This is a genomic window from Halotalea alkalilenta DSM 17697 (assembly GCF_000621205.1).
In the GTDB taxonomy this organism is placed as follows: Bacteria; Pseudomonadota; Gammaproteobacteria; order Pseudomonadales; family Halomonadaceae; genus Halotalea; species Halotalea alkalilenta.
The window spans coordinates 55,064-111,662 of sequence record NZ_JHYY01000026.1 but is presented as its reverse complement, the minus strand read 5'-3'; the positions used below and the strand labels follow the sequence as shown (position 1 = coordinate 111,662).

Below are 56,599 nucleotides of genomic sequence, written 5' to 3'. Positions count from 1 at the left end.
GTGACGAAATCTGGCGGCGATGAACGGTCCGCCCAGCGCGGTGACGAGCTGCAAAAGCACCGATACGGACATCATCAGTCCAGCCTCGAGCGCGCCGAGCCCACGCGCCATCAGCATCGTCGGCAGCCAGCCGAAGACGATGTAAGCGAGCGAGGACTGCAGGCCCATGTAGAGCGTGATCTGCCAGGCAAGCATCGAACGCCAGGGTGCTCGCACACGCCGACGCTCCGACTTCGGTTCGTGCTTCGAACGCCGGAGCTGCGGGATCCAGAACGCCGCGGCGGCCAAGGCCAACAGCGCCCAGCAGGAGAGCCCTAGCCGCCAGCTGCCACCGAACGCCTCGGCCAGCGGCACACTGGTACCTGCAGCGAGGGCCGCGCCGCTGCACAGCGCCATGGTGTAGATCCCGGTCAACAGGCTTGCATGGTGCGGATAGTGACGCTTGACCACGCTCGGTAGCAGCACCCCGGCCACGCCGATTCCCGCCCCCGCCATGACCGTGCCGAGCAGCAGTCCGGCAATGCCGAAGACACCACGCAGCGCGATGCCGGCGGCAAGCACCAGCAAAGCGAGCAGGATCGTTCTGGCGCTGCCGTAGCGGTGGGACAAACGCGGGGCGAGAAAGGCAAAGGCTCCGAGGCAGAATACCGGCAGGAAGGTCACCACTCCCGCGAAGCTGGCACTGAGGCCGAGCTCGCTGCTCACCTGGTCGAGCAGTGGCGCAAGGCTTGAGAGCGCTGGGCGCAGGTTGAGCGCAACCAGTACCAGCCCGACCAGCAGCGGAAGATGATGCGAGAGGAAGGCGCCCGCCGGCTGGCCAGGAATGTCGCGCCGATCTGGGCCAGGCGGCTCCGCGCAGACGTAGGACGGTTCCGCCCCCTTGGTCGAAGACGGCGCTGCGCACGCGGAAGAAAGAGGAGTAGTCATTAGCGGGGGCACGATCAGGCGCCTTGCAAAGGCTCGGGCCAGCGAGTCTACCCGCAGCCGGAAGCAGATTGAACCGTTCGGACAAGTCCATCGGTCCAATGTGCGAGAGCCCCGCATGGCAGTAGCCATGCGGGGCTCTCGTTGAATCGTCCGGCGCGGCGATCAGGCCGCGCCCGGCGATTACTCTCCTTCGCCGAGGCTCGCCTCGAAAGCTGCCTTCTCGGCCGGTTCGATCTCCTTGATCGACAGCTTGACGCGTCCGCGATTGTCGACGTCGAGCACCTTGACGGTGACCATATCGCCCTCGTTGAGGAAATCGCGCACGTCGTTGACGCGCTCAGGCACGATCTGCGAGATGTGCACCAGGCCGTCAGTACCCGGCATGAAGTTGACGAACGCGCCGAAGTCGGCGATCCGCACTACCTTGCCGCGGTACAGCTTGTTGATCTCCGCTTCGGCGGTGATCGCCAGCACGGTATCGACCGCTTTCTTCGAGCCTTCCTTGGTATCGGCATAGATCCGCACCGTACCATCGTCCTGGATGTCGATCGAAGCACCGGTGTCTTCGCAGATCTGGCGGATGGTCGCGCCACCCTTGCCGATCACGTCGCGAATCTTGTCGGTGTCGATCTTGATCAGCACCATCGAAGGCGCGTGGTCCGCGACTTCCGAACGGCTCTCGCTGATCACCCGGTTCATCTGCTCGAGGATGCTCTGGCGTGCTTCGAACGCTTGGTTCAGCGCACGCTCCATGATCTCCTCGTTGATTCCCTCGATCTTGATGTCCATCTGCAGCGCGGTGACGCCGTTGACCGACCCTGCGACCTTGAAATCCATGTCGCCGAGGTGATCCTCGTCGCCGAGGATATCGGTGAGCACTGCGAAGCGGTCACCATCCTTGACCAGGCCCATGGCGATACCCGCGACCGGTGCCTTGAGCGGCACGCCTGCGTCCATCAGCGCAAGCGAAGAGCCGCACACCGAGGCCATCGAGCTCGAGCCGTTGGACTCGGTGATCTCGGAGACCACGCGAATCGAGTAGGGGAAGTCGTCGCCGTTCGGCACCATCGCCTGGACGCCGCGCTTGGCCAGCCGCCCGTGCCCGATCTCGCGACGCTTCGGCGAGCCGAAGAAGCCAGCCTCACCGACGCTATAGGGAGGAAAGTTGTAGTGGAACATGAAACGCTCGTGGCGCTCGCCCTCGAGGCCCTCGATCAGCTGCGCTTCGCGCAAGGTACCGAGGGTCGCGGCGACGATGGCCTGGGTCTCGCCACGGGTGAACAGCGCCGAGCCGTGAGCGCGCGGCAGTACCCCGACCTGGATCGACAAGGGACGCACGGTCTTGTGATCGCGACCATCGATGCGCGGCTCGCCCGCCAGGACCCGCTCGCGAACGATACGTTTCTCGAGCGAAGCGAAGGCACCAGCCACCGCGTCGGCCTCGAATTCGCCAGTACCGGCCAGACGTTCGATCGCCTGTGACTTGAGCGCGGCGAGGGCGTCCTGGCGGGCCATCTTGTCGGTCACCCGGTAAGCTTCACCAATGCCAGCTTCGAAGCCAGCGGCAACCGCCTGCTTGAGCGCGACGTTTTCGACCGCCGGCTGCCAGTCCCACTTCGGCTTGCTGCCTTCCAGGGCGAATGCCTTGATCGCCTCGATCGCGACCTGCATTTCCTGGTGGGCGAAGAGCACCGCGCCGAGCATTTCGTCTTCGGTCAGCTCTTTGGCTTCCGACTCGACCATCAGTACCGCTTTATCCGTGCCGGCGACGACCATGTCGAGCTCGGAGCTCGCCAGTTCCGCCTGGCTCGGGTTGAGGAAGTAGCCGCGATCCTCATTGAATGCCACGCGCGCGGCGCCAATCGGGCCGGCGAAAGGCACGCCGCTGATCGCAAGCGCAGCGGAGGTGCCGAGCATCGCCGCGATGTCGGGATCGTGCTGCTTGTCGGCCGACATCACCGTGCAGATCACCTGCACTTCGTTCATGAACCCCTTGGGGAACAGCGGGCGGATCGGGCGATCGATCAGACGCGAGGTCAGCGTCTCCTTCTCGGTCGGACGCCCTTCACGTTTGAAGAACCCACCGGGAATCTTGCCGACCGCATAGGTCTTTTCCTGGTAGTGAACGGAGAGAGGGAAGAAGTCCTGGCCCGGCTTGACATCCTTGCGAGCGACTGCGGTGCAGAGGACTACGGTATTGTCGATGGTGACCAGCACGCTGCCGGTAGCTTGACGGGCGACGCGGCCAGTCTCCAGCGTGACGGTCTGACCGCCGTACTGGAAGGTCTTGGTGACGGGATTCACTCTGAATTCCTTCGAATGTTATACGATCGTGTACGCTTTCTATGCGCTCAGGTCGCCATCTTAGAGCCTTCGGCCTGCACTGTCACTGCGCCCTCGGGCGCACCATGAATGCCATTACCTGGAACGCATCGAGGCGAAAAAAAACAGGCAGCCCGCAGGGCTGCCCGTTCGATACAGTGCAAGGCGTGCGCTCAGCGACGCAGGCCAAGGCGCTGGATCAGGCTCTGGTAACGCTCGAAGCTCTTGCCCTTGAGGTAGTCGAGCAGCTTGCGGCGCTGGTTGACCATGCGGATCAGGCCACGACGGGAGTGGTGATCCTGCTTGTTGGTCTTGAAGTGGTCCTGCAGACCTTCGATGTTGGCGGTCAGCAGTGCGACCTGGACTTCCGGGGAACCGGTGTCGTTTTCACTGGCACCGAATTCCTTGACGATTTCGGCCTTGCGCTCGGCGGTAAGTGCCATGGGAGCTTCTCCAATCAATATGCTTTGAAATAAAGCAGTCAGTGTCGAAGACCACGCATATTTGCAGTCTTCAGCGAAGGCGACGTCAGCCGTTGGCCGCGTCGCGCAAGAGACGTCGGGGAGCGAGTTCGCCCTCCTCCGTCACAGTGACGAGCCCCAGCAGGCGCTCGTCGCAGTACAGCCTCGCCATGGTGCCCGGGGCATGAGACCCGGTCGCACAGCGGATCCGCCGCCCCTGGTTCAACAGCAGGGCGGTCGGCTCATCGGTTTCGAGCCTGGGCAGGTGCGCGATCAGCGCATCGACCGGCAGCAGTCGCACATCGCGCTCCTCGCCCAATGCCTCGAGCGCATCCAGACCCAGCATCGCACCCGCCTCGAACGGCCCCGTGCGCAGCCGCCGCAGCGCGCTGAGATGCGCACCGCAGCCAAGCGCCGCGCCGATGTCCATGCCAAGCGTGCGAATGTAGGTGCCCTTGCTGCAATCGACCTCGAGATCGAACCAGCCGGCATCCGCATCGAGCGAAACGAGGCGCGTATGATAAATGGTTACACGCCGCGGCGCACGCTCGATCTCGCGCCCTTCACGGGCCAGCTCGTAGAGCGGGCGGCCCTGATGCTTGAGCGCTGAGAACATCGGTGGAATCTGCTCAATTTCACCACGAAATCGCGCTAGCACGCATTCGATGCCCGCTTCGTCTAGCGCGGGTATCGGGCGCTCTTCCAGCACCACACCCTCTGCGTCCCCGCTGTCGGTGGTGGTACCGAGCTGGACCCGGGCGAGATAACGCTTGTCGGCGTCCAGGGCGAACGAGGAGAACTTGGTCGCCTCGCCGAAGCAGATCGGCAAGAGCCCCGTGGCCATCGGATCGAGCGTGCCGGTATGCCCCGCCTTGGCAGCCTGGAACATCCCCCGCGCGCGCTGCAGTGCACGGTTGGAACTCAACCCCTTCGGCTTATCGAGCAGCAGCACGCCGTCGACCGAACGACCCCGACGACGCCTCGCCATCACTCCGACTCCGGCTCATCGTCGCGGCTGCGCCGATCGCTATCCACCGCACGCTCGATCAGCCGTGAGAGCTGATCACCCCGAGCCACGCTCTCGTCATAGTGGAAGCGCAGCTCGGGCACATGACGAAGCTTCATCCGCCGAGCGACCTGCGAGCGCAGGAAACCGGACGCACGCTTGAGGATCTCGAGGTTCTCGCGTACGCGGGCAGCATCGTTCTCGCCGAGCAGGGTGAAGTAGACGTCCGCATAGCCGAGGTCACGACTGACCTTGGCATCGCTGATCGTCACCATACCCAAACGCGGATCCTTGACCTCGCGCTGCACCAGCAGCGCGAGTTCCTGTTTGAGCTGCTCGGCGACCCGATCGGTCCTGGTAAATTCACGCATCTGCGCTCCTCGCGGCCCGCTTAGAGCGAGCGCTCGACTTTGACCTGATCGAAGACTTCGATCTTGTCACCGACCTGGACATCGTTGTAGTTGCGTACGCCGATACCGCACTCCATGCCATTACGGACTTCGCTGACATCATCCTTGAAGCGGCGCAGTGACTCGAGCTCGCCTTCGTAGATGACCACGTTGTCGCGCAATACGCGGATACTCTTGTTGCGGTAGACGGTACCCTCGACCACCATACAGCCGGCGATCGCACCGATCTTCGGCGCCCGGAACACGTCGCGTACCTCGGCGATGCCAACGATCTCTTCTTTCCACTCCGGCGCCAGCATCCCACTCATCGCCTGCTTGACCTCATCGATCAGCTGGTAGATGACGCTGTAGTAGCGAAGATCCAGCCCTTCGCGTTCGACGATCTCGCGAGCGCTCGCATCGGCACGGACGTTGAAGCCGACGATGATCGCCTCACTGGCAACCGCCAGGTTGGCGTCGGTGCCGGTGATTCCGCCGACCCCGGAGGAGACCACGGTGACCTTGACCTCGTCGGTGGAGAGCTCCTCCAGCGCATGGCGGATCGCCTCCAGCGAGCCCTGCACGTCCGCCTTGAGCACGATGTTGACCGAAGCGATCTCTTCCTTGCCCATCTGGCTGAACATGTTCTCGAGCTTGGCCTTCTGCTGCCGGGCGAGACGCACGTCGCGGTACTTGCCCTGACGGAAGTTGGCGACTTCGCGCGCCTTCTTCTCGTCGGCGACGACGTTGAACTCTTCGCCAGCATCAGGCGTGCCATCGAGACCGAGCACTTCGACCGGCATCGACGGGCCAGCCGAGTCGACCTGCTGACCGAGCTCGTTGACCAGCGCGCGCACGCGACCATAGTGCAGGCCGGCGAGCAGGATGTCGCCCTTGCGCAGGGTGCCGTTCTGGACCAGCACGGTAGCCACCGGGCCACGCCCGCGATCCAGCCGGGATTCGATCACCACACCCTTGCCGGGTGCCTCCGGGACGGCCTTCAGTTCGAGCACTTCGGAAACCAGCAGCACCGCTTCGAGCAGCGCATCGATCCCTTCGCCGGTCTTCGCCGAGACCAGGACGAACTGGGTATCGCCCCCCCACTCCTCGGAGATCACTCCGTGCTGGGAGAGTTCGTTGCGGACGCGGTCGAGATCGGCGCCAGGCTTGTCGATCTTGTTGATCGCCACCACCAGCGGCACCTCGGCGGCGCGCGCGTGCTCGATCGCCTCGATGGTCTGCGGCATCACACCGTCATCGGCGGCAACCACCAGGATGACCACGTCGGTCGCCTTGGCGCCACGGGCACGCATCGCAGTGAAGGCCGCGTGTCCGGGGGTATCGAGGAAGGTGACGTCACCGGTGGCATGCTCGACGTGGTAGGCGCCGATGTGCTGGGTGATGCCGCCCGCCTCGCCAGTGGCGACCTTGGTGCGACGAATGTAGTCGAGCAGCGAGGTCTTGCCGTGGTCGACGTGTCCCATCACCGTGACCACGGGCGCACGCGTGAACTCTTCACCCTCGTAGGAGATTCCTTCGAGGACTTCGGTCTCGAGTGCATTGTCCTTGATCAGCTTGGGCTTGTGGCCCATCTCCTCGGCGACGATCGCCGCGGTGTCCTGATCGATGGTCTGGTTGATGGTGACCGCGGCGCCCATGTTGAACATCGCCTTGATCACTTCGGTCGCCTTGACCGACATCTTGTCGGCAAGCTCAGCGACGCTGATCGACTCGGGAATGCTGACTTCCCGGATGATCACCTGGGTCGGGCGCTGGAAGCCGTGGGCATTGTCGCGCCCGCGTCGGCCACCGCGACGCTCGGAGCGCTTGGCCTTCTTGCCGGCCGAGCCACGACGCTCGCTGCGTTCGCTGCGATCGTCCTCGTCCTCGCGACGTCCACCGCTCTTGCGCCCACCCCCGGCGGCCTTGCGGCCGGCAGCCTCACGACCACGACGATTGTCGTTGCGCGGCTCCTTGAGCGGTGCGTTGACGACCGGCTCTTCCCCGGTGCTCTCTTCGCCGGTGGCGGCAGCCCCTGGGCTGGCCGGTGCCGCGGCGGCTGGCGCAGAGGGCGCCACTGCCTCGGCAACGGGCGCCTGCTCGCGAGCAGGCTCGCTCGCCGGGGGCGCTGCCTGCGCATCCTGTACCTCTTGTACTTCGGCCTCGCCCGCCTGGGCCTCCGGCTCCGCACGAACGTAGGTACGCTTCTTGCGGACCTGCACCTCGATCGTCTTGTTGCGATCGCCAGTACGGATCTTGCTCTTGGTCTTGCGAGTTAGCGTGATCCGGTTGCGACCCGGCCCCGCCCCGCCGCCGTGCTGCTTGGTGAGGTGGTCAAGCAAGCGTTGCTTGTCCTCCTCGGAGACGACATCGGTCTCTGCCTTGTGGGTGAGACCAGCCTCGCTCATCTGTTCGAGCAGGCGGTTCGCATCGCGCCCCACCTTGCTTGCGAATTCCTTAACCGTCATTTCTGCCATTGCGACCCTCCTGAACCCGTTTCCCTGCTGCCCGTTGCGAAACCGCGCCACCGCACCTCGAAAGGCCGGCGGCTTGAGCCGCTACGCTTCGCCCTCGAACCAGGGGGCACGGGCGGTCATGATCAGTACCGCGGCGCGCTCTTCATCCACGCCTTCGATGTCCTTGAGATCGTCGATCGACTGCTCGGCGAGATCTTCCATGGTGCGAATGCCACGCCCAGCCAGCGTGAACGCCAGTGCGCGATCCATGCCTTCCATTTCGAGCAGATCGTCGGCCGGGGCGCCCTCCTCCAGGCTCTCCTCGCTGGCGATCGCCAGATTGAGCAATTCATCCTTGGCCCGCGCGCGCAGCTCCTCGACCAGCACCTCGTCGAGCTCCTCGATCTCGAGCATCTCGTCGAGCGGTACGTAAGCGATCTCTTCGAGCGAAGTGAAACCTTCGTCGACCAACAGACGAGCAAGGTCTTCTTCGATGTCGAGATGCTGGATGAAGTATTCGATGAAACTGTCGACTTCCTGCTCGAGCTTGCCCTGGGCTTCTTCCTCGGTCATCACGTTGAGCGTCCAGCCCGTCAGCTCAGAGGCGAGCCGTACGTTCTGCCCGCTGCGGCCGATCGCCTGGGCGAGATTGTCTTCAGCAACCGCGACGTCCATGGTATGGGAATCTTCATCGACCATGATCGAGGCGACTTCGGCCGGAGCCATCGCATTGATCACCAGCTGCGCAGGATTATCATCCCAGAGGATGATGTCTACACGCTCGTTGCGAAGCTCGTTGGAAACCGCCTGGACGCGCGAGCCGCGCATCCCCACGCAGGCACCGACCGGATCGATCCGACGGTCATTGGTCTTGACCGCGATCTTGGCCCGCGAGCCTGGGTCCCGAGCGGCACCCTTGATCTCGATCAGCTGTTCGGCGATCTCCGGCACTTCGATCTTGAACAGCTCGATGAGGAACTCGGGGCGAGTGCGCGAAAGGATCAGCTGGGAGCCGCGAGCGTCAGGATCGACCTTCCAGAGCAGCGCACGAACGCGTTCGTTCATTCGATAGCGTTCGCCGGAAATCATTTCGCTACGTGGCAGGAAACCCTCGGCGTTATCACCGAGATCGATGATCAAGCCATCGCGGGTGGTCTTCTTCACCCCACCAGCGACCAGCTCTCCTTCGCGCTCGCTGTAGTGTCGCACGATTTCGGCCCGCTCGGCTTCACGCACCTTCTGTACGATCACCTGCTTGGCGGTCTGGGCCGCGATGCGGCCAAAGCTCACCGACTCGATCTGCTCCTCGACGAATTCGCCAAGGCCCAACGGCGGCTCACGCTCTTCGGCCGCGGAGATCGGAATCTCGCGGGCCGAGGTGGTGTAGTCTTCATCGGGAACCACGGTCCAACGCCTGAAGGTGTCGTAATCTCCAGTGGCACGGTCGATCCGGACCTTGACGTCGACGTCCTGTCCCTCGAAGCGCTTGCGGGTCGCGCTGGCCAGCGCAGCCTCGACCGCCTCGAAGATCACGCCACGAGGAACACCTTTTTCGTTCGAAATTGCGTCAACGACCAGCAAAATCTCTTTGCTCATGCCTTTGCCTCGCCAGATAAATCATTTTTGTCCCGCTCGAGGACCGTCCTTGGCCGACACCCACGCATCGCTTTGGCGACACTGCGCACCGCACTATTTTTCGAAGGTCGGCACCACCTGAGCGCGTTCGATCGTTTCGATCGGAAAGCCGAACTCTTCCTGATCGACCCGCAGGATCACTTCGTCCTCTTCGAGCCCGATCAAAAGCCCCTGGAACTTGCGGCGCCCCTCGAACGGAATGCGCAGACGCAGTTGGACGCGGTGTCCGGCGAAACGCTCGAACTGAGAAAGCGTGTAGAGCGGTCGATCCATGCCCGGCGATGAGACTTCCAGGTTGTACTGGCCAGCGATGGGATCTTCGACATCGAGCAGGCCGCTGACTTGACGACTGACTTTGGCGCAGTCGTCGACGTTGACGCCTTTGTCGCTATCGATATACACCACCAGACGCGAATTCTTGCCCTGCGCGACGTAATCCACACCCCACAGTTCGAATCCCATCGCATTGATCGTCGGCTCGATCAGCGCCTGAATGGCCTGTTCCTTGGTCGCCATAGACAAAGGCTCCTATGAGTGAGACCGGCTCGAAGGGAATCGAAGAACATGACGTCACGCGACGACTCCCCAGGCGACGGACGCCTCGAATACGTTCGCGAACCGGCGCCGGACGGTTTCCGCTGGCACCCTGACGTGAAGACGGGAAAGGTGGCCGACTGGCAGCTACTACGATCGAGGCGCTGCCACCGCGCAAGGAGCCGGCACGGGCCATCATCCAACTGGCCGTCCGCCAACAAAAAGCCCCTTCTTGCTGGAAGGGGCCTTTCGAATAAACTTGGTAGCGGGGGCCGGATTTGAACCGACGACCTTCGGGTTATGAGCCCGACGAGCTACCAGACTGCTCCACCCCGCATCAACGCGCGAAATATTATAGATCTTTCGATCCGGAATCAACCTGGTACTGATTCCTCAAACCGGAAACGGAGGATTTCGCGAACCTTCGCTCCTTTCTCTTCTACCGCCCTGCAGGCAAGAAGCTGCCTACGAACTTCATTTGGTGCCGAAGGCGGGACTTGAACCCGCACGTCCGTAAGGACACTACCCCCTCAAGATAGCGTGTCTACCAATTCCACCACTTCGGCATCGGGGCTGAGGCACTATACACTCAGAAGCCTTTACAATCAAACACTTCTGCTTCAGCGCCCGGGGATGGATATTCACCACCCCCTCCACTCGCAAGGTCTCGAGCAGCTTACTGCTCCTCGCTTCCCTCGAGTGCTGGCGCAGCATTATCCACATCCTGCCCTTGATCGTCAAGCGCCGGAGCAGCCTGGGTTTGCGACGGCGTCGCCTCGGGCGCAGTGAGCGGCGCTTCGCTGGGATCGGCGCTGCCCAGCCCTTGGGCCGGCGCATCGTCGAGCACCGGCACACCGCTATGCTGACGCTCGATCAGGCTCGCATCCGGAATGCCGCTGATCGGCGCGCTGCCGGCATTATTGGCATACCAAGCGAGACCAACCGAAGTGGCGAAGAAGACCGCCGCCAACACCCCTGTGAGCTTGGCGAGGAAGCTGCTGCTGCCACGCGAACCGAAAACGGTCTGGGAGGCACCGCCTCCGAAGGCGGCCCCCGCCTCGGCGCCCTTGCCCTGCTGAAGAAGCACGAGCGCAACCAGTGAGATCGCCAGCAGCACATGAACCAAAAGGGTTACGACTTGCATGAAATCAACCTGCAGCATGACAAATGGATAAGAAATCGTCGACCTTGAGCGAAGCACCACCGATCAGGCCGCCGTCGATGTCTGGCTGAGCGAGCAGCTCCTGCGCGTTTTGCGCATTCATGCTGCCGCCATAAAGCAGCCTCAGGCCACTCGCCAGCTTGGCGTCGAAGCCACCTTGATAGCGACGGATCGTCGCCATCACTTCCTGCGCTTGCTCCGGTGACGGCGTGCGGCCGCTGCCAATCGCCCATACCGGCTCGTAGGCGATGGTGACCAAGGGGCGTTGCTCCGGCTCCAGCGGTGCCATTACCTTGCCGACCTGGCGCAGCACCACTCGCTCGGTATCTCCGGCATCGCGCTCCTCGAGCGTTTCTCCGACGCAGAGAATAGGCTTCAGCCCCTCGTTGAGCGCGGCGACCAAACGATCGTAGACGTCTTCGTCGCTCTCGCGATAAAGCCGGCGTCGCTCGGAATGCCCGACCAGCACATATTCCGCCCCGAGCTCCTTGAGCATCCTGCCGCTCACCTCACCGGTATGCGCCCCTGAACGCAGCGGATTGAGCGTTTGCGCGCCGATCTTGACACCGCCCGCCTGCAGCGCCCGCTGCATCTCGAGGATATAAGGAAAGGGCGGCAGCAGCGCCACCTCCACCGTAGGGGGCAAAGGAAACCCCTCCAGCGCGCGCGCGAACTCCTCGATCAATCGGGAGGAGCCATTCATCTTCCAGTTGCCGGCGATCAGCGGTGTACGCATGAGCATGCCTCGCATGGGGTGGGAAATGGTAATGGAGCGCTGGAGGCAATACAACTCGACTCGCCGCCTATCGCCAATGTCAATCCTGCACGCAGCGCTCGATGCTGGCCGCGATCCGGCCAGCCAATCGTTCGACATCGAAGCGCGGATGAGCCTCGACCATCACTCGGATCAGCGGTTCGGTGCCCGAGGGGCGCAGCAGCACACGACCGTCGCTGCCAAGCTCAGCTTCGACCGCACGCAGGGTTTCAACGACTCCGGCGTCCTCGAGCAGCGCGCCGCGGTCAGCATCGGCACCGATGCGTACGTTGACCAGCGTCTGCGGCGCTTTTTCATAACCCGCCAGCAGCGCTTCGAGAGAGCGAGCTTCGCGCATCATGATCGCCAGCACTTGCAAGGCGGCGACGATGCCATCACCCGTGGTCTGCACGTGTCCACAGACGATGTGCCCAGAGGATTCGCCGCCAAGCTGCCAACCCAATGCGTCGAGCCGCTCGATCACATAGCGATCGCCGACCTTGGCCCGTTCGAAGGGTATCCCCTGGCGCTCGAACGCCTGGGCAAGTCCAAGATTGCTCATCACCGTACCGACCACACCGCCGCCAAGCACGCCGCGCCGATGGCGATCGCTACCGATCAGGTAAAGGATATCGTCGCCATCGACCTCGCGCCCCTTGGCGTCGATCAGGATCACTCGATCGCCATCGCCATCGAAAGCGATACCGATGTCGGCACCGGTCTCGATCACCTTGGCTCGCAGCGCCACGGTATGGGTCGAGCCGACGTTACGGTTGATGTTGAGGCCATCGGGAGAGGCGCCGATCACAGTGACGGTGGCGCCGAGCTCGCGAAATACGCTGGGCGCGATGTGATAGGTCGCCCCGTTGGCGCAGTCGAGCACCACTTTGAGCCCATGCAGGGTGAAACGCCCCGGCACGGTCGATTTGCAGAACTCTATGTAGCGCGCAGCGGCATCGTCGATGCGAACCGCCTTGCCCAGATGTTCGGAGTCCACGGTGACCAGCGGCTGGGTGAGCTCCTGCTCGATCTCGAATTCGATGGCATCGCCCAGCTTGGTGCCCGCCGCCGAGAAGAACTTGATGCCGTTGTCCTGGAAGGGATTGTGCGAGGCACTGATGACCACACCGGCGTCGGCGCGAAAAGTCTGGGTCATGTAGGCGATACCGGGGGTCGGCATCGGCCCGAGCAGCATCACGTCCACGCCCGCTGCCGAAAAGCCGGCTTCAAGCGCGGCTTCGAACATGTAGCCCGAGATCCGAGTATCTTTGCCGATGATCACCCGTGTCTTCTGCCTGCGCGCGAGCACCCTGCCCGCCGCCCATCCAAGCTTGAGCATGAAGTCCGCAGTGATCGGTGGCTTGCCCACGGTCCCGCGAATGCCGTCGGTTCCGAAATACTTGCGCTGCCGCGACGCATCCGAGCTCGCAGGCTCGACCGCTGTGTCCATTATGCCTTTCCCTCACGCAGCACCGCCCAGGTCATCTCGACCACATCCCAGGTCGCCGCCACGTCGTGAGTTCGAATGATTCGAGCGCCTCGCTCGACCGCCATCGCAGTCAACGCAAGGCCGCCGTAAAGCCTGCCCTCGCCCTTCTCACCAAGCGCTCGAGGCACCCCCTGAGCATCGGCGAGAGCCGCGCCAATCATACTCTTGCGCGAGGTGCCGACCAAGATCGGCAGCCCCAGTTCGACCAGCCCGGCCATCTCGGCCATTAGTCGAAGATTGTGCTCGGGCAGCTTGCCGAAACCGAAGCCCGGATCGATCACCATCCGCTCGCGATCGATCCCGGCCGCCACGCAGTCGTCGACGCGCTGGCGCAAAAAGCCACCGACCTCTAGCTCGATCGCCTGATCGTAGCTCGGATCCAACTGCATCACGGTGGGCTCACCGTTCATGTGCATCAGGCAAATCGCCATCGAGCTCGCGCATGCGGCCTCGAGCGCGCCAGGACGAGTCAGGGAGCGCACATCGTTGATCATCCCAGCACCTAGCCTGCCGCACTCGCTGATCACACCGGCCGAGCTGGTATCCAACGAAACCACCACCTCGAACTCCCGCACCAGGGCCTCGACCACTGGCGCGACCCGATCCAACTCCTCCTCGAGACTCACCGGAGCAGCGCCGGGACGAGTCGACTCACCGCCGATGTCGATCAGCGAAGCTCCCTCTTCGATCATCCGCTGCGCGTGTCTCAGCGCAGCATCGAGTCCGAGGTGCTTGCCGCCATCGGAGAAAGAGTCAGGCGTGACGTTGAGGATGCCCATGACCCGAGGCCTGGAGAGATCCAGCGAGCGCCCGGCACAATCGAGAACGGAAGGAGAGAAATAGCTTTTCATTTGATCAGGAGAGAATGCGGGGAATGGAGGGAAACCTAAGGTGAAAAGCCGCGACCACCGAGCAGGCGGACGCGACTTCCAGCGATTGGGACGGTGGCTCAGTTCGCCGGGCCACCGACCGGGTCACCAGGACGGGGGCGATCGTCGCCGCTTTCGCTCGGCGGGGCACCCTCTGCCTTTCCGTCACTCTCGACCACGGCACCGCCGCTCGGCCCACCGCTATTGTCGCCCTTGGGCGGCGAAGGGAAGCGACCTTCCATGATTTCCCTGATCTGATCGGCGTCGATGGTTTCATAGTGAATCAACGCCTCCGCCATCAGATCCAGCTTGTCCCGATTGTCATGGAGGATCTGCTTGGCCCTGGCATAGCACTCATCGATGATCTTGCGAACCTCGCGATCGAGCTTGGTCGAGGTCTCGCCGGAGCTGAACTTAGAACCGCTCGCACCCGGCCCGCCGAGGAACTGGTGGGACTCGTCCTCGTCGTACATCAAAGGCCCCATTTCGGCCGAAAGCCCCCACTTGGCAACCATGCTGTGGGCGATCTCAGTGGCGCGCTTGATATCGTTCGAAGCCCCGGTGGTGACACCGTTCGGACCCAGCGTCATCTCCTCGGCAATGCGTCCACCGAACAGCGAGCAGATCTGGCTGATCAACTGCTGGCGAGAATAGCTGTAGCGATCCTCGTTGGGCAGGAACATGGTCACTCCGAGCGCACGACCGCGCGGGATGATGGTGACCTTGTAGACCGGGTCGTGCTCGGGCACCAGCAGGCCGATGATCGCGTGACCCGCTTCGTGATAAGCGGTGTTGCTCTTCTCTTTCTCGGACATCACCATCGAGCGCCGCTCGGCACCCATCATGATCTTGTCCTTGGCTTCCTCGAGCTCTCGCATACCCACCACGCGAAGGTTGCGCCGCGCGGCGAACAGCGCCGCCTCGTTGACCACGTTGGCGAGCTCGGCGCCGGAGAAGCCGGGCGTACCGCGGGCGATCAGCTCGGGACGCACGTCATCGGCCAGCGGCACCTTGCGCAGGTGGACCTTGAGGATGTGCTCACGGCCACGGATGTCGGGCAGGCCAACGGTCACCTGGCGGTCGAAGCGCCCTGGGCGCAACAGCGCGGGGTCGAGGACGTCCGGACGGTTGGTCGCGGCGATGACGATGGTGCCGTCGTTGGCCTCGAACCCGTCCATTTCCACCAGCAGCTGGTTGAGCGTCTGCTCACGCTCGTCATGGCCGCCCCCTCCCATGCCGGAGCCACGCGAGCGGCCGACCGCATCGATCTCGTCGATGAAGATGATACAGGGCGCCTGCTTCTTGGCCTGTTCGAACATGTCGCGCACGCGAGAGGCACCGACGCCGACGAACATCTCGACGAAGTCGGAACCGGAAATACTGAAAAACGGCACCTTCGCCTCGCCGGCGATCGCCTTGGCGAGCAGCGTCTTACCAGTACCGGGCGGCCCCACCATCAGAAGCCCGCGCGGGATCTTGCCGCCTAGGCGCTGGAACTTGGTGGGATCGCGAAGGAAGTCGACGACCTCCTCGACCTCCTCCTTGGCTTCGTCGCAGCCGGCGACGTCCTTGAAAGTGGTCTTGATCTGATCCTGCGAGAGCAGCTTGGCCTTCGACTTGCCGAAGCTCATCGGACCGCCCTTGCCGCCTGCGCCGCCCTGCATCTGGCGCATGAAGAACAGGAAGATGGCGAGGATGATCAGGATCGGGAAACTGGCGATCAGCAGCCGCGACCAGATGCTCTGCTCCTGGGGCTCACGCCCTTCGACCACCACGTTGTGGCTGAGCAGGTCGTCCATCAGACGCGGGTCGTCCGCCGCGGGGCGGATGGTCTGGAAGTTGGAGCCGTCGCCGCGCTCACCGCGGATCACGTACCCGTCGATAGTGACTCGCCGGATCTGGTCGTTCTGCACCTGCTGGACGAACTGGGAATAGTTCATCGACTGCGGCGAGGAATCGACGCTGAAATTGTTGAACACCGTCAGCAGGACCGCTGCGATGACCAACCAGAGAATCAGGTTCTTGGCCATGTCGTTCAAGGGGACACCCTCACTACGCTAAGTCTTTAACCACCGTCCGGGACCGACGGACACGCCTGACCCTCTGCGGCCTATCGAGCACGCCCCTTTCACCCTACACCGGCATGACGCCTAAGTGCAGCATATCTAGCGAGATGGGGGCAACGGCCTCTCTATGCAAGTATCGCACGTTCGCCTTGGGAGGAAAGCTCACCCTTTGAAACCGCGACCGAGCAGATAGATTTCACGCGAACGGGGACGGGAAGCCGCCGGCTTGCGGCTGATGACCTTGGTGAAGGAGCCTCGCAGCTCCTTGAGATAAGCCTCGAAGCCTTCTCCTTGGAACACCTTGGCAAGAAAATCTCCATTCGGCTTCAGCACCTGTCGCGCCAGGTCGAGCGCGAGCTCGACCAGGTACATCGCACCCGGCTGATCAATGGCGTTCTGCCCACTCATGTTCGGCGCCATGTCGGAGATCACCATGTCTACCCGGCGCCCACCAACCCGGCGCCCACCAAGGGCGGACAAGATAGCATCGAGCACCGCCTCCTCGGTGAAGTCACCCTTAATGAACTCGACGCCAGCGAGCGGCTCCATGTCGAGGATGTCGGAAGCGATCACCACGCCCTGCGCTCCGACCCGCTTGGCCACGACCTGGCTCCATCCACCGGGGGCGGCGCCAAGATCGACCACGGTCATGCCAGGCTTCAGCAGTTGATCCTTATCATCGATCTCGAGCAGCTTGTAGCTGGCTCGCGAACGATAGCCATCGACCCATGAGCGCTTCACATAGGGGTCGTCGAAATGCTCCTTCAGCCAGCCGGCACTCGATCGGCTGGCGGCGTTCTTGCGCTTCGGAGAAGAGGAATCACCGGCATCGCCGGAAGATGAACGGGCCAAGGGGTCACCTGGGAGTCTTGCGGGGGAACGAAAAACAGCGAATGGCTGCATGAACATCACGCTATCGCGACGTCCAAGGCTTGGGGTAGACTGCGCGGTCAGCATTCAGGTACCAACACAGGCCATTCAAACTATCATGTCACTCTCGTCGGCTCAAAAGAAAAGCTTCCGCAGCATCGGCCACCATCTCGACCCGGTGGTTCAGGTGTCGGAGAACGGCCTCAGCGAAGGCGCTCTCAACGAGCTGGAACGCGCACTCGCCGATCACGAACTGATCAAGATCAAATTGATGAGCAACGACCGCGAAGAGCGCGAAGCCCAGATTGCCGCGGCATGCTCCCACAGCGGCGCGGAGCTGATCCAGAAGATCGGCAAGATGGCGCTACTGTATCGCCGCAACCCGAAGGCTTCGCCGAAGCTCTCCAACGTCCAGCGCTTCAGCAGATCCGAATGAGCCACCGGCGGCGCGCCGCCGCCGGCCCATTCTTCTCACCCTTCCCTGGCACGCACCGCTCAGATCACGAAGCTCAAGCCAACGCAGAACAGCAGCAGTGCGAACAGGCGCCGCAGCATCGTCTGCGACAGCCGATGCGCCAGCCTGACCCCGAACCGGGCGAAGACCATGCTGGTCAAGGCGATGCCGACCACCGCAGGCAGGTAGACGAAGCCGACGCTGTACTGCGGCAGCCCGCTCTCGCCCCATCCGAAGTACATGAACGACAGCGCGCCGAATATCGCGATCGGCAGGCCGCAGGCAGCGGATGTCGCCACCGCCTGCTGCATCGGCAGGTTCTTCCACGCCAGTAGCGGTACGGTCAGCGAGCCACCACCGATGCCGAAGATCGCCGAGGCCCAGCCGATCACCACTCCCGCCGTGTTCAGCCATAGCCTGCTCGGCTGGGCAAAAGTGCCATCGCCCCCTTTGGGCTTGAGATTGAAAGCGAGCTGGATCGCCATGCAGATTGCGAACACCCCGATGATGGTCTGCAGGCGCGGCCCTGAAATGTAGGACGCGGTGAGCCCCCCGAGCACCGAGCCGAAGACGATCCCGACCGTCATCCACAGCACCAGGTGCCAGCGTACGGCGCCCTTCTTCTGATGGCCCAGCACCGAGTTGATCGAGGTGAATACGATGGTCGCCAGCGAAGTGCCGACCGCGAGGTGGGTGAGAATGTTGGCGTCCATGCCATGGGCGGCGAAGCTGTAGACCAACACCGGCACGATGATCAGCCCACCACCGACTCCGAACAGCCCCGCCAGCACTCCCGAGCAGGCCCCCAGCACCAGATACAGCAGAAACTCCATGTCGCTCCCTCGATGATGATCCTTTCACCGGCCAAAGAGGTTGCAGGAATGGCCGCGCTACCGGAAGAAACTGACGATCGGCTTAATATTTCGACGCGAGGAATTCTATCCCATCGCAGACACCAACGCCCGCGAGGGGCACTCGCGGGCGTTGGTGTCTGCCACGGCTTGGAGGCCGGGTCAGATATGCTCGACTTCGCTGATCTCGTACTCGACGTCGCCACCGGGCGTACGCACAAGCACCACATCCCCCTCCTCCTTGCCGATCAGCGCACGCGCGATCGGTGAGGTGACCGAGATCTTGCCGGCTTTGATCTCCGCCTCGTCCTCGCCAACGATCCGGTAGCGGGTGGTCTCATCAGTATCGAGGTTGAGCAGAGTGACGGTCACACCAAAGATCACTTTGCCATTCTTCGGCATCTTGGCGACATCGATCACCTGGGCATTCGACAGCTTGCCCTCGATCTCCTTGATACGCCCTTCGATGAAGCCCTGCTGCTCGCGCGCAGCGTGATACTCGGCGTTCTCCTTGAGATCACCGTGCTCGCGGGCTTCAGCGATGTCGCTGATCACCTTCGGCCGCTCGACGCTTTTCAGCTGAGTGAGCTCATCGCGAAGGCGCTTTTCGCCTTCGACCGTCATGGGCACCTTGTTCATCACATCACTCCTGCATGCATATCCTGAAGCCGCCGCACCTTGACCTGGTCACCGTATTCGAGCGCCAGACAAACGGCGCGCGCCCCCGCGAGGGTAGTCGCGTAGGGCACCTTGTTGGCGAGTGCGGTACGGCGGATCTCGGAAGAATCACTGATGGCTTGCCGACCTTCGGTGGTGTTGACGATGTAGTCCACTTCGCCGTTCTTGAGCATATCGACGATGTGCGGACGACCTTCAGACACCTTGTTGACAAGCTTTACGGGTAGCCCGGCCGCTTCGAGCGCCAGGGCGGTACCTTGGGTGGCGATCAGATCGAAACCCAATGTTAACAGAGAGCGACCCACCTCGATAATGCCGACCTTGTCAGGATTGCGCACCGACAAGAATGCCACTCGCGGCTTATCGCCACCCAGCTTGGGAATAGGCTCGTTGGCGCCGAGCTGGGCCTTGTAGAAGGCTTCGGCGAAGGTGTTTCCGCTGCCCATCACCTCGCCGGTGGACTTCATTTCCGGCGAGAGAATCGGGTCGACTCCCGGGAACTTGGCGAACGGGAACACCGCTTCCTTGACGCTGAAGAACTTCGGCACGATCTCCTCGACGAAGCCCTGCTCTTCGAGGCTCTTGCCCGCCATGCAGCGCGCTGCGATCTGCGCCAGCGAAACACCGATGCACTTGGAGACGAACGGCACGGTGCGGGAGGCGCGCGGATTGACCTCGATGATGTAGATCTTCTCGTCCTGCCAGGCGAGCTGGACGTTCATCAGCCCGACCACGCCGAGCTCGACCGCCATCTGCTTGACCTGATGGCGCATCTCGTCCTGGACCGACTGGGGCAGCGAATAGGGCGGCAGCGAACAGGCCGAGTCGCCGGAGTGCACGCCCGCCTGCTCGACATGCTGCATCACCCCACCGATCACCACTCGCTTGCCGTCGCTGACCGCGTCGATATCGATCTCGACCGCAGCCGACAGGAAGTGATCCAACAGCACTGGGCTGTCGTTGGAAACCTTGACCGCATGGGTCATGTAGCGCTCGAGCTCTTCGGCGGAGTAGACGATCTCCATCGCCCTGCCGCCGAGCACATAGGAGGGGCGCACCACCAGCGGATAGCCGATTTTCTCAGCCTTGTCGAAGGCCTCGTCGAAGCTGCGCGCGGTCGCGTTCGGCGGCTGCAACAAGCCGAGCTTGTCGATCATCTGCTGGAAGCGTTCGCGGTCTTCGGCGCGATCGATGGCATCGGGCGTGGTGCCGATGATCGGCACGCCGGCGGCCTCCAGGGCGCGGGCGAGCTTGAGCGGGGTCTGGCCGCCGAACTGCACGATCACCCCCTGCGGGCGCTCCTTCTCGACGATTTCGAGCACGTCCTCGAGCGTCACCGGCTCGAAATAGAGCCGATCGGAGATGTCGTAGTCGGTGGAGACGGTCTCGGGGTTGCAGTTGACCATGATCGTCTCATAGCCGTCCTCGCGCATCGCGAGCGCGGCATGAACGCAGCAGTAGTCGAACTCGATCCCCTGGCCGATCCGGTTGGGGCCACCGCCGAGCACCATGATCTTGGGACGGTCGCTCGGATTCGCCTCGCACTCCTCCTCGTAGGTGGAGTACATGTAGGCGGTCGAGGTGGCGAACTCGGCGGCGCAGGTATCGACCCGCTTGTAGACCGGGTGAATGCCGAAACCGTGGCGCCGGGCGCGCACTTCGCCTTCCTTGGTCCCGAGCAGCGTGGCCAGCCGAGCATCGGAGAAACCTGCACGCTTGAGCCGGTAAAGCGTCTTGTCATCGAGCCCGTCGAGGCCTGCATCGACGACGCGCCGCTCGGCCTCGACCAGCTCCTCGATCTGGACCAGGAACCAGCGATCGATATTGGTGAAGCCGTAGATCTCATCGATCGACAGTCCTGCGCGGAAGGCATCGGCGACGTAGAAGATCCGATCGGGCCCAGGACGCTGGAGCTCGCCCTGCATCAACGTCATCGCAGCCTGGTCGAAGCGGGTGAGCTTCGGATCGAGGCCATCGACGCCGGTCTCCAGGCCGCGCAGCGCCTTCTGCAGCGACTCCTGGAAAGTGCGCCCGATCGCCATCACCTCACCCACCGACTTCATCTGGGTGGTCAACCGGTCGTTGGCCTGGGGGAACTTCTCGAAGGTGAACCGCGGGATCTTGGTCACCACGTAGTCGATCGAGGGTTCGAACGACGCCGGGGTGGCGCCGCCGGTGATATCGTTTTGAAGCTCGTCGAGGGTGTAGCCGATCGCCAGCTTCGCCGCGATCTTGGCGATCGGGAAGCCAGTCGCCTTGGAAGCCAGCGCGGAGGAGCGGCTGACCCGAGGGTTCATCTCGATCACCACCATCCGCCCGGTTTCGGGATGGATACCGAACTGGACGTTGGAGCCGCCGGTCTCGACCCCGATCTCACGCAGCACCGCGAGCGATGCGTTGCGCATGATCTGGTACTCCTTGTCGGTGAGCGTCTGCGCCGGCGCGACGGTGATCGAATCGCCGGTGTGCACGCCCATCGGGTCGAAGTTCTCGATCGAGCAGACGATGATGCAGTTGTCGTTCTTGTCGCGAACGACCTCCATCTCGTACTCCTTCCAGCCGAGCAGCGACTCGTCGATCAAAAGCTCCTTGGTCGGCGAGAGCTCGAAACCGCGATGGCAGATCTCCTCGAACTCCTCGCGATTGTAGGCCACCCCACCGCCCGATCCGCCCATGGTGAAGGACGGCCGGATGATGCAGGGAAAACCGAGCTCGGCCTGGATCTCCCACGCCTCGCTCATGTGATGGGCGATCTTGGCCTTCGGACACTCGAGGCCAATCCTGCGCATCGCCTTGTCGAAGCGATCGCGGTCCTCGGCCTTGTCGATGGTGTCGGCGTCGGCACCGATCATCTCGACACCGTACTTGTCCAGCACGCCGTGGCGCTCGAGATCCAGCGCGCAGTTCAGCGCGGTCTGTCCGCCCATGGTCGGCAGCAGCGCGTCGGGGCGCTCCTTCTCGATGATCCGCTCGACCACCTGCCAGGTGATCGGCTCGATGTAGGTCGCATCGGCCATCACCGGGTCGGTCATGATCGTCGCCGGGTTGGAATTGACCAGGATCACGCGAATTCCTTCCTCGCGCAGCGCCTTGCAGGCCTGGGCGCCGGAATAGTCGAATTCGCACGCCTGGCCGATGACGATCGGGCCGGCGCCGATGATCAGGATGCTCTGGATGTCGGTACGTTTTGGCATGACGGTATCCGCGATGTGCTTTGCTTCCCCGGGAAGATCCCGAGTTCTCGAAGGTGATGCGACCGCACGGCGAGTAGTCGCGCGGCCCTGCGTATCAGTGGCCCTTGTGCGCGGCCATCATCGCGATGAAGCGATCGAACAGCGGTGCCACGTCGTGGGGACCCGGGCTCGCTTCGGGATGCCCCTGGAAGCTGAACGCAGGACAATCGGTACGTTCGATGCCCTGCAGCGTGCCGTCGAACAGCGAGCGATGGGTAGCGCGCAGATTGCCGGGCAGGCTCGCTTCGTCGGCGGCAAAGCCATGGTTCTGGCTGGTGATCATCACCTTGCCGGTATCGAGATCCTGCACCGGGTGATTGGCACCGTGGTGGCCGTGTCCCATCTTCACCGTCTTCGCTCCGCTCGCCAGCGCGAGCAGCTGATGGCCGAGACAGATGCCGAACACCGGCACCTTGGCCTCGCACAGCGCCGCGATCGCCTCGATCGCGTAGTCGCATGGCTCGGGATCGCCAGGACCGTTGGAGAGGAAGACACCGTCGGGCGCGAGCGCGAGCACCTCCTCGGCGGAGGTCTCGGCGGGAACGATGGTCAGCCGACAACTGCGCTCGGTGAGCATACGGAAGATGTTGTACTTGGTGCCATAGTCGTAGGCGACCACATGATAGGGGCGTTCGCGCTGCTCGAAGTCGCTGTAGCCTTTGCCGAGCACCCATTCGCCATCGTGCCACTCGAGCCGCTCGGTAGTCGATGCGACCCGGGCGAGGTCCATGCCCTTGAGACCGGGGAACTCGCGCGCCAGCTCGATAGCCCGCGCCGGCGCATCGCTGCCTTCGGCTGCGGGACCAGCCAGAATGGCGCCGTTCTGCGCGCCCTTGTCGCGCAGGATGCGAGTCAGGCGACGCGTATCGATATCGGCGATGCCGACGATACCCTGGGCACGGAGGTACTCATCCAGCGCTTGCTGGCTGCGAAAGCTGCTGACCAGTCGCGGCAGGTCGCGGATCACCAAGCCCGAGGCACAGACCCTGCTGGACTCGACGTCCTCCTCATTGACCCCGGTGTTGCCTATGTGGGGATAGGTCAGGGTGACGATCTGTCGCAGGTAGGAGGGATCGGTAAGAATCTCCTGATAGCCGGTCATCGCCGTGTTGAACACGACTTCCCCACTGGTCTGGCCATCGGCCCCGATGGAGACGCCATGGAACACACTGCCGTCCGCCAATGCCAGTATCGCGGGTTTGATCAAGGCTCTGTCCTCCCGAAGACAAGATGGACGCCCGGCCGAGAGAGACCGCCGCTACGCCGCGAAGCGCGGCCGGCGGTCGAACCGAGCGTGGTTGGATCCTGGTGTTCACCTCGAGGCGGCGTGAGGGATGAAAGCTTGCCGCGCGTAAAAAAGCGGGACGAATCCCGAAGGCTTCATCCCGCTTTCCGTGCAGTCCTGTATCGGCACCCTTGCATTCCTTGACTCCAGAGAGCCGGGACCCGATTCGCCTTTGCGGGGCCACACACCTTTGCCCGAGGCCAAATTTTTCTGATTCTACGATATCCGGACTCAAAGGGCCAGTTCGGGCTCCCCCGAGAGGGAACGCCTGGAGTAGCGCAGGGTCTCTCCCGGCTTCGGCACGACGAAAGCCTCGGGATCGATCCCTCGCGCCTCCCGGGCGGCCTCGAGCCGCTGCTGCGGCTCGAACTGGCCGTCGTCGGCGAGCGAGAAGCAGCCGAAGTGGCAGGCAAGGCTGCGCTTGCTGCCGAGCTGATGATGCGCTTCCAAAGCCTCGTCCGGACCCATGTGAAAATCGCGCATGAACCACTGCGGGCGAAAGGCACCGATCGGTAGCAGCGACACCGCCATCGGCCCGAACCGCTGTCGCAGCCTGGCGAAGTCGTCGCCGAACCCAGTATCGCCGGCGAAGTATATCTTCCCGAGCGAAGTCTCGAGCACGAAGCCACCCCACAGCGCGCAGCGCCTGTCCCACAGCGAGCGTGCACCCCAATGACGTGCGGGAACGAAGGTCAGCCGACTCCCGCCAAGCTCGGCCTGCTGCCACCAATCGAGCTCTTCGACCACCCTGACGCCCGCATCCCGACACAGCCTTCGATTACCGAGCCCGGTGAACAATTTCATGTTGGGAAATCGCCGCCCCAGCTGGCGCAAAGTCCATACGTCACAGTGATCGTAGTGATTGTGACTGAGCAATACCGCATCGATACGCGGCAACGCCTCGAGCGCCACTCCAGGGGGATGGAAACGCTTCGGGCCCGCAAAGGTGAAGGGGCTGGCGCGTTCGGACCAGATCGGGTCGGTCAGCAGGTTCAAGCCAGGCAGCTGGATCAGGAAGGTCGAATGATTGACCAGGGTCACCCGAATCTCGTCCTCCCCCGCCTCGGCGACGGGCCGACACGGCGGCTCCGGTCCTGGCTGCCAATCCCAGCGCGGAAGGTGGTTCTTGCGCTCCTGGCGCCAGCGCTTGAAATCCTCGCGTGTACGTTCGGGTAGCGGCGGGTGGTTGAAGAAACGCTCTCCATCGAAATGGTCCGAGCGTGGACCGCGATAGCGATAAGCGCAGGCCAGCCCCTTGAGGCGCAGCCACGAAAGCGGTGCAAAACGGGACATGGGAACGTTCGACTCTCCCTGAAACGATGACGACTGGGCACTGGCCGCGCAGAGTCGGGACTTTCCCTCGAATCCGGATGCCCTATCGAGCGACGGCTTGCTCAGTGCAGCCGGGCGTAGAGCAGCGTATCGCCAAGCTTCCCGTCAGCGTTCCGACGGTGTCGGCGCAGCCGCCCCTCGAGCTCGAAACCCGACCGCTCGGCCACCCTTTGGCTGGCGAGATTTCGCGCATCGCAGCTGAGCCACAGGCGCTCGAAGCGAAGCTCTTCGATCAAACAGCTGGCGAGCGCGCGCAGCGCTTCGCTGAGATACCCCTTTCCCTGGCTCTCACCAGCCCCCCAATAGCCTACTTCAGCACTCGGAATACTCCAATCGATGTCGCGCGCGTCCATCACCCCGACCAACCGCTCATCACCCTTTCGCCACAGCCCGACCGTCAGACTGCGCTCGCAAGCGTAGAGATCGCGCGCATGGCGGCAGAAAGCCTCCCGCTCGCCCAGGGAAGTACCTTTTCTCACCCAGTCGAGCCAAGGCGCCAGATGCGCACGAGAGCGCTCAAGCTCGGCATGCAACGACTCTGCATCGGTGATCTCGAGCTGGCGTAGCCACAGCCGAGGGCTCTCGATACGTCGCGGCAGTCGGCTCATGTCAGGATACCTCGCCCATGCGCGCAGCCTGCGAAGTCAGCGGTGAACTATGCATGGCCTGGAGAGCCAGGTGCGCCAAATGAGGTGCAAGGCGCACCCAGGCATCGAGCAGATGGAGCATCCAACGCATCGCCCCTCCGGATTCAGCCGTGCTTGAGCCCAAGCACGTCCTGCATGTCGTAATGCCCTGGTGCGCGTCCGGCCACCCAGCGCGCCGCGCGCACCGCGCCGCGGGCGAAGGTCATTCGACTGGAGGCCTTGTGGGTAATCTCGATGCGCTCGCCTTCGGCGGCGAACATCACCGTATGCTCACCGACGATATCCCCGCCGCGCACGGTGGCGAAGCCGATTTCGTCCGCCCGCCGCGGACCGCACTGACCGACGCGGGAGAACACGCCACACTGGTCAAGCTCGCGCCCCAGCGCATCGGCCACCGCCCTCCCCATCATCAGCGCGGTACCGGAGGGAGCGTCGACCTTGTGACGGTGGTGGGCCTCGATCACCTCGATGTCGAAGCCGGCATCGCCGAGTGCCTTGGCGGCGGTGGCGAGCAGGTTGAGCGAGAGATTCACCCCCGTACTCATATTGGCGGCGAACACCAGAGGCAGACGCTTGGCATATGCCTCCAGTTGGTTCGACTGCTCGGCGTCGAGCCCGGTAGTGCCGATCACCATGCCCTTGCCGTGCTCGGCGCAGAAAGCCAGGCTGTCGAGCGTCGTCGCCGGCGTGGTGAAATCGATCAACACATCGAAATCGTCGACGATCCGGTCGAGGCCGTCCACGGCGGTGATGCCGGCACGGCCGAGCCCGCAAAGCTCGCCGATATCGACACCGACCAGCGAACTGCCCGAACGGACCACCGCGCCGCCAAGATCAGCAAGCTCGTCCTCGAGCACCGCCTGCACCAGCATCCGGCCCATGCGCCCGGAGGCGCCCATTATCGCGATACGTGTCATGCCGCTCGTCTTCGCCTCTTCGAAATGGGTCGGCGGGTAAAGGGCTTCGTTCGTGCCTATCCCGCCGCGTCACATCCAAGGTTAACCGCTCGGGCGACAGCCCGCACGGACTGAAGTAGCATCGCAGGGCCATTCAAGCCGACCGGTATTCCATGCGCGCTCTCGCTCTCTACCATTTGATCGTGGCCCTAGGTCTCGCCGCCTGCGCCCCGACCGGCCCATTCATGCTCGGCGGCCCGGAGGGAGGCGGCAACGCGGCAGGCGTCGGGCTCTGCGGCACCCTCAAGCTGCCTGGCAGAATGCCCGACGGCACCGCTCTCGGCGGCATCTCCGCGCTGGCCTATGATGCTACCGACGACGTGCTCTACATGCTTGCCGATCGCGCACGGGTATTCACCGCCAGACCTGTTTTCGATGACGCCCGGCTGGTCAGGCTCGAGCTGCTCGAAAGCTTCGCCCTGCTCGATGCCCATGGCGAGCAGCTCAGGATGCCCAAATCGGACAGTGAATCGATGGCCTTGAGCATCGCAGCGGACGGAACGAAGACGCTGCTGGTAGGCTTCGAGCGCGACCATCGCATCCAGCGCTTTTCGCTCGCTCCCAAGCGCCTCGGCATGCCCCTCGACGACCCGATTCGCCCCGAGGGGGCGCGCAGCGCACGCAATAACGGCAGCCTCGAGGCGATGACCATCCATCCGCGCCTGGGGGTCATTGCGGGGTTGGAGTTCTCGCCACGCGATCTACCCCGCGGCGAGACCCGCCTGTTCGACCTGCATGGCAATGAATGGCGCTACCGGCTTGCCGAGGCCGCAGGCAGTGGACTTACCGCGATGGCGCCGCTCGACGATGGCTTGCTGACACTCGAGCGTGCCTTCAAGCCGTTCCATCCGCTAGTGATTTCACTGCGCAAAGTGACACTCGAAGCCAATGGAGAAGCGCACGTCGAGACCCTGGCTCGCTTTGCCAGCGACCAAGGCTGGCGACTGGACAATTTCGAGGGGCTCACCCTGATCGGCGACCACCGCTACCTGATGGCCAGCGACAACAACTACCTGCCCATCCAGAGCAGCTTGCTGAGCTGCGTGGAGGTTCCTGTAGCGAGCGCGCAGCGATAAACGGTTTGCATCCTGGAAAAATCATTTCTATACCTGAGACCTGCATAAGACGAAGTGATGACGCCAATCGTCACCTTTCAATCTCAGGAATGGAGTCCTAATGATGAAGCCTCTCTCCCTTGCCTTCGCCGCGCTCGGTTTCGTCGTCCTCGCCGGCTGCGCCAGCCAGAGCGAGTCAACGATCGATGACTCCCCAACCTCACAAACCGGCAATACGCCGGCACAAACCACGCCGTCCACCGTCGACAGCGCTGAGACCAGCTCGCCCTGAACGGGCAGCCCGCTCTGAACGAAAGGGACGGCGATAGAATGACAAAGCCCCGGCTCTGAACTGACCAACTTCTGGGGGGCAGTTCAGAGCCGGGGCTTTTTCAGTTGGCGTGACGCTCAGGGACGCATGTCCTCGAAGAACTTCTTCACCCCGTCGAACCATCCGCTCTTACGGGGAGAATGCTTGGTGCCGGTACCGTCGAGGCTCTCCTGGAAAGCACGCAGCAGCTCCTTCTGGCTCTCGTTGAGATTCACCGGGGTCTCTAGCACGACCTTGCACATCAGGTCCCCCGGCACGCCACCGCGCACCGGCTTGACACCCTTGCCGCGAAGCCGGAACTGCTTGCCGGTCTGGGTCTCCGGCGGGATCTTGAGCTTGACCCGACCTTCCAGAGTCGGTACCTCGAGCTCGCCACCCAAGGTGGCATCGACGAAGTTGATCGGTACCTCGCAGTAGAGATCGCGCCCATCACGCTCGAAGATCGGGTGTGGCTTGATCGCTATCTGGACGTAGAGATCGCCAGAGGGACCGCCATTGACGCCACCTTCACCCTCGCCGTTGAGCCTGATTCGATCACCGCTGTCGACACCGGCCGGAATCTTCACTGACAGGGTTCGAGTCTCACGCACCCGGCCTTCGCCGTGGCACTGCACGCAAGGCGTCTCGACCACCTCACCGCGACCGTGGCAGGACGGGCAGGTCTGCTGCACGGCGAAGAAGCCCTGCTGCATGCGCACCTGCCCCATGCCGTTGCAGGTCGGACAGCTACGCTTCTTGGTACCCGGCTCGGCGCCGTCGCCATGGCAATGGCCGCACTCGGCGAGCCTTGGAATGCGAATGTCGACGCTGGTGCCAGCGACCGCCTCTTCGAGCTCGATCTCGAGGTTGTAGCGCAGATCCGAGCCACGCGCGGCGGAGTTGGGACCACGCCCGCGCCCACCTGCGCCGAAGATATCGCCGAACACATCGCCGAAGATATCGCTGAAGCCGCCCGCGCCGGCGCCAAAGCCACCTGCCCCGAATCCGCCTGCCTGACCATCGACACCGGCATGGCCGAACTGGTCGTAGGCGGCGCGCTTTTCTTGGTCCGAGAGCACTTCGTAGGCTTCGGATACCTCGCGGAACTTGGCTGCGGCGCTGTCATCGTCCGGATTGCGGTCGGGATGATATTTCTGCGCCAAGCGACGATAGGCTTTCTTGATCTCTTTCTGATCGGTGGATCGATCGACACCGAGTACTTCGTAATAGTCACGTTTCGACATGGGTCTATCGGCCTCCAGATAGCCGCCTAGGCCTCGTGCGCAAGCTCGGTGAGCACCTCACAAGAGCCATGAGAGTCAGTCAGGTTCGTTCAGGGCGATGCAGCGCTCGCCAATAGTTGCAAGAAGTGCACCATCCATGGCTGCATCACGCGAAACGGCGCGGAAGCAGGGGCTTCCGCGCCATCGCTCGAAGCTGAGCGGCGAGACCGCCTTCGCTCCTTACTGTTTCTTGTCGTCCTTGACCTCTTCGTACTCAGCGTCGACGACATCGTCTTCTTTCTTGCCGCCCTGCTGAGCCTGATCGGTGCCAGCGGACTCACCGCCCTGCTGGGCCTGCTCGGCGTAGAGCTTCTGAGCCAGCGCGCCGGAAGCCTCGGTGAGGGTATCGAGCTTGGCCTGGATCGCATCCTTGTCGTCGCCTTTCAGCGCTTCCTCGAGATCCTTGATCGCCGTCTCGATCCGCTCTTTCTCACCTGCCTCGGCCTTGTCACCCGCCTCTTCGAGCGTCTTGCGAGTGGCATGGATCATGCCGTCGGCCTGGTTGCGCAGCTGTACCAGCTCCTCGAACTTCTTGTCCTCGGCCTGGTGAGCCTCGGCGTCGCGAACCATCTGATCGATCTCCTCTTCGGAGAGGCCGCCAGAGGCCTTGATCACGATGGACTGCTCCTTGTTGGTCGCCTTGTCCTTGGCCGACACATTGAGGATGCCGTTAGCGTCGATGTCGAACGCCACCTCGATCTGCGGCATGCCGCGCGGTGCCGGCGGAATGTCGGAAAGATCGAAACGACCCAGCGACTTGTTCTGCGCAGCCTGCTTGCGCTCACCCTGCAGCACGTGGATGGTCACGGCCGTCTGGTTGTCCTCGGCGGTGGAGAAGGTCTGGGTCTTCTTGGTCGGGATGGTGGTGTTCTTCTCGATCAGAGCGGTCATCACCCCGCCCATCGTCTCGATACCCAGCGTCAGCGGGGTGACGTCGAGCAGCAGGACGTCCTTGACGTCGCCACCGAGCACACCGCCCTGGATCGCCGCCCCCATCGCTACCGCTTCATCCGGGTTGACGTCCTTGCGCGCTTCCTTGCCGAAGAACTCAGCGACCTTCTGCTGCACCATCGGCATGCGGGTCTGGCCACCGACCAGGATCACATCGTCGATTTCGGAAGCCGAAAGGCCGGCATCGGCCAGCGCCGTCTTACACGGTGCCAGCGAACGCTGCACCAGATCCTCGACCAGCGACTCGAGCTTGGCCCGGGAGACCTTGACGTTGAGGTGCTTGGGCCCGGTCTGGTCGGCGGTGATGTAGGGCAGGTTGACGTCGGTCTGCTGCGCGCTCGACAGCTCGATCTTGGCCTTTTCCGCTGCTTCTTTGAGGCGCTGCATCGCCAGCGAGTCGCCGGACAGATCGATACCACTGTCGGCCTTGAACTGGCTGACCAGATAGTCGATCAGCTTGATGTCGAAGTCTTCGCCACCGAGGAAGGTGTCCCCGTTGGTCGCGAGCACTTCGAACTGGGTCTCGCCGTCGACGTCCGCGACCTCGATGATCGAGATGTCGAAGGTACCACCACCGAGGTCGTAGACCGCGATGGTCTTGTCACCACGCGCCTTGTCCATGCCATAGGCCAGCGCCGCGGCGGTCGGCTCGTTGATGATCCGTTTGACGTCGAGCCCGGCGATGCGCCCGGCATCCTTGGTCGCCTGGCGCTGGGAGTCGTTGAAGTAGGCCGGCACCGTGATGACGGCTTCGGTAACCGTTTCACCGAGGTAGTCCTCGGCGGTCTTCTTCATTTTCTTCAGGACTTCGGCGCTGATCTGCGGCGGCGCCATCTTTTTGTCCTTGACCTGCACCCAAGCGTCGCCGTTATCGGCCTCGACGATCTTGTAGGGCACCATTTTGATGTCTTTCTGCACCACATCATCGCTGAATTTGCGACCGATCAGGCGCTTGACCGCGTAGAGGGTGTTGGTCGGATTGGTCACCGCCTGACGCTTGGCGGCCTGGCCTACCAGCGTCTCGCCATCGTCGGTATAAGCGATGATCGAAGGAGTGGTACGACCACCTTCAGCGTTTTCGATCACGCGCGTCTTGTCACCGTCGAGCACCGCGACGCAAGAGTTGGTGGTGCCCAGGTCGATACCGATGATACGTCCCATTAGATTCACCTCGAGTCTTTGAGCTTTGCGGCGGCTAACCGCTGACCATTCAATTGATGATTGCGCGAACGTCTTTGCGTGATATTCGGCAGTGACGAACCTTCTACCTTGCCGTGTCACACCACCTTGTTGCTTGGCTATATAAGGGCGCCGCGCGGGCTTTCAAGGGTAGTGCTGCGATTCCTCAGGGTGCCTTGCTGACCACGACCATCGCCGGGCGCACCAGACGATCGTTGAGCAGGTAGCCTTTCTGCAGCACTTCGATCACGGTATTCGGATCCACCGCGGGATTCGGCACCATCGCCATCGCCTCGTGATACTGCGGATCGAAAGGCTCGCCCTGGGGGTCGAGCACCGAGACACCGGCCTTGCGCAGTGCGTCGAGCTGCATGTCGCGCGTCATCCTCACCCCCTCCCGATGCACCTCGGCGACCGATTCGTCCTGCAGGCTCTCGAGCGCCTTGTCGAGGCTATCGACTACCGGCAGCAGGCTGCCGACGAACTTCTCGAGCGCGAACTTACGCGCCTTGTCGACTTCCTGGTCGGCACGGCGGCGGGCGTTCTGCGCCTCCGCAGCGGCGCGCAGCGCCTGGTCACGGGCACCTGCGAGTTCGGCTTCGAGCTCCTCGACGCGGGCAGTGAGCTGATCGAGCTCGTCGCTACCGCCGACCGCCTGGTCTTCCACGCTCAGCTCGTCCTCGACCGACAGACCGGGATCGAGCGTCTCGTCGATCTCCAGCGGCTGCGGCTCGGCATCGCGCTCGGCGCGGGCGAGTTCTTCGTCGACTTGCTGCGGATTCTGTGGATCACGGGCCATCTTCACTACTCCTGACGCAATCTCGTTGATGATCGAGGCCGCTCGGCGCGCGCACCAAGCAGGCTGATTGAAGGGGTGTCGAACTTCCTTTCCGCTCAGCCGTTCGTTCGATGGACTCAAACATGGGGTTGGTGGGTGTCGATCTCAAGCCGCCAAAGCGCACGGAGAGGACTGTATGAATCGACACCGCCGGGGTGTAACATCGCCAATGACTGTACGCATGCACATGAAACCAAGATGTCGCCAAGGCGACGCACCATGTGATCAGGAGGAGCGTCCATGCTGACCCAGCTCACGATCCGCGACTATGCCATCGTCGATCGACTCGAACTCGACTTCCATCGCGGCATGACCGCGATCACCGGAGAGACCGGCGCGGGCAAATCGATCCTGCTCGATGCGCTATCGCTGTGTCTCGGCGAGCGCGCGGACGCGGGCAGCGTACGTCACGGTACCGAACGCGCCGAGCTCTCCGCTCGCTTCGATATTTCCCGGCTGCCCGAGGCCCGGGAGTGGCTGGAGGCGCGGGAGCTCGGCAGCGACGACTGCCTGCTGCGCAGGGTGATTTCGAGCGGCGGGCGCACCAAGGCCTGGATCAACGGCTCCCCCTGCACGATCGCCGACCTCAAGGCCCTCGGAGAGAGGCTGATCGATATCCACGCCCAGCACGCGCATCAGTCGCTGCTGCGAGAACAGCAGCACCAGCGACTGCTCGACGAATACGCCGGGATCACAGCCGAAGTCGACGAGCTGCGCGGGATGCACCGCGACTGGTCGCTGCTGCGCAAACGGCTCAGGCAGGCCCAGGAGAGCGGCGACGAGATCCAGGCCCGGCGCCAGCTGCTGCGCTACCAGGTCGAGGAGCTCGACACCCTCGGACTCGGCGAAGGCGAGCTGGAACGCCTGGAGGAAGAGCAGACGTCCCTAGCCCATGCGGAGCAGTCGCTCAGCGAGGCGCAGCTGGCGCTACGCTGCTGCGAGGATGATGAAGAAGGCGCTCTTGCGCGCCTTTTGAGGGCGCGCAGCGGCCTCGCCGAACTGCCGGGCAGCGATCGCGGGGCGCTGGCCGCGGCGCTATCGCTGCTCGAGGAGGCCAGCATCCAGATCGAAGAGGCCGGCCGCGAGCTCAACCGTTTCGTCGATGCCACCGAGCTCGATCCCGCCCGGCTCGCCGAGGTCGACAGCCGGCTCGGCGACGTCCACCGCATCGCCCGCAAGCACCATGTGATGCCGGACGAAGTGGTCGAACTGCATCGCCGCCTGGCGGACGAACTGGCCCAGCTCGAGGTCGGTGACGACGACCTTGAAGCGCTGGCCCTGAAGACCCGGCAGCTGCGTGACGAGTGGCGCACCCTCGCCCAGCGGATCTCCGATATCCGTCAGCGCAAGGCGTGCGAGCTCGGCGAACAGATCCAGGCACAGCTCGCCTTCCTCGGCATGGAAAAGGCTCGCTTCGAAGTGGCGGTCTCACCTCGCGATAGCGCCCAGCCGGAAGGCATCGATCAGGTCCAGTTTCGAATCAGCGCGAACCCCGGACAGCCTCCCCGAGCGCTCAACAAGATCGCTTCCGGCGGTGAACTCTCCCGCATCAGCCTTGCCATCCAAGTGGTGGCCGCACGCCACAGCACCATTCCCACGCTGGTCTTCGACGAAGTCGACGTCGGCATATCGGGCGCCACCGCGGAAATCGTCGGCCAGCTCCTGCGCGGGCTCGGCGAGCGTGATGCCCAGATTCTCTGCGTCACCCATCTGCCACAGGTGGCCGCACAGGGACACCAGCACCTGCATATCGAGAAGCAGGCCACCGACGAATCCACTCTGACTCAGATGGCGCTTCTCGACGAGAGCGGGCGCATCCGGGAGCTGGCCCGGATGCTGGGCGGCGTCCATCTCTCCGAGCGCACCCTCGCTCACGCCCACGAGATGCTCAGCGCCGGGCAGCACGCGGCTCAGCACTGAGCAGCGATGCCGGGCGATGAGCCTGAATCTTCACGCGCCCTGCTCACCGCCCCGTTGACAGGTGACGAACGGCCCAACGAAAACCGCCGCTTCCGAGGAAGCGGCGGTTTCATCGAACACTACGAAGCGGACTCAGCCGCCTCGGCGTGAAACGCCATCCTGACGAGTGGCTTTCGAGCCCTTCGGACGCACGTACAGCACCAAGGCATGATCGACGAGCTCATAGCCCCGCTCCTCGGCGAGCTCACGCTGGCGACGCTCGATGTCGTGATCGAAGAACTCGATCACCTCTCCCGTCTCCAGGCAAAGCATATGGTCGTGATGATCTTCCTGGGAAAGCTCGAATACCGCGTGACCACCGTCGAAATTGTGACGCACGACGAGCCCCGCAGCCTCGAACTGAGTCAACACGCGATAGACTGTGGCGAGGCCGACATCCTCGCCCGCCTCAAGCAGAGAGCGATAGACGTCTTCCGCGCTCATGTGGAGATCCTCTTCTCGAGTCGCCTCGAGAATTTGCAGAATCTTCACGCGCGGCAAGGTGACCTTTAGGCCGGCCTTGCGTAATTCCTGGTTCCTGTCGGCCATGGGATGCTCTTCGCAGTCGCTGGATGTATCGGGTATGATCGACCAACGCAAACGATATGGAAAGTCAGGGGCAAATGCAAAATTCGATCAGAATCGTCACCCTTTGCTGTGTGATCAGCTTGATCGGTGGCTGCGGGTTTTTCAGCGTCTATAAACGCGACCAGCCCCAGGGTAATCTAATTACTCCCGAGATGGTGCAACAGGTCCAACAAGGCATGACTCGCGAACAGGTCACCTACATCATGGGTGCACCGCTCATGGACAATCCGTTCGATGCCGACCAGTGGGACTACGTTTACCAGCTGCACACCGCTGATGGACAGGTCTACGACAAGCGCGTCAGCCTTTACTTCCAGGATGACCGGGTATCGTACATCGACACCTCAGGCGACATAGGCACAGCCCCGCCAGCCAGGGAGCAGGCTCCGCCCGCAAGCGAGGCCACCACTACTCCGCTGCAACCAGTCAGTCCGATCCAATCACCCACGCCCAGCGCGGGCGAGTGAGGACGGCGGACCGTTAGCGATCTTTGGCCCGCGCCCGGCGGGCCGATTTGGGATCCACCTTGAGCGGTGAATAAACTTCGATTCGGTCTCCATTGGAGACCGTTTCCGTTTCGGGCTCGCGTATTCGCTCACCGAAGACACCAAGCGGCGCCTCAGCCAGCCAGCGCTCATCCGCCACGCCAAGCGCACCGCCTCGTCCGGCCATGACGAAGGCCTGGCGTATCGTAGTACCCGCGGCAACGCTTAGGCTCACAAGGCGCTGTTCGCCTCCTGCCGCGAGCGCGATTTCCACCCTGATGTTTTCTTCAGCCACCATGAACCTGATCCGCACGCCGGGTAAAGGCATCCACCAACTGCCCGGCCACTTGGCCGAACAGCTGTCCGAAAGCCATACCCAGCAAGCGGTTGGAGAAATCGAACCGCATCTCCAGCGTCACCCTGCAGCTCTCATCGCTCAGCGGCTCGAAACGCCAATAGCCATCGAGGCTCTTGAACGGGCCTTTGACCAGTGACAGATCGATACGCTCAGGGGCGTGGAGATCGTTGCGGGTGACGACGCTCTGCTTGATTCCCCCTTTGGCAAGGGTCATCTCACCGATCAGGTAGTCGTCGGTGCGCTCGATCAATCGCGCCGCGCGGCATCCAGGGAGGAATTGTGGGTAGCTTTCGAAATCGTTGACCAAGTCGAACATCTGTCGACTGGAGTGCCGCACCAACGCGGTCCTTTTCACCGTAGGCATGCGCCCTCCGCTGACGACGTCGCGATGACCGGGTATCATCGCCCGCCTGTTCCAGGTTCAAAGCCTTGAATGATACCATGCTGCCCCCATCCTGCTGGTAGCGCAGCATGCGATGCCAGTAGCGCGACGTGCTTTGTTCGGCCGCTCGCGGATCAAGCCGCATCGTCCGACTCCCTACTTTGTTTCCGACTCGCGAGGTCTCATGGGCAAGAAGAAAGGCCAAGCGCCGGGCAGCAATCTCATTGCCCAGAATCGCAAGGCGCGACACGAATACCATATCGAAGAAACCTTCGAAGCGGGCTTGGCCCTCGCGGGATGGGAAGTGAAGAGCCTGCGGGCCGGCAAGGGACAGCTCACCGATACCTACATACTGGTCAAGAATGGCGAGGCCTGGCTGCTCGGTTCCCACATCGCACCGCTACCGACCGCCAGCACCCACAACGTCCCAGAGCCAGACCGCACCCGTAAGCTCCTGCTGCACAAGAAAGAGGTCGCCAGGATCTTTTCACGCACCCAGGACAAGGGCCACACCTGCGTCCCCCTGCGCCTCTACTGGAAGGGCCACCTGGTCAAGTGCGAGCTCGCGCTGGTGGTCGGCAAGAAACTGCACGACAAACGCGCCGCGGAAAAGAACCGCGACTGGGAACGCCAGAAAGGACGCATCATGCGGGAGAGCCGCTGATGCGAGAGCATGGGGTTGAAAAGGACTCGATCAGCCCCATTATCCGATTACAGCGCAGCCGCATTGGCCTGGATCACGCCATCTGCTATGCTCGCTGAGTTTCGGGGGCGTTATGGATTCGACGCTGGTGGCAAATCCCGAGGTGCATGCCGAGAGCGTAACGTATCTCGTTAATAAAACGTTACAAATGATATAGTCGCAAACGACGAAACCTATGCTCAGAAAGGTGCTCTCGCAGCCTAAACCTGCTTGAAAACCTGTTCTACCCGAAAGCGATGTGCCCATTCATCGCGGACGGGCGTGAGCTAAAACTGATGGGATCGTGTTCGTGGGTGCCTTCTCCTCGAATGCTAAATCTTAGAAGGCTCGCGTCAGCGGATCCTGCCCGTCGGAGCCGATGACGTTAGATCAAAAGACGGAACTAAGCATGTAGAGCCAACGGACGAGTGCCGGCGGACGCGGGTTCAACTCCCGCCGCCTCCACCAACATCAAAACCCCAACTGTTATCAGTTGGGGTTTTTTCTTGCCTGATCGCGCCGGTTCCCGCGTGTTGTCGAGAGTTCCTGCGGAAGCCTGTGGACTTCGCCAACCGCCCGATCTGGCCGTTCCGGGCAACATTTCACTCTCTCCTCGCCATTCCTCGCTCCGACCTCGCTCCCTGAAACCGGCCCGAAGTCCGCAAAGGCCACAACTCAGGCACTTATATATCAATGGGTTACGTCCGGACGAATCAAACGGTTGGATTGCAGCTTCGGCAGGCGAAGGAGACGGATCATAGTCCGACCTTCGCCCGCTGCTCATCCCACAGCGCTGGCGGATCAACTGCCAGATCGAACAACGTGACATGGTTCGGCAGTGTGTCGTCCAGGATGGCGGCCACGATGTCAGGTGCCAGCGTGGTCAGGTTGACCATCCGGCTGACGTAGCTGTTATCGATACCCTCACGCACCGCGATCTCCTTCAGCGTTTTTGCCTCGCCTGATTCGAGCATCGCCAGCCAGCGATGCCCCCTTGCCAACGCCAGCTGCACCGACGTCGGAGTCACGTCCCACGGCCTCACCGGTGCGGTTTCACCATTTGGCAAAGTGACCAGCTTTCGACCACTGCGGCGTTTGATCTGAATCGGCACGGACAAGGTCAGCCTTCCGTCACTCGCCTCAACAATGTCCGGCTCACCGGTCTTCTGAATGCGGATGTCGCTCATGCCATTGCCTCCTGCTGTTGATCTACTGATTCTGGACGAAGCTCCAACACCAGCCGTTCGATGCCGTTGGCGCGCAGCCGCACTTCAAGATCGTTGGGGGACACGATGACCTTTTCCACCAGTAGCTTGACGATCCGACTCTGCTCGGCGGGGAACAGTTGATCCCAAATCATGTCGAGCCGGGTCATGGCCACTGTAACCTTGGCTTCGTCCAAGGTCGGATCAAGTTGGATCGCCTGCGGCAACATCTCACCCAAGAGGTTTGGGGCTCGCAAGATCGCGCGCAGTTGATCAAGTACCGCTGACTCGAGCTCTGCTGCGGGCAGGCGCGGCAGGCCCGAGGCACCCGCATGCTCTTTGGCATCGCGCTGGGGCACATAGTAGCGGTACCGACGGCCATTCTTCTTGGTGGTATGCCACGGCGACAATGCTCGGCCATCATTGCCGAATACGATGCCCTTGAGCAGATAGGGAACCTTGGCGCGTGTTGCATTGCCGCGAACCCGCCCGTTGGTGGCCAGAATCGCACGAGCGCTGTCCCACAGCTCCTGGTCGATGATGGGCAGATGCTCTGCTTGAAACCACTGATCTTTATGTCTCAACTCACCAAGGTAGGTACGATTGCCAAGAATTTTGTAGACGTGGCCTTTATCGATCGGCCTGCCCTCTCTGGTTCGGCCCTCCTTCGTGACCCAAGATTTTGACGTCACACCGTCGAGCTTCAACTCCTTAACCAATAACGTCGTGGAACCAAGCTCAACAAAACGCTGAAAGATATGGCGAATCAGCTTGGCCTCGCGCTCATTGGGCACCAACCGGCGGTTTGCCACGTCGTATCCAAGTGGTGGTATGCCTCCCATCCACATACCCTTACGCTTGCTGGCCGCGATCTTGTCGCGGATACGCTCACCGGTGACCTCGCGTTCGAACTGAGCAAACGACAGCAGGATGTTCAGCATCAACCGACCCATAGAGGTCGTCGTGTTGAACTGCTGGGTGACCGACACGAAGGATACGCCGTAGCGCTCGAACACCTCGACCATCTTGGAAAAGTCCGTCAGGCTGCGTGTCAGGCGGTCGATCTTGTAGATAACGACCACGTCGATCATCCCCGCCTCGATGTCCGCCATCATCCGTTTGAGGGCTGGGCGCTCCATATTGCCGCCGGAGAAGGCCGGATCATCGTAGTCATCAGCTACGGGTATCCAGCCCTCGGAGCGTTGACTGGCGATGTAGGCATGACCCGCATCGCGCTGGGCATCAATGGAGTTGTATTCCTGGTCCAGCCCCTCGTCGGTGGATTTTCGCGTATAGACCGCGCAGCGCATCCGGCGCTTCAGGACCTCGCTCATTGTCCACCTCTCTTTTTCGAAGATGCCTTGGTCCTGGCGTTTGATGGCGGCCTGAGCCCAAAGAATAACGGCCCCGACCAGCGCATGCCGGTGATCTCACGAGCGATCATCGAGAGGCTGGGGAACATCCGGCCCTGAAAGTCGTACTGGCCGTCGGCGGTCGTAATCACGCGATACTCGACCCCCTTATATTCACGAACCAGCACTGTGCCAGCAGCCGGACGGTAATCACGGTCACGCTTTCTCACCTTCCCGGTTTCAACCAGAGAGGCGATGCGACGCCGGTTACGATCCAGCAGGTTGGCGTCAACCTTGCGAAACGCTACTTCTTGCAGCTTGTACGCGATACGGCGCTCAAGAAACTGGCGATTGTGGGTTGGCGTTTCGCCACCGACCAGTTGCTGCCAAAGCGCTCTGATCTCTGCCATTGACAGCTCGGGCAAGCCGGCGACTTGTGCGGCCACCGAAGGTGGCATTGAAGACTTGGGTGTTTGCATGCTCATTTCGACTCCGTAGTGGTCTTGTTGACGGGGTCTGTATGAACGCGCTGGTTAGCAGAGAAGCCAAGCTCAAACTCGCCCTCTCCAGCACTGGGTGCGGACTGCTCCTTGCTAGTCATGCGCAGGCGCGCCAGGCCGTGGGCCAGCAACGACGCGACCTCATGGCGACGCTGCTGTGGCGTCATCCGCTCTGGTAGTAAATGGTTTATTTGGTGCATTGGGAGCGACCCTCTCCGTCAAACTCACATACAGTGAAATTGTCCGGATGAAGGACCGCCAACGCCATGAGGGCGTTTCGAACGCCTGCGGACGAATGCGGGATAGTACGAAAAGCCGCGCGTCAGCGCCGACTATTTAACAGGAAACTGGCCGTTGCGAATGAAACGGTCGTAAGTATCTTCCTCTGGTTCTTCGTCGTCATGATGTGCCCCCTGCCATTCGGCTTCCGGAAGCAACAACAGTGTCAGCGTGTAGTCGTACTGACCCGCGACGCGTGTCATCTCCGTGACCGACATACCCGCAGGCTCACTGGCAAACCACGACTGTGCGTGCCCGGTCTGGATATCAGCTCCTCCAAAAGCATTGAAACTGTGCGCGAGGGCGTCGTGAGGCAGTTCGATAGTGTTCTTGCGGGTCGCGAAGTAAGCGCCAGACTTCAGGGCCGACTTGCTCGACTTGGCCCAGAGCATATGGTCGTCCCGACTCGCCACCAGCACCGCCCGCATAGGTGCAATCTCTACCCAACGCAGGGCCGCAGCCGTCAAGGAAACCCCGTACCGATCGGCGCAATGGCCCAGCAGATCAAAGCTGACTGGCTGCCTATCCACCTGACGCCTGAAGTCATCCAACGGCATCAGCAAGGTCGAGGCGAACAAATCCGCCTCAGCTTCGATGTCACGACCGTTGTTGTCGCCAGTTTCAATGTCACCGTCACCACACTCGAAAAGGCTCTGCCGGTGACGGTGCAGGATGTAATGGCCGAACTCATGCGCAATGGTGAAGCGTTTTCGCCCCTCTGACGGTGTGGCACTGTTGTAGAGGATTAGCCACTTGGAACGTGTCTTGTTGGCTTTCAACAGACCGTCGAAATCATCCAGGTCTTCACCCTGAACCTTGGCAATCGGTGAATCCGAAAAACACTGGCGTGAATACTCCAGCGCCAGCTCATCCACCTTGACCGGAAAGCGCTCCACACCGAATACCGTATTCAGCATGACCGAGATGCGGTTGGCCTCGGCCATGGGCTTTTTGACAATCGTCATTCGTCGTCCCAGGCATCGAGAATCTTGCGGATCTTCTTCTTGTCCGGCTCCGACATAGTTTTGTACTTGCGGAAGAAGGCTTCATCGACCACCGCCTCATCGGGTGTGGTCGTTGCCTCGGTCAGCAGGAACTCCGCTGTGACTTCCAGTACAGCAGCGATTTTGCCAATTTTTTCAGCCGATGGTTTCGGATCGTCCTTGTTCTCCAGCTCCCAGATGTAGCTCTTGCTGGAGTCCGTCCTCTCGGCTAACTGATCAAGGCTGAGCTTCTTTTGCTTCCGCAACATACGGATTTTGTCCCCCAGGGGTGATGGCACCGATCTCTCCTCATATGTTCGCATCAGGCCGCAAATAGTACCACCACGCCGAACAAATTCGTACCTGCTTGACAAACCCATCATGAGCACTGACAATCGAATTTGTTCGGCATACCGAACGACATCAATCTGCACACCCCGATACGAAGAAAAAGGGGCCGGAAGGGCAGATACCAACCCTAGCGACGATCCCATAAGAGGGTATGTAGATGAACGATGCAGAGAACTTAAGCAAGCTCCTAAGCCACCTGCCACCCGAGGTGTTTCACTCATTCATGGTGGACGAGTTCCGCTTGAGCATGCCGGAACCGGAAAAAAAGAAGCCAAAAAAAGAGCAGCGTGCGCGAATGGAGGAAGTTCTCGCCACCATTGGGGTGAGGGCACGACAACAGATCGAAGAGGTGGCTGAACGTATTGTTCTCTTGTCGGACGGCCCAGGCCAGGACGTCATCGACGGCTTCAAGGAGGAAATCTTCGACGAAGTTGCTCGGGAAGAATTCGCTGCAATCCCAAACCAGTACCAACGGGCGCTGTGGCTGCACACTAATGAACCCATGATCTTCGAGGAAGCTCTGAACGCCCGACAGGCCGACGTATTCCGGCAAAGTACTTCCTGCTACTCCGGCTTCATGGCCCCCGCCAACCTTGAAGTATTGGACGATGATGCGACCAAGGCCGCATTCCACCAAACCGTTGCACAACAACTCGGATGCTCCAATGACGCTGTTGCCGTGCAGATTTTCAGGCGGCTACGGCCCGATACGCAAACCGGCGATGACGTAGAGCTTTATCAGATCAGTATCCACCACAACCGTCCGCCGGTGATTGAGGACTACGTTCAACACAGCGAGTTGGTTCACCAGGAAGTGATTCGGGCCATCTCGTCACACATCACATACGAACCCGCGAATGGCCACCTTGAGGTGCTGTCGAAAGACACGGCTGGCCGAGAAACGCTCGCGCGTACGGTAGCGGACTCACTGCTTCAGTCACCCATCACTGGCGAGAAGATCCCGCTCAAGCAGTATGACTATCAAAGCCTCACTGCACCGAGAAACTTTGATATTGCCGATGAACCGGCAGTGGCATCGGTCAAGGTTGTCGAGCTTGGTTACACCGCTGCCAACGGCCGCTCGCTCTTGGTGAAAATTCGGGCCAAGGACGTAGATGACATCTATGTGGCTGCCAAGTCATTGATCGGCCCCACCTTTGACTTCAGTGACCATCACCTGACCTACGCCAAACTGTCTATCAAACTAAAAAAGATTGGGAAAGATCGTGCCCGTACAGTGAACGTCATCCTGCGTGGCGACAACAACTGCAATATCAAGACTAAGCGGGAAAAAGATCGAGTCCTGTGCGACCGCCTGCTGGCCAAATGGCATCTGGTGAAGGAGATCGGGGATGGCGTCAAAACTCCTATCGACACCGTCGCTGCTTGATCTGATCGATCTGTTCGAGCAGTCCGGTCAGCCGATTGCCAACGGCGATGGACAGCGGCTGTACGGTGTGCCCGGCTGGAGTTTGCGACGCAAAGCCGCACTTTCTAATAGTGATTTGTCCACCTGGACTGAGCGCGTCGGTTACGCAGCTTGCTATCCGGCCCCTTGTGGCGATGAGCCCATCTGGGTGGACATCGAGGAAGACGATGATCCGGAGCAATACCGGTACCGCTGCCCGGAAACTTTCCGCACGAAATACATCGCAGCTGAAACGGTTGCCGTCCGCGCTGTCACTGCCCAAAAGTTTCTGAACTACCTGGCAGATCTTCTGGACATCCCTCAGGCACTACGACGCGGTATCACCGCAGCAGCCATCGATGGCTCTCTCTGGAACCTCGGAAAGACGCGCGTCGGACGAGTCCATCTCGATGTTTGGCTCGTCCGTGGTTTCGCGACACGGGTCGCTGATGTCTTCCAGCACTTTGAGCAAGCCGCCCTGCCAGATATGGGTCTCATCTTCACTCTGGGTTCGCCGCTGCCTACGGTGATCCGCCCTCCCAGGAACTACCGGGTCATCCCGTTCGACAGTGTGTTAGCGCGACACAGCCCCAACCCGACAATCGACACCGACTTGCTCCATCGCTTATTGCTTGCGCCACCAGGAGAGACCGTCGAGCACTCGCCTGCGGTGAGGTTCGATGAATTTACCAGCACGCTGCACATCACCACCCGATCAATTGAGCCTTGGAAAGTCAGCGGTCCCAAGCAAGCCGCTGCGGTGCAGTACCTGGCCGAGCAGTTTGCCAAGGGGCGCCACCGCGTTTCTGCAGGGGATATCTTGGTCGCTGCTCATGGGTCGCGGGAGGCCGCGCGCGGTAAGCGGGTTGCGAGCATCTTCAGTGGCAACACCCAGTGGCGTGATTACATCGCGCATGACGACGCTGGATACGGCATCAAACTGGAATAGGCCAGCACCATTCGTAGCCACACACAACCGCCTTCGGGCGGTTTTTTGTTTTCTCGGCTCCCTTTTCCCCCTCAAAAGCTGTGCCCGTACATCAGCCCGTACATGGTGGCGGCAGACGCCCGTACACGCCAACTTCGAAACTGAGCTCACGAATTCGCAACAACCAGAAGGAGCGCATCGTGAGTATCAAACATCTGAATCAGGGCCAACTGGCCGACCGTTGGGGAGTCAGCGAAGCAACGCTTGAACGCTGGCGCTCCGAAGGCATCGGCCCGGTATTTCTGAAATTGCAGGGCCGCGTCGTATATCGCGCTGAGGACATTGAAGCGTTCGAAGCCGAAAGTCTGCGCAAGAGCACCTCCGAACGTGTCAATGCGGGAGGTGCGCTGTGAATCACCTTTTCCCGGACCACGTACTGACCACCCCGACCGGCGACCTTGCGGAACTGAGTGGCGAATCACTGTTTCGGCTCAAGAACGACGCAGCCGACTTTCTCGCACTCGCCAAAGCCATCACTGCACATATTGATCATGCGCTGGAGCTCAAGTACGCCGATCAGGCGCATCAGCTGCGCCTGGCCGCAGGCAAAGACACCGGCGTCGTCCACTTCGACGACGGGAACGTCCGCATCACCGCCGATCTGCCCAAGAAGATCGATTGGGATCAGAAGCGCCTTGCCGAGATTACCCAACGTATCGCAGCTAACGGTGACGATCCCGCCGAGTACGTCGAGATCAGATACCGCGTCTCCGAAACCAAGTTCAACGCGTGGCCGGAGTCGCTCAAGAGTGCATTCGCCCCCGCACGTACCATCAAAACCGGCAAGTCGGGCTTTCGTCTCGCGCTGCTACAGGAGTAATCGCCATGCAAACCAAGCTTACCCTGCTCGAACTGCTTCGCAAACAGCCGGAGATGTATCTCCGGGATCTACCTGAAACCATTCTAATCCCAGCGCTGGATGGCAACCGTCCCGACGAAATAATGCGTCGCCTCGAGGACGCCACCATCGATGACATAGCGTTCGCGATCCAAGGTCTGGAGTCCGAAGTCCGCGTTATCCATCGGCGCCTGAGTGGTCTGCGCGACTTGTATGAAATGGCCCGCAGGCGTGGCGCCCTCGGCATGACCACCGTAGCTAACGCGTTCGCGAACATCAGCACCGAGGAGGACAGTAAATGAGCCTCCCCATCATTACTGCAGATCAGCGATTGGTCGAGCACCGAGGCGTGAAAGGCGTGCTCGTCGGCAAGAGCGGTATCGGCAAGACCTCGCAACTCTGGACGCTGAAGCCCACCGCGACCTTGTTCTTTGATCTTGAAGCTGGAGATTTGGCTGTCGAGGGCTGGGCTGGCGACACAATCCGCCCGCGTACCTGGCAGGAGTGTCGTGATTTCGCGGTCTTTATCGGCGGGCCAAACCCCGCTTTGCGCGATGAGCAGCCGTTCAGCCAGGCCCACTTTGATGCCGTATGCGCGCGCTTCGGTGACCCGTCACTTCTGGACAAATACGAAACGGTATTCGTCGATTCGATCACCGTCGCGGGTCGACTTTGCCTGCAATGGTGCAAAGGGCAGCCGCAAGCCTACTCGGAGAAAACCGGCAAACCCGATAGCCGAGGCGCATACGGGCTGATGGGCCAGGAGATGATCGCCTGGCTGACTCACCTACAACACACGCGTGGCAAGAACGTCTGGTTCGTCGGCATCCTCGACGAGCGCTTGGATGACTTCAATCGCCGGGTGTTCTCACTGCAGATCGATGGATCCAAGACTGGCCTCGAGCTGCCCGGCATCGTCGATGAAGTCGTCACCCTGGCCGAGCTCAAGGCCGATGACGGCACCAGCTACCGCGCCTTCGTCTGCCACACGCTGAACGCATGGGGCTACCCCGCCAAGGATCGCTCCGGACGGCTCGATTCGATCGAAGAGCCGGACTTGGGCCGCCTGATGCAAAAGATCGCTGGCCCCGTCAGACCCGCCACCGAACGGCTCGACTTTGCACGCCCGGCGCCTGCCTCCACCCCCGAATCCACTTCGACTCAGGAGTCCTGATCATGAGTTACTTCGATTTCAATTCCGCCCCCGAACAAACCTCCTTCGACCTGATTCCCAAAGGCACGCTGGTACGCGTGCGCATGACCATCAAACCGGGCGGGTTCGATGATCCGTCGCAGGGATGGACCGGCGGCTATGCGACCCGTAACGATAACACCGGCTCGGTGTACCTGAACTGCGAGTTCGTGGTGATGGAGGGTGAGTTCGCCCGACGCAAGATGTGGTCACTGATCGGCCTGCACAGTGCCAAGGGCCCGGAGTGGGCCAACATGGGCCGCACCTTCATCAAGGCAATCCTTAATTCGGCGCGTGGCGTACACCCGGGCGACAACAGCCCCACCGCACAGAACGCCCGCCGCATCAGTGGCTTTGTAGACCTGGACGGAATCGAGTTCCTCGGCAAGGTCGATTGGGAAAAAGACCAGAACGGCCAGGATAAGAACGTCATCAAGACGGCGATCACGCCCGATCATAAGGATTACGCGGCACTCATGGCTGGGGCACAAGCAGCCACGACTCCAGCAAACTCCTCGACAAACGGATCGAATGCGTATGCCGAGGCTACAGGCCGCGCAACCGCACCGAGCCGTCCCAGCTGGGCTCAGTAAGGGGACGCCGCCATGATACTTCGCCCCCGTCAAACCCAACTGGTCGAGCGTTCGTTGGCGGCGCTCGACCAGCATGGCAACACGCTGTCTATTGGCCCCACCGGGTCAGGTAAAACCATCATGCTGTCGGCGGTGACCGGCAGCGTGTTGACCAACCCAGATGCCAAAGCCTGCATTCTCGCTCACCGCGACGAGCTCACCGGTCAGAACCTGACCAAGTTCGCGCGGGTCAACCCTGGCGTCAGCACCTCGGTGTTCGACGCCAAGGACAAATCCTGGGCCGGACGCGCCACCTTTGCAATGGTGCAAACGCTATCGCGTGACAATCATCTCGCCGCGATCCCGACCCTTGATCTGCTCGTAATTGATGAAGCCCATCACGCCGCCTCGGCGTCGTACCGTCGTGTGATTGACCGGGTGCGGGACAAAAATCCACGCGTCCAGATCTTCGGGGTGACGGCAACCCCAACCCGCAGTGACGGCAAAGGATTGCGGAAGGTATTCAGCAACGTCGCCGATCAGATCACGCTCGGTGAGCTGATCGCATCCGGTCATCTCGTGCCACCACGTACCTTCGTCATTGATGTCGGGGGGCAAGAGCAGTTAGCCCATGTACGTCGCACGGCTACCGACTTCGACATGACCGAAGTTGAGTCCATTCTCAACAAAACGCCCATCACCGATGCGGTGATTCGCCATTGGCGAGCAAAGGCCGGTGACCGCAAGACGATCGTGTTCTGTTCGACCGTGGCCCATGCCCAGTGTGTGCACCAGGCATTCCAGGATGCCGGGGTGTCCGCTGTCATCGTCCACGGAGAGCTCTCGGACGCAGAGCGAAAAGCACGTCTGGCCGATTACGAAACCGGCAGCGCGCAGGTCGTGGTCAATGTAGCTGTACTGACCGAAGGCTACGACTTCACCCCTACCTCCTGCGTGGTTCTACTTCGACCCAGCTCACACAAGTCGACGCTAACCCAAATGATCGGTCGCGGTCTGCGCACCATTGACCCCGCCGAACACCCTGGCGTGGTCAAGACCGACTGCGTGGTACTGGACTTCGGCACCGCGACACTGATGCACGGTTCTCTGGAGCAAGAGGTCAATCTTGACGGAACTCAACACTGTGGGGAGGCGCCCACCAAGGACTGCCCATCCTGCGACGCCAGTGTCCCGCTAGGCTGCCGAGAGTGCCCGCTGTGCGGCTTCGTGTGGGAGAGCGAACCCTCGGAGGAAGGCGAAGCTCTGGCCGATTTCGTGATGACCGAAATCGACCTGCTCAAACGCTCCAACTTCCGCTGGTGCGATCTATTCGGTTATGACGACGCGCTGATGGCGACCGGCTTCAACGCCTGGGGTGGAGTGTTCTTCCTGAATGGCCGCTGGCATGCAGTAGGCGGTGGCAAGGACGTGCAGCCGCGCTTGCTGGCAGTCGGCGATCGCACCGTCTGCATGGCCAAAGCCGATGACTGGCTCAACGATCGAGAGTCCGCTGACTCCGCACACAAGACTCGGCGCTGGCTCAACGAACCGCCGACTGCGAAGCAACTGCAGTATCTGCCACAGGCGATGCGCGCTGACTTTGGCATGACCCGCTATCAAGCCTCGGCGCTGCTGTCCTTCCAGTTCAACAAACCGTCGATTCAGCGCCTCGTGATAGCCGCCAACGATGCCCATCGGGAGGCCGCGTGAAATGTGCAGTCTGCTCCCGACAGGCCAAGGGTTTCGGCTACTTCAATCCACGTCTGCCGTGCAGCGACCCACGGCGCTATTCGAACCGATGGGTGTTCTGCTCCATGCGCTGCCAGAACGCCTTTTCACGGCTGATGGAAAAGACCGGAGGTCACATGATCGACCCGAGTGACATGGAGCTGACTGCCATGGCGTCCTGCCTGGCCCCGCTGGGTGAGTATGTGGGCTCCATCGGTATGCAGCGCCCGCTGGCAGACTACAGCAAAGACGAAGTGCTGATGCTGATCGACGTGGTGGTGACCGCCTTCCAGGAACACATGCTCGTCGAGCACGAGCGGAAGGCGGAGAAGGACCGCGCTTTTCTTGAGGAGCGACTAGCCCGCCAAGGCAAGTCTACTTCGACAGGGGTGCCGTTCTGATGCTGGACTTCAATCACCGCCCCAAGATCCACGAGCAGATCGGCGCGCTCATCGATACCGCGCTGAGGGCCGAGCGTGACACCCAACCCCGGCGCAACTACCTCGGCGCGTCGCGGTTGGGCGTTGCCTGCGAACGTGCGCTGCAATACGAGTATCTGCAGACACCGGTCGATCCTGGCCGGGACATACCGGGTCGCGTTCTGCGCGTCTTCGAGGTAGGCCACGTACTCGAAGAGTTGGCCATCCGCTGGCTACGCATGGCCAGATTCGATTTGTACACGCAAAAGGCCAGCGGCGGTCAGTTCGGCTTTTCCGTCGCGGGCGGTCGCATCCAAGGGCACGTCGATGGCGTGCTGAGCGGCGGTCCCGCAGAGCTAGGAATGAGCTATCCGGCCCTGTGGGAGTGCAAGACCATGAACGACCAGTCCTGGCGGGACACGGTCAAGCACGGCGTCAGCAAATCCAAACCGGTCTATGCCGCACAAATGGCCATCTATCAGGCCTACATGGAGACCAGCATTACGGGCATCTCTGCGAACCCGGCGTTGTTCACCGCCATCAATAAAGACTCCGAGGAGATCTGGTTCGAGCTGGTGCCGTTCGACGGCGGCCTGGCGCAGCGTATGTCCGATCGCGCGGTTCGGGTCATCACGGCAACGGATAGCCAGGAACTGCTGCCGCGCCATGCAACCACGCCAACGCATGTCGAGTGCAAGTTCTGCCCCTGGCAGGATCGCTGTTGGGGTTCGACATGATGGCCGAGAACATCATCTGGCTCGACTTCAATGACGCCCCCGAGCAGCGCGACGAACTGGCATCGGATACCGATGCGCTGCGTGCCGGGCTACTGGACCGGCTCGAAGCCGTTCTCCACTACCTATTTCCGCAGGGGCGCATCCGAGGCGGCAAGTTCTACGTCGGCGATGTCGATGGCAACCCTGGCAAGAGTCTGGTGGTTGAGCTGGACGGACCACGGCGCGGCCTGTGGAAGGACTTCTCCACCGACGAGGGCGGCGATGTCATCGATCTGTGGGCGCGGTCGCAGGGTTGCTCCGCACGCAGCGACTTCCCGCGCATCGCTGGCGAGATCCGACAGTGGCTCGGTCTTGCTACACCGAACATCACGCCGATGCGCCGCGATGTTCGCAGCGTGCCGATGGACGACCTCGGCGCTTACACCGCCAAGTGGGACTATCTCTCACCCGAGGGCGAACTGATCGCCTGCGTCTACCGCTACGACCCACCGACGGGCAAGGAGTACCGCCCCTGGGATGTTCGTGCCCGCATGTGGCGCGCGCCCGACCCCAGGCCGCTCTACAACCTCCCGGTCATCTCGAGGACACGAGAGGTCGTCCTGGTCGAAGGCGAGAAGTGTGCGGCTGCATTAATCGCTTGCGGCATTGCGGCCACCACCGCGATGAACGGCGCCAAGGCACCTGTCGACAAAACCGACTGGCATCCGTTGGCGGGGAAATCCGTGGTCATCTGGCCGGACCGGGATGCACCCGGCTGGGACTACGCCGAGAGCGCAGCGCGTGCTTGCGTGGCAGCGGGCAGCACATCAGTGGCCATCCTGGTGCCGCCCACCGACAAGCCGTCCAAGTGGGACGCCGCAGACGCTGTCGACGAAGGGCTCGACTGCGCGGCATTCATCGCCCAAGGCGAACGCCGCGTGGTCAGGGCGGCGGCTCCCTCCCTTCCCACCTTCACGCTCGGCGAACTGCTCTACGACGACTCGCCGCTGCCACCCGATCTGATCTCGCCGCGCGTGCTGACGCCCGCAGGCATGTTGGTGTTCGGCGGTGCGCCCAAGGTCGGCAAGAGTGACTTCCTGTTGTCATGGCTGGCCCACATGGCCGCTGGCGCAACCTTCCTCGGTATGCAGCCACCTCGCCCTCTGCGGGTGTTCTACCTGCAGGCAGAAGTGCAGTACCACTACCTGCGCGAGCGCGTGAAAGATGTCCGTCTGCCGTCCCACCGGCTGTTGGATGCCCGCGAAAACTTCGTGGCCACACCACAACTGCGTCTGGTGTTGGACGACGCGGGGCTGGCACAGGTGATCCCAGCGATCACTAATGCGTTCGGTGGCGCACCCCCTGACATCATCGCCATCGATCCCATCCGCAACGTGTTCGACGGCGGCGATGCCGGTGGTGAGAACGACAACGGCGCCATGTTGTTCTTCCTGTCGCAGCGGGTCGAGCGAATCCGTCAGGCGGTGAATCCGGATGCCGGAATCATCCTGGCCCATCACACCAAAAAGCTCGGCAAGAAGCAGTTCGAGGAAGACCCGTTCCAAGCATTGGCAGGCGCGGGCAGTCTGCGCGGCTACTACTCGACGGGGATGCTGCTGTTCCGGCCCGATGAAACTCGCACGATCCGCCAGCTAATTTATGAACTACGCAACGGTGCCGGTATCCCGCAGCGACATGTCGACAAGATCAATGGCGAATGGCGCGAAGTTGAGGCCAACGAACGACTGGTGATGAAAGACTACGGCGAACGCCTGGATGCCGAGCGCCGACGCAAGCGCGATGCAATCCTGCAGATCTTGTTCGAGGAAGCGGGAAGCGGACGTTGCTACACGGCTAATCAGTTCGCTGAGTCATTCGAGGGTAAAGCCGGACTCGGCGGCGGGCGCACTATCCGCGAACGGATCTCGGCACTCTCCACACAGGGCTACATCAAGTATTTCCGCAACGCGGCTGACTACGGTCTGCCCTCCAGCGGCCGCACCAAGTTCGGCTATCTCTGCGTCGAAGGCATGGTGCTGTGCACCCCCAGTGGCGATCCCGATCCCTGCACAGGCGAGTTGCTCATGCGCGAGCACACCGTGCTCCCCACCCACTACAAGTGCCCGCATTCTGGCGCCTCGATGCCCGTCGAGAACCCAGACGTGTGGGTCTACCACGATGAACTGAACGATCCGGAGGCCCCATGATTATTGCCCAATCGGCAGTTGGCAGTGCCGTTGCCAACTGCACTCCTTTCCTTGCCAACTACCCGCTGTTGGCAAACCCCTGCCAACTGGAAGTCCAGTCAGATCCAGGCATTGCAGGGAATGACCCGCAGTTGGCAGTTGGCATCGCTGCCAACTTGCCAACTGGCGTAAACCCGCGCCGTTGCTGGACCTTTTCCCTTTCTCCAGTTGGCGAAAACTCCCCCTCCTACTACGTAGGAGAGGGACCAAAAGGTCCCTCTACCCTACGTCGGGGACTTGTCGGCCACCCGGGCTCAGATCATCGGCGGCCATCCGTGCCCTCGATCCTGGCACTGGACCTTGGCACCGAGACTGGCTGGGCAGTACGCGATCGCGACGGCGCCGTGACCAGCGGAACGGAATCCTTCAAGCCGCAGCGATTTGAGGGTGGCGGCATGCGCTACCTGCGCTTCAAGCGCTGGCTCACCGACCTCAAGCAGTGCACCGATGGCATCGACCAGGTGGTCTTCGAAGAAGTCCGCCGCCACGCCGGTATCGACGCCGCCCACGCCTACGGCGGCTTCATGGGCCAGCTCACCGCGTGGTGCGAACACCACCAGATCCCGTACCAGGGCGTTCCGGTGGGCACGATCAAGAAGCACGCCACCGGCAAGGGCAACGCGAACAAGGATCAGATGATTGCTGCTATGCAGCTGCGCGGCCACGCCCCCCGCGATGATAACGAAGCCGATGCCCTTGCGCTGTTGTACTGGGTCATCGAAACGCAGGAGTGTCAGCATGGCTGAGTGGACTATCGAGAAAGTGGCAGACCGGTTCAGCGAAGCCGCACAAACTGCCCACCGCCTTCCTCCGGTTCGGGTTCAGGGGTACTTCAACTGCTGGCCCGCAATCAAACGCATGCCCTGGGAAAACCTCGGTGCTGAGCCGCCGATTTATCGCTTCCCTCCCGCCCCAGCTGCTATAGACCGAATGCTGGAGACCATACGCTGGGTGCAATGGCTGGAGGAAGAGCAGCGCCACCTTGTGTGGATGCGGGCACAACGCTATCCGTGGAAAGTAATCTGCCACCGCTTTGGCTGCAACCGCACCACCGCCTGGCGTCGCTGGCAGAAGGCATTGTCAGCTGTTGTCGAGCAACTGCAAACCACGACTGCACCTCAGTCGGCAATCAGCGAACATTGATTTTGCGTGTAGTTGCAAGCTATCACGGCATCATGCCGACCGTTGCGTATCGATGCCGGTTTTGATCATTTTTCAGTGCGCAACATAGCGAGGATTTTTCGCTAGTATTACGGCTAGTCTTGCGCGTACTGGGCACACGAAGGCCGCAGAGCAATCTGTGGCCTTCATCGTTTCCAACCCACGCATTCACACTACGAACCCGCCTGCGATGCGCCGTCGGCGGGTTTTCTTTTTCTGGGACTTCCACTTTGAACACGCTCAACGTCGAGTACCGCAAGGTCGAGGCGCTGATTCCCTACGCCCGCAATCCGCGCACGCACGCCGAAAGCCAGATCGCCAAGATCGCGGCCAGCATCGTCGAGTACGGCTGGACGAATCCGATCCTGGTCGACGGCGACAACGGCATCATCGCCGGGCACGGGCGTTTGGCCGCTGCGCGCAAGCTGGGGCTGGATCAGGTGCCGGTGATCGAACTGGCCCACCTGACCGTCGCGCAAAAGCGGGCACTGGTGATTGCCGATAACCGGCTGGCACTGGATGTAGGCTGGGACGAAGAGATGCTGGCCTTGGAGCTGGCCGAGTTGTCCGATGCGGGATACGACCTCGCTCTGACCGGCTTCGAGGAAGCCGAGATCGAGGCAATGCTCACCAGTGCGGTGGCGGTCGCAGATGATGAATCAGAGTCCGACGCCGACGAGCCTGACGCGGCTGACGACGTGCCAGAAGCACCCGTCGTGGCGGTGTCCCGGCCGGGCGATGTCTGGGCAATTGGCCCGCACCGCCTGATCTGTGGCGACGCCACCGACCGGAACGTGGTCGCTGCGCTGATGCAGGGTGACCTCTCTCGCCTGTGCTTCACCTCGCCGCCCTACGGCAACCAGCGCGACTACACCTCGGGTGGCATCTCCGATTGGGATGGCCTGCTCCGTGGCGTGTTCGCACACCTGCCGATGGCAGGCGACGGTCAGGTGCTGGTCAACCTGGGCCTGATCCACCGCGACAACGAGGTGATCCCGTATTGGGACGGTTGGCTATCTTGGATGCGCCAGCAGGGCTGGCGGCGCTTTGCGTGGTACGTCTGGGATCAGGGGCCGGGGATGCCCGGCGACTGGGCGGGCCGTTTCGCGCCGAGCTTTGAGTTCGTATTCCACTTCAACCGGGAGAGCCGCAAGCCCCACAAGATCGTGCCGTGCAAGCACGCGGGCCAGGAGTCCCACCTGCGCGCCGATGGTTCGTCCACCGCGATGCGCGGCAAGGACGGCGAAGTGGGTGGCTGGACACACAAGGGCCTGCCGACGCAGGACACCCGCATCCCCGACTCGGTGATCCGCGTGATGCGCCACAAGGGCAAGATCGGGCAGGACATTGACCACCCGGCCGTGTTTCCGGTGGCGCTGCCGGAGTTCGGCATCGAGGCCTACACCGACGCGGGCGACATCGTGTTCGAACCCTTCGGCGGCAGCGGCACAACGATGCTGGCAGCCGAGCGCACCGGTCGGATCTGCCGCAGCGTGGAAATCGCCCCGCAGTACGTAGACGTGGCCATCAAGCGGTTCCAGCAGAACCACCCCGGCATACCGGTCACCTTGATCGACACCGGTCAGTCCTTCGAGCAGGTCGCCGCTGAGCGCGCCACCACCCCTGATGCCGAGGTGGTGGCATGAACTGGCTGGCCGACAAGATCGAACAGTGGCCGACCGCCAAGTTGCTGCCCTACGCCCGCAACGCGCGCACCCATTCCGAGGAGCAGGTGGCGCAGATCGCCGCCAGCATCGCGGAGTTCGGATTCACCAATCCGATCCTGGCAGGCAGCGACGGCATCATCGTCGCTGGCCACGGTCGTCTCGCCGCCGCCCAGAAGCTCGGGCTGGAGCGGGTGCCTGTCGTGGTGCTCGAACATCTGAGCCAGACGCAGCGCCGGGCCTTGGTCATTGCGGACAACCGCATCGCCGAGAACGCGGGCTGGGACGACGCGATGCTGCGGATCGAACTGGAAGCCTTGCAGCTCGATGGTTTCGATCTGGACATCACCGGCTTCGACGCCGATGCACTGGCCGAACTGATCGCAGGCGACGAGCCGGACAACGAGGGTCAGACGGATGAGGATGCGGTGCCCGAGGTCAGCGAGACACCCATCTCGCGTCCGGGCGATGTCTGGATCATGGGCCAGCACCGACTGCTGTGCGGCGACTCGACCGTGGCCGAGAGCTACGAGCGGTTGATGCAGGGCGACCTGGCGGACATGGTCTTCACCGACCCGCCGTATAACGTGAACTACGCCAACAGCGCCAAGGACAAGATGCGCGGCAAGGATCGCGCGATCCTGAACGACAACCTGGGTGACGGCTTCTACGACTTCCTGCTGGCAGCGCTGACGCCCACCGTCAGGCATTGCCGGGGCGGTATCTATGTGGCGATGTCCTCCAGCGAACTGGATGTGCTGCAGGCCGCCTTCCGCGCCGCCGGTGGCAAATGGTCGACCTTCATCATCTGGGCCAAGAACACCTTCACCCTGGGGCGCGCCGACTACCAGCGCCAGTACGAGCCGATCCTCTACGGATGGCCCGAGGGGGCGACACGCCACTGGTGTGGTGACCGCGACCAGGGGGACGTCTGGAACATCAAGAAGCCGCAGAAGAACGACCTGCACCCGACGATGAAGCCGGTGGAGTTGGTCGAGCGTGCTATCCGCAATTCGAGCCGACCCGGCAACGTGGTTCTCGACCCGTTCGGTGGCTCTGGAACCACGCTGATTGCTGCCGAGAAGTCAGGCCGCTCTGCGCGACTGATCGAACTCGACCCGAAGTACGTGGACGTGATCGTGCGCCGGTGGGAGGACTTCACCGGCAAGCAGGCCACCCGCGAGGCGGATGGTCTGCTGTTCGATGTCGTTTCAGGTTTCCTGGGGTCTAATCGTGATTAGTAAGACCCCGGCTGCTGGGGTAGTTGCCCTTGTCCTGGTTGCCCCCATGGCTGATAACCGTTACCCATGGCTTGATTAAAGACAGCTGCCTGAGTCGATTGGTAGTGACGGGAATTCTCTGCCTGCTGGGCATTCCAGGCCATGTTGTAGTCTGTATTGTTACGGTGCATTGCTTTATTCAGATCCGTATCGCTTGTGTAGGCAGTAGTCCGGAACTGGGTATTCAATTCGGCTTCCCGAATTTCTTTCTCAATAAGTGCCTTGTCGGTGGCCGTGTCATACTGGCTTTTGAGCTCAATCAGTCTCACGTAAGCCGCAAGTAGCTCCTTGTTGTCCAAGTTATTGGATAGTTGATCTTCAAGGAACTGTCGGCATTTGTTGAATTCTTCGGTTTTCATTGAGTGTCCTTTGTCGGGATATCGCCTTGACGGCGATATGGCGGCGGTTAGTCGCTTTTCAAGTGAGGGCGATCCGGTACACCCGCTCGCCGCCCTGCGGCTTTTCCGACACGATGGTCAGGCCCAGCTTCTTCTTGAACGCCCCGGCAAAGGTGCCGCGCACTGTGTGTGCCTGCCAACCGGTGGCTGTGCAGATCTGGCCGATGGTTGCGCCTTCGGGGCGTTGCAGCATCCGGATCACTTCGGCTTGCTTGCTGTTGTCGCGGGTGCGCGGCTTGGCCCACGTTGCTTCGGCGGCGGTTACGGCGGCTTCCAGTTCGGGATCGCTCGCGGCGGCTGGCCCGCCTTCAGCATTGGCGATGATCTGGTCGAGATTGGCTTCGAATTGACCGATGCCTGTCTTGTTCACGCCGGGGCGCGACATTCCCAGTGCGTCGTAGCCCTCGGCGGCGACGAACCAGTCGGTGCCGTCGGTGGTGATCAAGGCGCGGTTGAACATCCCGTCGAGCACCTTCTTACGTGCGCCGCCTTTGATGTTGTCGGGGAACCATTCGATCTTGCCGCCGCTGGTGTTGATGGCCTTGGCGAGGATGGCGTGCTGGGCCGGGGTGAGTTGGGTGCTGGTCATGGTCTGCTCCTTCGGGGGTGGTGGATGACGATGTGATGAACGCGCTGTTCAGGAGTGAAGCCAAGCGCTTTCTGCTTGGTTTGGCGGCTTTCCGAACAGTCCCTGGCGATTTCCGCTTCCGCGGTCTTCGGGCTCGATGCGCCGATTTCGACGCCCGCTTTGAAGGCTGCTTCCAGCGCGTCCCGGATGCACCACACCGCCGTGTCGTGGAAGTCGAGGCGGTCTGAACTGCGTGTCTGCAGGGTTTCGATGCCGAGATGCTTCTGGGCGATCAGGGTGAGGAT

55 protein-coding genes, 2 tRNA genes, 1 other RNA gene and 1 pseudogene (2 of these 59 cut by a window edge) are annotated in these 56,599 nt (G+C 61.9%); 22 read left to right on the top strand and 37 right to left on the bottom strand.

What is annotated here, in order from left to right; translation table 11 throughout:
• The 16 genes and pseudogenes from Q376_RS21585 to rlmE all read right to left on the bottom strand — a co-directional run.
• Nucleotides 1-927, bottom strand: the 5' portion of a protein-coding gene (locus Q376_RS21585; protein ID WP_081803420.1) for a CynX/NimT family MFS transporter. The gene continues 366 nt to the left of window position 1, outside the view; 927 of the gene's 1,293 nt are visible here — the first part of the coding sequence; it begins with the start codon at nt 925-927; the stop codon falls past the left edge of the window.
• A 180-nt stretch (nt 928-1,107) separates the two neighbouring features.
• On the bottom strand, nt 1,108-3,231 hold the full coding sequence (gene pnp, locus Q376_RS0106280; RefSeq protein ID WP_027349603.1) for a polyribonucleotide nucleotidyltransferase: 2,124 nt from the start codon (nt 3,229-3,231) through the stop codon (nt 1,108-1,110).
• A 191-nt stretch (nt 3,232-3,422) separates the two neighbouring features.
• Nucleotides 3,423-3,692: a 30S ribosomal protein S15 gene (gene rpsO / locus Q376_RS0106275; protein WP_027349602.1), complete on the bottom strand. Its 270-nt coding sequence runs from the start codon at nt 3,690-3,692 to the stop codon at nt 3,423-3,425.
• Nucleotides 3,693-3,777: 85 nt separating this feature from the next.
• A complete protein-coding gene (truB, locus tag Q376_RS0106270; protein ID WP_027349601.1) occupies nt 3,778-4,698 on the bottom strand; it encodes a tRNA pseudouridine(55) synthase TruB in 921 nt (306 codons plus the stop codon).
• Nucleotides 4,698-5,087 carry a 30S ribosome-binding factor RbfA gene (rbfA, locus tag Q376_RS0106265; RefSeq protein ID WP_027349600.1) on the bottom strand — a complete coding sequence of 130 codons (390 nt, stop codon included), beginning with the start codon at nt 5,085-5,087 and terminating at the stop codon, nt 4,698-4,700. The genes truB and rbfA overlap by 1 nt, the downstream gene beginning before the upstream one ends.
• 20 nt (nt 5,088-5,107) lie before the next feature.
• Nucleotides 5,108-7,582 (bottom strand): translation initiation factor IF-2, encoded by a 2,475-nt coding sequence (gene infB, locus Q376_RS0106260; protein WP_027349599.1) that lies wholly within the window; start codon nt 7,580-7,582, stop codon nt 5,108-5,110.
• An 81-nt stretch (nt 7,583-7,663) separates the two neighbouring features.
• Entirely contained in the window at nt 7,664-9,157 is a 1,494-nt protein-coding gene (gene nusA / locus Q376_RS0106255; RefSeq protein ID WP_027349598.1) for a transcription termination factor NusA, read from the bottom strand.
• A 93-nt stretch (nt 9,158-9,250) separates the two neighbouring features.
• Nucleotides 9,251-9,712, bottom strand: coding sequence for a ribosome maturation factor RimP (gene rimP, locus Q376_RS0106250; protein ID WP_027349597.1), 462 nt, complete (start codon nt 9,710-9,712; stop codon nt 9,251-9,253).
• Between the two features lie 278 nt (nt 9,713-9,990).
• Nucleotides 9,991-10,067 (bottom strand) — tRNA-Met (locus Q376_RS0106245).
• A 142-nt stretch (nt 10,068-10,209) separates the two neighbouring features.
• A tRNA-Leu gene (locus Q376_RS0106240) sits at nt 10,210-10,296 on the bottom strand.
• A 260-nt stretch (nt 10,297-10,556) separates the two neighbouring features.
• Nucleotides 10,557-10,874 (bottom strand): annotated as a pseudogene (gene secG, locus Q376_RS0106235) (preprotein translocase subunit SecG); the annotation flags it as partial.
• Nucleotides 10,875-10,878: 4 nt separating this feature from the next.
• Entirely contained in the window at nt 10,879-11,628 is a 750-nt protein-coding gene (gene tpiA / locus Q376_RS0106230) for a triose-phosphate isomerase (protein WP_027349595.1), read from the bottom strand.
• A gap of 79 nt (nt 11,629-11,707) precedes the next feature.
• Nucleotides 11,708-13,096: a phosphoglucosamine mutase gene (gene glmM / locus Q376_RS0106225; protein WP_052364997.1), complete on the bottom strand. Its 1,389-nt coding sequence runs from the start codon at nt 13,094-13,096 to the stop codon at nt 11,708-11,710.
• Nucleotides 13,096-13,914, bottom strand: coding sequence for a dihydropteroate synthase (gene folP / locus Q376_RS0106220; RefSeq protein ID WP_027349593.1), 819 nt, complete (start codon nt 13,912-13,914; stop codon nt 13,096-13,098). The genes glmM and folP overlap by 1 nt, the downstream gene beginning before the upstream one ends.
• Before the next feature lie 170 nt (nt 13,915-14,084).
• Complete coding sequence (gene ftsH / locus Q376_RS0106215) at nt 14,085-16,043, bottom strand: ATP-dependent zinc metalloprotease FtsH (RefSeq protein WP_027349592.1); 1,959 nt, start codon at nt 16,041-16,043, stop codon at nt 14,085-14,087.
• A gap of 189 nt (nt 16,044-16,232) precedes the next feature.
• The gene (rlmE, locus tag Q376_RS0106210; RefSeq protein ID WP_052364996.1) at nt 16,233-16,922 is read right to left on the bottom strand and encodes a 23S rRNA (uridine(2552)-2'-O)-methyltransferase RlmE; all 690 of its coding nucleotides are present in this window, start codon (nt 16,920-16,922) and stop codon (nt 16,233-16,235) included.
• A gap of 136 nt (nt 16,923-17,058) precedes the next feature.
• Here rlmE and Q376_RS0106205 point away from each other — a divergent pair, with 136 nt between their 5' ends.
• Nucleotides 17,059-17,376 carry a YhbY family RNA-binding protein gene (locus Q376_RS0106205; protein ID WP_027349590.1) on the top strand — a complete coding sequence of 106 codons (318 nt, stop codon included), beginning with the start codon at nt 17,059-17,061 and terminating at the stop codon, nt 17,374-17,376.
• Nucleotides 17,377-17,435: 59 nt separating this feature from the next.
• Here Q376_RS0106205 and Q376_RS0106200 read toward each other — a convergent pair whose 3' ends face one another.
• The 7 genes from Q376_RS0106200 to dapB all read right to left on the bottom strand — a co-directional run bounded on the left by Q376_RS0106200 (nt 17,436) and on the right by dapB (nt 26,337).
• Nucleotides 17,436-18,227 (bottom strand): sulfite exporter TauE/SafE family protein, encoded by a 792-nt coding sequence (locus Q376_RS0106200; RefSeq protein ID WP_027349589.1) that lies wholly within the window; start codon nt 18,225-18,227, stop codon nt 17,436-17,438.
• A gap of 180 nt (nt 18,228-18,407) precedes the next feature.
• Nucleotides 18,408-18,884, bottom strand: a complete 477-nt coding sequence (greA, locus tag Q376_RS0106195) for a transcription elongation factor GreA (protein WP_027349588.1) — start codon at nt 18,882-18,884, stop codon at nt 18,408-18,410.
• The gene (gene carB, locus Q376_RS0106190) at nt 18,884-22,117 is read right to left on the bottom strand and encodes a carbamoyl-phosphate synthase large subunit (RefSeq protein ID WP_027349587.1); all 3,234 of its coding nucleotides are present in this window, start codon (nt 22,115-22,117) and stop codon (nt 18,884-18,886) included. The genes greA and carB overlap by 1 nt, the downstream gene beginning before the upstream one ends.
• Nucleotides 22,118-22,211: 94 nt before the next feature.
• Nucleotides 22,212-23,363: a glutamine-hydrolyzing carbamoyl-phosphate synthase small subunit gene (gene carA, locus Q376_RS0106185; RefSeq protein ID WP_027349586.1), complete on the bottom strand. Its 1,152-nt coding sequence runs from the start codon at nt 23,361-23,363 to the stop codon at nt 22,212-22,214.
• Between the two features lie 309 nt (nt 23,364-23,672).
• Nucleotides 23,673-24,734 (bottom strand): MBL fold metallo-hydrolase, encoded by a 1,062-nt coding sequence (locus Q376_RS0106180; RefSeq protein ID WP_027349585.1) that lies wholly within the window; start codon nt 24,732-24,734, stop codon nt 23,673-23,675.
• Between the two features lie 101 nt (nt 24,735-24,835).
• Nucleotides 24,836-25,381, bottom strand: coding sequence for a GNAT family N-acetyltransferase (locus Q376_RS23960; RefSeq protein ID WP_052364995.1), 546 nt, complete (start codon nt 25,379-25,381; stop codon nt 24,836-24,838).
• A gap of 143 nt (nt 25,382-25,524) precedes the next feature.
• Nucleotides 25,525-26,337 (bottom strand): 4-hydroxy-tetrahydrodipicolinate reductase, encoded by an 813-nt coding sequence (dapB, locus tag Q376_RS0106165; RefSeq protein WP_027349584.1) that lies wholly within the window; start codon nt 26,335-26,337, stop codon nt 25,525-25,527.
• A gap of 152 nt (nt 26,338-26,489) precedes the next feature.
• On the opposite strand from dapB, the gene Q376_RS0106160 reads away from it, so the two are divergent.
• Together Q376_RS0106160 and Q376_RS24700 are read left to right on the top strand one after the other, a co-directional pair.
• Entirely contained in the window at nt 26,490-27,452 is a 963-nt protein-coding gene (locus Q376_RS0106160) for an esterase-like activity of phytase family protein (protein ID WP_027349583.1), read from the top strand.
• Nucleotides 27,453-27,555: 103 nt separating this feature from the next.
• Complete coding sequence (locus tag Q376_RS24700) at nt 27,556-27,723, top strand: hypothetical protein (protein WP_155834173.1); 168 nt, start codon at nt 27,556-27,558, stop codon at nt 27,721-27,723.
• Nucleotides 27,724-27,839: 116 nt separating this feature from the next.
• Here the strand turns inward: Q376_RS24700 and dnaJ are convergent, their stop codons facing one another.
• From dnaJ to grpE, 3 genes are all read right to left on the bottom strand, one after another.
• Nucleotides 27,840-28,985, bottom strand: a complete 1,146-nt coding sequence (dnaJ, locus tag Q376_RS0106150) for a molecular chaperone DnaJ (protein WP_027349582.1) — start codon at nt 28,983-28,985, stop codon at nt 27,840-27,842.
• 219 nt (nt 28,986-29,204) lie between these two features.
• Nucleotides 29,205-31,136: a molecular chaperone DnaK gene (dnaK, locus tag Q376_RS0106145; RefSeq protein ID WP_027349581.1), complete on the bottom strand. Its 1,932-nt coding sequence runs from the start codon at nt 31,134-31,136 to the stop codon at nt 29,205-29,207.
• A gap of 184 nt (nt 31,137-31,320) precedes the next feature.
• Entirely contained in the window at nt 31,321-31,953 is a 633-nt protein-coding gene (gene grpE, locus Q376_RS0106140) for a nucleotide exchange factor GrpE (protein ID WP_027349580.1), read from the bottom strand.
• A 279-nt stretch (nt 31,954-32,232) separates the two neighbouring features.
• On the opposite strand from grpE, the gene recN reads away from it, so the two are divergent.
• Nucleotides 32,233-33,912 carry a DNA repair protein RecN gene (gene recN / locus Q376_RS0106135; RefSeq protein WP_027349579.1) on the top strand — a complete coding sequence of 560 codons (1,680 nt, stop codon included), beginning with the start codon at nt 32,233-32,235 and terminating at the stop codon, nt 33,910-33,912.
• 132 nt (nt 33,913-34,044) lie between these two features.
• Here recN and fur read toward each other — a convergent pair whose 3' ends face one another.
• On the bottom strand, nt 34,045-34,500 hold the full coding sequence (gene fur / locus Q376_RS0106130; RefSeq protein ID WP_027349578.1) for a ferric iron uptake transcriptional regulator: 456 nt from the start codon (nt 34,498-34,500) through the stop codon (nt 34,045-34,047).
• A 74-nt stretch (nt 34,501-34,574) separates the two neighbouring features.
• On the opposite strand from fur, the gene Q376_RS0106125 reads away from it, so the two are divergent.
• Nucleotides 34,575-35,006, top strand: a complete 432-nt coding sequence (locus tag Q376_RS0106125; RefSeq protein WP_027349577.1) for an outer membrane protein assembly factor BamE — start codon at nt 34,575-34,577, stop codon at nt 35,004-35,006.
• 13 nt (nt 35,007-35,019) lie between these two features.
• On the opposite strand, the gene Q376_RS0106120 is transcribed toward Q376_RS0106125, so the two are convergent.
• Nucleotides 35,020-35,322, bottom strand: a complete 303-nt coding sequence (locus Q376_RS0106120) for an RnfH family protein (protein ID WP_162177886.1) — start codon at nt 35,320-35,322, stop codon at nt 35,020-35,022.
• Entirely contained in the window at nt 35,312-35,746 is a 435-nt protein-coding gene (locus Q376_RS0106115; protein WP_027349575.1) for a type II toxin-antitoxin system RatA family toxin, read from the bottom strand. Before Q376_RS0106115 ends, Q376_RS0106120 begins: the two co-directional genes overlap by 11 nt.
• A gap of 202 nt (nt 35,747-35,948) precedes the next feature.
• Here Q376_RS0106115 and smpB point away from each other — a divergent pair, with 202 nt between their 5' ends.
• Both smpB and ssrA read left to right on the top strand, forming a co-directional pair.
• On the top strand, nt 35,949-36,428 hold the full coding sequence (gene smpB, locus Q376_RS0106110; protein ID WP_027349574.1) for an SsrA-binding protein SmpB: 480 nt from the start codon (nt 35,949-35,951) through the stop codon (nt 36,426-36,428).
• Nucleotides 36,429-36,531: 103 nt separating this feature from the next.
• Nucleotides 36,532-36,914, top strand: a transfer-messenger RNA (tmRNA) gene (gene ssrA, locus Q376_RS24225).
• Between the two features lie 287 nt (nt 36,915-37,201).
• On the opposite strand, the gene Q376_RS0106105 is transcribed toward ssrA, so the two are convergent.
• The 5 genes from Q376_RS0106105 to Q376_RS0106080 all read right to left on the bottom strand — a co-directional run bounded on the left by Q376_RS0106105 (nt 37,202) and on the right by Q376_RS0106080 (nt 41,064).
• Entirely contained in the window at nt 37,202-37,633 is a 432-nt protein-coding gene (locus Q376_RS0106105; RefSeq protein ID WP_027349573.1) for a hypothetical protein, read from the bottom strand.
• Nucleotides 37,630-38,985, bottom strand: coding sequence for a recombinase family protein (locus Q376_RS0106100; protein WP_027349572.1), 1,356 nt, complete (start codon nt 38,983-38,985; stop codon nt 37,630-37,632). The genes Q376_RS0106105 and Q376_RS0106100 overlap by 4 nt, the downstream gene beginning before the upstream one ends.
• Nucleotides 38,982-39,488 (bottom strand): DUF2924 domain-containing protein, encoded by a 507-nt coding sequence (locus tag Q376_RS0106095; RefSeq protein WP_052364993.1) that lies wholly within the window; start codon nt 39,486-39,488, stop codon nt 38,982-38,984. Before Q376_RS0106095 ends, Q376_RS0106100 begins: the two co-directional genes overlap by 4 nt.
• A gap of 347 nt (nt 39,489-39,835) precedes the next feature.
• On the bottom strand, nt 39,836-40,747 hold the full coding sequence (locus Q376_RS0106085; protein WP_027349569.1) for an ImmA/IrrE family metallo-endopeptidase: 912 nt from the start codon (nt 40,745-40,747) through the stop codon (nt 39,836-39,838).
• Nucleotides 40,744-41,064, bottom strand: a complete 321-nt coding sequence (locus tag Q376_RS0106080) for a helix-turn-helix domain-containing protein (RefSeq protein WP_027349568.1) — start codon at nt 41,062-41,064, stop codon at nt 40,744-40,746. Before Q376_RS0106080 ends, Q376_RS0106085 begins: the two co-directional genes overlap by 4 nt.
• Nucleotides 41,065-41,273: 209 nt before the next feature.
• Here Q376_RS0106080 and Q376_RS0106075 point away from each other — a divergent pair, with 209 nt between their 5' ends.
• The 15 genes from Q376_RS0106075 to Q376_RS0106005 all read left to right on the top strand — a co-directional run bounded on the left by Q376_RS0106075 (nt 41,274) and on the right by Q376_RS0106005 (nt 55,289).
• Nucleotides 41,274-42,506: a hypothetical protein gene (locus Q376_RS0106075; protein WP_027349567.1), complete on the top strand. Its 1,233-nt coding sequence runs from the start codon at nt 41,274-41,276 to the stop codon at nt 42,504-42,506.
• Nucleotides 42,469-43,473 (top strand): hypothetical protein, encoded by a 1,005-nt coding sequence (locus Q376_RS0106070; RefSeq protein ID WP_027349566.1) that lies wholly within the window; start codon nt 42,469-42,471, stop codon nt 43,471-43,473. Before Q376_RS0106075 ends, Q376_RS0106070 begins: the two co-directional genes overlap by 38 nt.
• Before the next feature lie 179 nt (nt 43,474-43,652).
• Nucleotides 43,653-43,865, top strand: a complete 213-nt coding sequence (locus Q376_RS0106065) for a helix-turn-helix transcriptional regulator (RefSeq protein WP_027349565.1) — start codon at nt 43,653-43,655, stop codon at nt 43,863-43,865.
• The gene (locus Q376_RS0106060) at nt 43,862-44,332 is read left to right on the top strand and encodes a hypothetical protein (RefSeq protein ID WP_027349564.1); all 471 of its coding nucleotides are present in this window, start codon (nt 43,862-43,864) and stop codon (nt 44,330-44,332) included. The genes Q376_RS0106065 and Q376_RS0106060 overlap by 4 nt, the downstream gene beginning before the upstream one ends.
• 5 nt (nt 44,333-44,337) lie before the next feature.
• Nucleotides 44,338-44,652 carry a hypothetical protein gene (locus tag Q376_RS0106055; protein WP_027349563.1) on the top strand — a complete coding sequence of 105 codons (315 nt, stop codon included), beginning with the start codon at nt 44,338-44,340 and terminating at the stop codon, nt 44,650-44,652.
• Complete coding sequence (locus Q376_RS0106050) at nt 44,649-45,524, top strand: ATP-binding protein (RefSeq protein ID WP_027349562.1); 876 nt, start codon at nt 44,649-44,651, stop codon at nt 45,522-45,524. The genes Q376_RS0106055 and Q376_RS0106050 overlap by 4 nt, the downstream gene beginning before the upstream one ends.
• Nucleotides 45,525-45,526: 2 nt before the next feature.
• Nucleotides 45,527-46,135 carry a hypothetical protein gene (locus Q376_RS0106045; RefSeq protein WP_043446452.1) on the top strand — a complete coding sequence of 203 codons (609 nt, stop codon included), beginning with the start codon at nt 45,527-45,529 and terminating at the stop codon, nt 46,133-46,135.
• Between the two features lie 12 nt (nt 46,136-46,147).
• Nucleotides 46,148-47,824 (top strand): DEAD/DEAH box helicase, encoded by a 1,677-nt coding sequence (locus Q376_RS0106040; RefSeq protein WP_027349560.1) that lies wholly within the window; start codon nt 46,148-46,150, stop codon nt 47,822-47,824.
• Nucleotides 47,821-48,243, top strand: a complete 423-nt coding sequence (locus Q376_RS0106035; RefSeq protein WP_027349559.1) for a DUF6511 domain-containing protein — start codon at nt 47,821-47,823, stop codon at nt 48,241-48,243. The genes Q376_RS0106040 and Q376_RS0106035 overlap by 4 nt, the downstream gene beginning before the upstream one ends.
• Nucleotides 48,243-48,998: a PD-(D/E)XK nuclease family protein gene (locus Q376_RS0106030; protein WP_027349558.1), complete on the top strand. Its 756-nt coding sequence runs from the start codon at nt 48,243-48,245 to the stop codon at nt 48,996-48,998. Before Q376_RS0106035 ends, Q376_RS0106030 begins: the two co-directional genes overlap by 1 nt.
• Nucleotides 48,983-51,184, top strand: coding sequence for an AAA family ATPase (locus tag Q376_RS0106025; RefSeq protein WP_245598911.1), 2,202 nt, complete (start codon nt 48,983-48,985; stop codon nt 51,182-51,184). The genes Q376_RS0106030 and Q376_RS0106025 overlap by 16 nt, the downstream gene beginning before the upstream one ends.
• A gap of 314 nt (nt 51,185-51,498) precedes the next feature.
• Nucleotides 51,499-51,969: a crossover junction endodeoxyribonuclease RuvC gene (locus tag Q376_RS0106020; RefSeq protein WP_027349556.1), complete on the top strand. Its 471-nt coding sequence runs from the start codon at nt 51,499-51,501 to the stop codon at nt 51,967-51,969.
• Nucleotides 51,962-52,366, top strand: a complete 405-nt coding sequence (locus Q376_RS0106015) for a DUF6362 family protein (RefSeq protein WP_027349555.1) — start codon at nt 51,962-51,964, stop codon at nt 52,364-52,366. The genes Q376_RS0106020 and Q376_RS0106015 overlap by 8 nt, the downstream gene beginning before the upstream one ends.
• 248 nt (nt 52,367-52,614) lie before the next feature.
• A complete protein-coding gene (locus Q376_RS0106010; protein ID WP_027349554.1) occupies nt 52,615-54,030 on the top strand; it encodes a site-specific DNA-methyltransferase in 1,416 nt (471 codons plus the stop codon).
• The gene (locus tag Q376_RS0106005) at nt 54,027-55,289 is read left to right on the top strand and encodes a site-specific DNA-methyltransferase (protein ID WP_027349553.1); all 1,263 of its coding nucleotides are present in this window, start codon (nt 54,027-54,029) and stop codon (nt 55,287-55,289) included. The genes Q376_RS0106010 and Q376_RS0106005 overlap by 4 nt, the downstream gene beginning before the upstream one ends.
• On the opposite strand, the gene Q376_RS21575 is transcribed toward Q376_RS0106005, so the two are convergent.
• The 3 genes in view from Q376_RS21575 to Q376_RS21570 are tightly spaced (at most 58 nt apart) and all read right to left on the bottom strand, a layout consistent with a single transcriptional unit that may run on beyond the window.
• Complete coding sequence (locus Q376_RS21575; protein WP_200964860.1) at nt 55,286-55,687, bottom strand: hypothetical protein; 402 nt, start codon at nt 55,685-55,687, stop codon at nt 55,286-55,288. The genes Q376_RS0106005 and Q376_RS21575 overlap by 4 nt on opposite strands.
• A gap of 58 nt (nt 55,688-55,745) precedes the next feature.
• Nucleotides 55,746-56,315, bottom strand: a complete 570-nt coding sequence (locus Q376_RS0105995; RefSeq protein ID WP_027349552.1) for a DUF3489 domain-containing protein — start codon at nt 56,313-56,315, stop codon at nt 55,746-55,748.
• Nucleotides 56,312-56,599, bottom strand: partial view of a DUF6900 domain-containing protein gene (locus tag Q376_RS21570; protein WP_245598910.1) — the 3' portion only. Its footprint extends 18 nt past the window's final position; 288 of the gene's 306 nt are visible here — the last part of the coding sequence; the start codon falls outside the window, past its right edge — the gene reads right to left on this strand; the stop codon is at nt 56,312-56,314. Before Q376_RS21570 ends, Q376_RS0105995 begins: the two co-directional genes overlap by 4 nt.

What these genes read in the sequence shown, in the direction of transcription:
- Q376_RS0106160 (WP_027349583.1), top strand. Translation starts at nt 26,490, where the DNA reads ATGCGCGCTCTCGCTCTCTACCATTTGATCGTGGCCCTAGGTCTCGCC.
- infB (WP_027349599.1), bottom strand. Translation starts at nt 7,582, where the DNA reads ATGGCAGAAATGACGGTTAAGGAATTCGCAAGCAAGGTGGGGCGCGAT.
- Q376_RS0106105 (WP_027349573.1), bottom strand. Translation starts at nt 37,633, where the DNA reads ATGAGCGACATCCGCATTCAGAAGACCGGTGAGCCGGACATTGTTGAG.
- Q376_RS0106040 (WP_027349560.1), top strand. Translation starts at nt 46,148, where the DNA reads ATGATACTTCGCCCCCGTCAAACCCAACTGGTCGAGCGTTCGTTGGCG.
- greA (WP_027349588.1), bottom strand. Translation starts at nt 18,884, where the DNA reads ATGAACAAGGTGCCCATGACGGTCGAAGGCGAAAAGCGCCTTCGCGAT.
- Q376_RS0106205 (WP_027349590.1), top strand. Translation starts at nt 17,059, where the DNA reads ATGTCACTCTCGTCGGCTCAAAAGAAAAGCTTCCGCAGCATCGGCCAC.
- glmM (WP_052364997.1), bottom strand. Translation starts at nt 13,096, where the DNA reads ATGGACACAGCGGTCGAGCCTGCGAGCTCGGATGCGTCGCGGCAGCGC.
- Q376_RS0106055 (WP_027349563.1), top strand. Translation starts at nt 44,338, where the DNA reads ATGCAAACCAAGCTTACCCTGCTCGAACTGCTTCGCAAACAGCCGGAG.
- Q376_RS24700 (WP_155834173.1), top strand. Translation starts at nt 27,556, where the DNA reads ATGAAGCCTCTCTCCCTTGCCTTCGCCGCGCTCGGTTTCGTCGTCCTC.
- Q376_RS0106015 (WP_027349555.1), top strand. Translation starts at nt 51,962, where the DNA reads ATGGCTGAGTGGACTATCGAGAAAGTGGCAGACCGGTTCAGCGAAGCC.
- Q376_RS0106180 (WP_027349585.1), bottom strand. Translation starts at nt 24,734, where the DNA reads ATGTCCCGTTTTGCACCGCTTTCGTGGCTGCGCCTCAAGGGGCTGGCC.
- tpiA (WP_027349595.1), bottom strand. Translation starts at nt 11,628, where the DNA reads ATGCGTACACCGCTGATCGCCGGCAACTGGAAGATGAATGGCTCCTCC.
- rimP (WP_027349597.1), bottom strand. Translation starts at nt 9,712, where the DNA reads ATGGCGACCAAGGAACAGGCCATTCAGGCGCTGATCGAGCCGACGATC.
- carB (WP_027349587.1), bottom strand. Translation starts at nt 22,117, where the DNA reads ATGCCAAAACGTACCGACATCCAGAGCATCCTGATCATCGGCGCCGGC.
- recN (WP_027349579.1), top strand. Translation starts at nt 32,233, where the DNA reads ATGCTGACCCAGCTCACGATCCGCGACTATGCCATCGTCGATCGACTC.
- Q376_RS0106030 (WP_027349558.1), top strand. Translation starts at nt 48,243, where the DNA reads ATGCTGGACTTCAATCACCGCCCCAAGATCCACGAGCAGATCGGCGCG.
- folP (WP_027349593.1), bottom strand. Translation starts at nt 13,914, where the DNA reads ATGGGCATCCTCAACGTCACGCCTGACTCTTTCTCCGATGGCGGCAAG.
- Q376_RS0106115 (WP_027349575.1), bottom strand. Translation starts at nt 35,746, where the DNA reads ATGCCTACGGTGAAAAGGACCGCGTTGGTGCGGCACTCCAGTCGACAG.
- Q376_RS0106120 (WP_162177886.1), bottom strand. Translation starts at nt 35,322, where the DNA reads ATGGTGGCTGAAGAAAACATCAGGGTGGAAATCGCGCTCGCGGCAGGA.
- Q376_RS0106075 (WP_027349567.1), top strand. Translation starts at nt 41,274, where the DNA reads ATGAACGATGCAGAGAACTTAAGCAAGCTCCTAAGCCACCTGCCACCC.
- Q376_RS0106100 (WP_027349572.1), bottom strand. Translation starts at nt 38,985, where the DNA reads ATGAGCGAGGTCCTGAAGCGCCGGATGCGCTGCGCGGTCTATACGCGA.
- Q376_RS0106200 (WP_027349589.1), bottom strand. Translation starts at nt 18,227, where the DNA reads ATGGAGTTTCTGCTGTATCTGGTGCTGGGGGCCTGCTCGGGAGTGCTG.
- Q376_RS0106070 (WP_027349566.1), top strand. Translation starts at nt 42,469, where the DNA reads ATGGCGTCAAAACTCCTATCGACACCGTCGCTGCTTGATCTGATCGAT.
- smpB (WP_027349574.1), top strand. Translation starts at nt 35,949, where the DNA reads ATGGGCAAGAAGAAAGGCCAAGCGCCGGGCAGCAATCTCATTGCCCAG.
- Q376_RS21575 (WP_200964860.1), bottom strand. Translation starts at nt 55,687, where the DNA reads ATGAAAACCGAAGAATTCAACAAATGCCGACAGTTCCTTGAAGATCAA.
- rpsO (WP_027349602.1), bottom strand. Translation starts at nt 3,692, where the DNA reads ATGGCACTTACCGCCGAGCGCAAGGCCGAAATCGTCAAGGAATTCGGT.
- Q376_RS0106005 (WP_027349553.1), top strand. Translation starts at nt 54,027, where the DNA reads ATGAACTGGCTGGCCGACAAGATCGAACAGTGGCCGACCGCCAAGTTG.
- dnaK (WP_027349581.1), bottom strand. Translation starts at nt 31,136, where the DNA reads ATGGGACGTATCATCGGTATCGACCTGGGCACCACCAACTCTTGCGTC.
- fur (WP_027349578.1), bottom strand. Translation starts at nt 34,500, where the DNA reads ATGGCCGACAGGAACCAGGAATTACGCAAGGCCGGCCTAAAGGTCACC.
- truB (WP_027349601.1), bottom strand. Translation starts at nt 4,698, where the DNA reads ATGGCGAGGCGTCGTCGGGGTCGTTCGGTCGACGGCGTGCTGCTGCTC.
- dapB (WP_027349584.1), bottom strand. Translation starts at nt 26,337, where the DNA reads ATGACACGTATCGCGATAATGGGCGCCTCCGGGCGCATGGGCCGGATG.
- Q376_RS0106050 (WP_027349562.1), top strand. Translation starts at nt 44,649, where the DNA reads ATGAGCCTCCCCATCATTACTGCAGATCAGCGATTGGTCGAGCACCGA.
- Q376_RS0106045 (WP_043446452.1), top strand. Translation starts at nt 45,527, where the DNA reads ATGAGTTACTTCGATTTCAATTCCGCCCCCGAACAAACCTCCTTCGAC.
- dnaJ (WP_027349582.1), bottom strand. Translation starts at nt 28,985, where the DNA reads ATGTCGAAACGTGACTATTACGAAGTACTCGGTGTCGATCGATCCACC.
- Q376_RS23960 (WP_052364995.1), bottom strand. Translation starts at nt 25,381, where the DNA reads ATGAGCCGACTGCCGCGACGTATCGAGAGCCCTCGGCTGTGGCTACGC.
- nusA (WP_027349598.1), bottom strand. Translation starts at nt 9,157, where the DNA reads ATGAGCAAAGAGATTTTGCTGGTCGTTGACGCAATTTCGAACGAAAAA.
- Q376_RS0106125 (WP_027349577.1), top strand. Translation starts at nt 34,575, where the DNA reads ATGCAAAATTCGATCAGAATCGTCACCCTTTGCTGTGTGATCAGCTTG.
- Q376_RS0106095 (WP_052364993.1), bottom strand. Translation starts at nt 39,488, where the DNA reads ATGAGCATGCAAACACCCAAGTCTTCAATGCCACCTTCGGTGGCCGCA.
- Q376_RS0105995 (WP_027349552.1), bottom strand. Translation starts at nt 56,315, where the DNA reads ATGACCAGCACCCAACTCACCCCGGCCCAGCACGCCATCCTCGCCAAG.
- grpE (WP_027349580.1), bottom strand. Translation starts at nt 31,953, where the DNA reads ATGGCCCGTGATCCACAGAATCCGCAGCAAGTCGACGAAGAACTCGCC.
- Q376_RS0106085 (WP_027349569.1), bottom strand. Translation starts at nt 40,747, where the DNA reads ATGACGATTGTCAAAAAGCCCATGGCCGAGGCCAACCGCATCTCGGTC.
- rbfA (WP_027349600.1), bottom strand. Translation starts at nt 5,087, where the DNA reads ATGCGTGAATTTACCAGGACCGATCGGGTCGCCGAGCAGCTCAAACAG.